Source organism: Amycolatopsis deserti, from assembly GCF_014653945.1.
Lineage (GTDB): Bacteria > Actinomycetota > Actinomycetes > Mycobacteriales > Pseudonocardiaceae > Amycolatopsis_E > Amycolatopsis_E deserti.
The window spans coordinates 282936-338811 of record NZ_BNAU01000004.1 but is presented as its reverse complement, the minus strand read 5'-3'; the positions used below and the strand labels follow the sequence as shown (position 1 = coordinate 338811).

56 protein-coding genes and 2 pseudogenes (2 of these 58 only partly in view) are annotated in these 55876 nt (G+C 71.8%); 33 read left to right on the top strand and 25 right to left on the bottom strand.

Annotated features, from left to right (window positions below; all coding sequences use genetic code 11):
* The 4 genes from thiO to IE290_RS19565 form a co-directional block, all read left to right on the top strand.
* Positions 1-992, top strand: partial view of a glycine oxidase ThiO gene (gene thiO / locus IE290_RS19580; RefSeq protein ID WP_191246063.1) — the 3' portion only. Its footprint begins 115 nt before the window's first position; the window shows 992 of its 1107 coding nt (coding positions 116-1107); its start codon lies beyond the left edge, outside the window; its stop codon occupies positions 990-992.
* The gene (gene thiS / locus IE290_RS19575) at positions 992-1192 is read left to right on the top strand and encodes a sulfur carrier protein ThiS (RefSeq protein ID WP_191246062.1); all 201 of its coding nucleotides are present in this window, start codon (positions 992-994) and stop codon (positions 1190-1192) included. Before thiO ends, thiS begins: the two co-directional genes overlap by 1 nt.
* 4 nt (positions 1193-1196) lie before the next feature.
* Entirely contained in the window at positions 1197-1958 is a 762-nt protein-coding gene (locus IE290_RS19570) for a thiazole synthase (protein ID WP_191246061.1), read from the top strand.
* A gap of 85 nt (positions 1959-2043) precedes the next feature.
* Positions 2044-2475, top strand: a complete 432-nt coding sequence (locus tag IE290_RS19565; protein ID WP_191246060.1) for a MarR family winged helix-turn-helix transcriptional regulator — start codon at positions 2044-2046, stop codon at positions 2473-2475.
* A gap of 6 nt (positions 2476-2481) precedes the next feature.
* Here the strand turns inward: IE290_RS19565 and thiD (IE290_RS19560) are convergent, their stop codons facing one another.
* The 4 genes from thiD (IE290_RS19560) to IE290_RS19545 form a co-directional block, all read right to left on the bottom strand.
* The gene (gene thiD, locus IE290_RS19560) at positions 2482-3315 is read right to left on the bottom strand and encodes a bifunctional hydroxymethylpyrimidine kinase/phosphomethylpyrimidine kinase (RefSeq protein WP_191246059.1); all 834 of its coding nucleotides are present in this window, start codon (positions 3313-3315) and stop codon (positions 2482-2484) included.
* A 25-nt stretch (positions 3316-3340) separates the two neighbouring features.
* Positions 3341-4156 carry a bifunctional hydroxymethylpyrimidine kinase/phosphomethylpyrimidine kinase gene (thiD, locus tag IE290_RS19555; protein WP_191246058.1) on the bottom strand — a complete coding sequence of 272 codons (816 nt, stop codon included), beginning with the start codon at positions 4154-4156 and terminating at the stop codon, positions 3341-3343.
* Positions 4156-5799: a phosphomethylpyrimidine synthase ThiC gene (thiC, locus tag IE290_RS19550; RefSeq protein ID WP_229874605.1), complete on the bottom strand. Its 1644-nt coding sequence runs from the start codon at positions 5797-5799 to the stop codon at positions 4156-4158. The genes thiD (IE290_RS19555) and thiC overlap by 1 nt, the downstream gene beginning before the upstream one ends.
* A 178-nt stretch (positions 5800-5977) precedes the next feature.
* Positions 5978-6541, bottom strand: coding sequence for a TetR/AcrR family transcriptional regulator (locus IE290_RS19545; protein ID WP_191246057.1), 564 nt, complete (start codon positions 6539-6541; stop codon positions 5978-5980).
* An 87-nt stretch (positions 6542-6628) separates the two neighbouring features.
* Between IE290_RS19545 and IE290_RS19540 the strand changes: the two genes are divergently transcribed.
* Positions 6629-7351 (top strand): alpha/beta fold hydrolase, encoded by a 723-nt coding sequence (locus IE290_RS19540; RefSeq protein WP_191246056.1) that lies wholly within the window; start codon positions 6629-6631, stop codon positions 7349-7351.
* A 193-nt stretch (positions 7352-7544) separates the two neighbouring features.
* Here IE290_RS19540 and IE290_RS19535 read toward each other — a convergent pair whose 3' ends face one another.
* Positions 7545-8459, bottom strand: a complete 915-nt coding sequence (locus IE290_RS19535) for a S1C family serine protease (RefSeq protein ID WP_191246328.1) — start codon at positions 8457-8459, stop codon at positions 7545-7547.
* Positions 8460-8551: 92 nt separating this feature from the next.
* Positions 8552-9106: a peptide deformylase gene (locus IE290_RS19530; protein ID WP_191246055.1), complete on the bottom strand. Its 555-nt coding sequence runs from the start codon at positions 9104-9106 to the stop codon at positions 8552-8554.
* 128 nt (positions 9107-9234) lie between these two features.
* Here IE290_RS19530 and IE290_RS19525 point away from each other — a divergent pair, with 128 nt between their 5' ends.
* A complete protein-coding gene (locus IE290_RS19525; RefSeq protein WP_094005737.1) occupies positions 9235-9552 on the top strand; it encodes a DUF3263 domain-containing protein in 318 nt (105 codons plus the stop codon).
* Complete coding sequence (locus IE290_RS19520) at positions 9549-10220, top strand: LytR C-terminal domain-containing protein (protein ID WP_191246054.1); 672 nt, start codon at positions 9549-9551, stop codon at positions 10218-10220. The genes IE290_RS19525 and IE290_RS19520 overlap by 4 nt, the downstream gene beginning before the upstream one ends.
* A 33-nt stretch (positions 10221-10253) precedes the next feature.
* On the opposite strand, the gene IE290_RS19515 is transcribed toward IE290_RS19520, so the two are convergent.
* Positions 10254-12458, bottom strand: coding sequence for an AAA family ATPase (locus tag IE290_RS19515; RefSeq protein ID WP_191246053.1), 2205 nt, complete (start codon positions 12456-12458; stop codon positions 10254-10256).
* Positions 12459-12462: 4 nt separating this feature from the next.
* On the bottom strand, positions 12463-13056 hold the full coding sequence (locus tag IE290_RS19510) for a TetR/AcrR family transcriptional regulator (RefSeq protein WP_191246052.1): 594 nt from the start codon (positions 13054-13056) through the stop codon (positions 12463-12465).
* Between the two features lie 84 nt (positions 13057-13140).
* On the opposite strand from IE290_RS19510, the gene IE290_RS19505 reads away from it, so the two are divergent.
* A complete protein-coding gene (locus tag IE290_RS19505) occupies positions 13141-14076 on the top strand; it encodes a zinc-binding dehydrogenase (RefSeq protein ID WP_191246051.1) in 936 nt (311 codons plus the stop codon).
* Here the strand turns inward: IE290_RS19505 and IE290_RS19500 are convergent.
* A complete protein-coding gene (locus tag IE290_RS19500) occupies positions 14069-14686 on the bottom strand; it encodes a nitroreductase family protein (RefSeq protein WP_191246050.1) in 618 nt (205 codons plus the stop codon). The genes IE290_RS19505 and IE290_RS19500 overlap by 8 nt on opposite strands.
* A gap of 47 nt (positions 14687-14733) precedes the next feature.
* Here IE290_RS19500 and IE290_RS19495 point away from each other — a divergent pair, with 47 nt between their 5' ends.
* The gene (locus IE290_RS19495; RefSeq protein WP_191246049.1) at positions 14734-15345 is read left to right on the top strand and encodes a TetR family transcriptional regulator; all 612 of its coding nucleotides are present in this window, start codon (positions 14734-14736) and stop codon (positions 15343-15345) included.
* Here IE290_RS19495 and IE290_RS19490 read toward each other — a convergent pair.
* A complete protein-coding gene (locus IE290_RS19490) occupies positions 15342-16292 on the bottom strand; it encodes a CDP-alcohol phosphatidyltransferase family protein (protein ID WP_191246048.1) in 951 nt (316 codons plus the stop codon). The two genes, IE290_RS19495 and IE290_RS19490, sit on opposite strands and share 4 nt — an antisense overlap.
* 2 nt (positions 16293-16294) lie before the next feature.
* Complete coding sequence (locus IE290_RS19485) at positions 16295-17014, bottom strand: phosphatidylserine decarboxylase (RefSeq protein ID WP_017985295.1); 720 nt, start codon at positions 17012-17014, stop codon at positions 16295-16297.
* 215 nt (positions 17015-17229) lie between these two features.
* Here IE290_RS19485 and IE290_RS19480 point away from each other — a divergent pair, with 215 nt between their 5' ends.
* The gene (locus IE290_RS19480) at positions 17230-17439 is read left to right on the top strand and encodes a hypothetical protein (protein WP_094005745.1); all 210 of its coding nucleotides are present in this window, start codon (positions 17230-17232) and stop codon (positions 17437-17439) included.
* 53 nt (positions 17440-17492) lie between these two features.
* On the opposite strand, the gene moeA is transcribed toward IE290_RS19480, so the two are convergent.
* Positions 17493-18716, bottom strand: a complete 1224-nt coding sequence (gene moeA, locus IE290_RS19475) for a molybdopterin molybdotransferase MoeA (RefSeq protein WP_191246047.1) — start codon at positions 18714-18716, stop codon at positions 17493-17495.
* A gap of 70 nt (positions 18717-18786) precedes the next feature.
* On the opposite strand from moeA, the gene IE290_RS19470 reads away from it, so the two are divergent.
* The 4 genes from IE290_RS19470 to groL all read left to right on the top strand — a co-directional run bounded on the left by IE290_RS19470 (position 18787) and on the right by groL (position 23424).
* Complete coding sequence (locus IE290_RS19470; RefSeq protein WP_191246046.1) at positions 18787-19374, top strand: AIM24 family protein; 588 nt, start codon at positions 18787-18789, stop codon at positions 19372-19374.
* A gap of 94 nt (positions 19375-19468) precedes the next feature.
* Entirely contained in the window at positions 19469-19675 is a 207-nt protein-coding gene (locus tag IE290_RS19465; RefSeq protein WP_094005748.1) for a cold-shock protein, read from the top strand.
* 23 nt (positions 19676-19698) lie between these two features.
* On the top strand, positions 19699-21582 hold the full coding sequence (locus tag IE290_RS19460) for a serine/threonine protein kinase (RefSeq protein WP_229874604.1): 1884 nt from the start codon (positions 19699-19701) through the stop codon (positions 21580-21582).
* Positions 21583-21792: 210 nt separating this feature from the next.
* Entirely contained in the window at positions 21793-23424 is a 1632-nt protein-coding gene (gene groL / locus IE290_RS19455) for a chaperonin GroEL (RefSeq protein WP_094005750.1), read from the top strand.
* Positions 23425-23479: 55 nt separating this feature from the next.
* On the opposite strand, the gene IE290_RS19450 is transcribed toward groL, so the two are convergent.
* Positions 23480-23680, bottom strand: a complete 201-nt coding sequence (locus IE290_RS19450; protein WP_191246045.1) for a PspC domain-containing protein — start codon at positions 23678-23680, stop codon at positions 23480-23482.
* 104 nt (positions 23681-23784) lie between these two features.
* Between IE290_RS19450 and IE290_RS19445 the strand changes: the two genes are divergently transcribed.
* Positions 23785-26139 carry a xanthine dehydrogenase family protein molybdopterin-binding subunit gene (locus IE290_RS19445; protein ID WP_191246044.1) on the top strand — a complete coding sequence of 785 codons (2355 nt, stop codon included), beginning with the start codon at positions 23785-23787 and terminating at the stop codon, positions 26137-26139.
* Positions 26140-26306: 167 nt separating this feature from the next.
* Here IE290_RS19445 and IE290_RS19440 read toward each other — a convergent pair whose 3' ends face one another.
* Entirely contained in the window at positions 26307-27245 is a 939-nt protein-coding gene (locus tag IE290_RS19440) for an o-succinylbenzoate synthase (protein ID WP_191246043.1), read from the bottom strand.
* A 547-nt stretch (positions 27246-27792) separates the two neighbouring features.
* Here IE290_RS19440 and IE290_RS19435 point away from each other — a divergent pair.
* On the top strand, positions 27793-28758 hold the full coding sequence (locus tag IE290_RS19435) for a zinc-dependent alcohol dehydrogenase (protein ID WP_191246042.1): 966 nt from the start codon (positions 27793-27795) through the stop codon (positions 28756-28758).
* Between the two features lie 288 nt (positions 28759-29046).
* Here IE290_RS19435 and IE290_RS19430 read toward each other — a convergent pair whose 3' ends face one another.
* On the bottom strand, positions 29047-29868 hold the full coding sequence (locus IE290_RS19430) for an IclR family transcriptional regulator domain-containing protein (protein WP_191246041.1): 822 nt from the start codon (positions 29866-29868) through the stop codon (positions 29047-29049).
* Positions 29869-29932: 64 nt separating this feature from the next.
* On the opposite strand from IE290_RS19430, the gene IE290_RS19425 reads away from it, so the two are divergent.
* Complete coding sequence (locus IE290_RS19425; RefSeq protein ID WP_027933805.1) at positions 29933-30505, top strand: type 1 glutamine amidotransferase domain-containing protein; 573 nt, start codon at positions 29933-29935, stop codon at positions 30503-30505.
* 28 nt (positions 30506-30533) lie between these two features.
* Here IE290_RS19425 and IE290_RS19420 read toward each other — a convergent pair whose 3' ends face one another.
* The 6 genes and pseudogenes from IE290_RS19420 to IE290_RS38275 form a co-directional block, all read right to left on the bottom strand.
* The gene (locus IE290_RS19420; RefSeq protein WP_191246040.1) at positions 30534-31373 is read right to left on the bottom strand and encodes a DUF72 domain-containing protein; all 840 of its coding nucleotides are present in this window, start codon (positions 31371-31373) and stop codon (positions 30534-30536) included.
* A gap of 37 nt (positions 31374-31410) precedes the next feature.
* The gene (locus IE290_RS19415) at positions 31411-32187 is read right to left on the bottom strand and encodes a DUF4253 domain-containing protein (RefSeq protein WP_191246039.1); all 777 of its coding nucleotides are present in this window, start codon (positions 32185-32187) and stop codon (positions 31411-31413) included.
* Between the two features lie 137 nt (positions 32188-32324).
* Positions 32325-32774 (bottom strand): hypothetical protein, encoded by a 450-nt coding sequence (locus IE290_RS19410; protein ID WP_229874603.1) that lies wholly within the window; start codon positions 32772-32774, stop codon positions 32325-32327.
* A gap of 455 nt (positions 32775-33229) precedes the next feature.
* Positions 33230-34867, bottom strand: coding sequence for a DNA repair helicase XPB (locus tag IE290_RS19405; protein WP_191246038.1), 1638 nt, complete (start codon positions 34865-34867; stop codon positions 33230-33232).
* 8 nt (positions 34868-34875) lie between these two features.
* Entirely contained in the window at positions 34876-35640 is a 765-nt protein-coding gene (locus IE290_RS38280) for an FAD-dependent monooxygenase (RefSeq protein ID WP_268246373.1), read from the bottom strand.
* 106 nt (positions 35641-35746) lie between these two features.
* Positions 35747-36349: pseudogene (locus IE290_RS38275) on the bottom strand (FAD-dependent monooxygenase); the annotation flags it as partial.
* Positions 36350-36422: 73 nt separating this feature from the next.
* Between IE290_RS38275 and IE290_RS19395 the strand changes: the two are divergent.
* Together IE290_RS19395 and IE290_RS19390 are read left to right on the top strand one after the other, a co-directional pair.
* On the top strand, positions 36423-37061 hold the full coding sequence (locus IE290_RS19395) for a TetR/AcrR family transcriptional regulator (RefSeq protein ID WP_191246037.1): 639 nt from the start codon (positions 36423-36425) through the stop codon (positions 37059-37061).
* Positions 37062-37295: 234 nt separating this feature from the next.
* Entirely contained in the window at positions 37296-39833 is a 2538-nt protein-coding gene (locus tag IE290_RS19390; RefSeq protein ID WP_191246036.1) for a sensor histidine kinase, read from the top strand.
* Here IE290_RS19390 and IE290_RS19385 read toward each other — a convergent pair.
* The 3 genes from IE290_RS19385 to IE290_RS19375 form a co-directional block, all read right to left on the bottom strand.
* Positions 39736-40638 carry an ABC transporter permease subunit gene (locus IE290_RS19385; RefSeq protein ID WP_191246035.1) on the bottom strand — a complete coding sequence of 301 codons (903 nt, stop codon included), beginning with the start codon at positions 40636-40638 and terminating at the stop codon, positions 39736-39738. The genes IE290_RS19390 and IE290_RS19385 overlap by 98 nt on opposite strands.
* A 378-nt stretch (positions 40639-41016) precedes the next feature.
* Complete coding sequence (locus tag IE290_RS19380) at positions 41017-41661, bottom strand: amino acid ABC transporter permease (RefSeq protein ID WP_191246034.1); 645 nt, start codon at positions 41659-41661, stop codon at positions 41017-41019.
* Positions 41658-42584, bottom strand: a complete 927-nt coding sequence (locus IE290_RS19375; RefSeq protein WP_191246033.1) for a glutamate ABC transporter substrate-binding protein — start codon at positions 42582-42584, stop codon at positions 41658-41660. The genes IE290_RS19380 and IE290_RS19375 overlap by 4 nt, the downstream gene beginning before the upstream one ends.
* 528 nt (positions 42585-43112) lie before the next feature.
* Here IE290_RS19375 and IE290_RS19370 point away from each other — a divergent pair.
* The 8 genes from IE290_RS19370 (at position 43113) to IE290_RS19335 (ending at position 50547) form a co-directional block, all read left to right on the top strand.
* Positions 43113-46004: a sensor histidine kinase gene (locus IE290_RS19370; RefSeq protein ID WP_191246323.1), complete on the top strand. Its 2892-nt coding sequence runs from the start codon at positions 43113-43115 to the stop codon at positions 46002-46004.
* Positions 46001-46453, top strand: a complete 453-nt coding sequence (locus tag IE290_RS19365) for a roadblock/LC7 domain-containing protein (RefSeq protein WP_017985274.1) — start codon at positions 46001-46003, stop codon at positions 46451-46453. The genes IE290_RS19370 and IE290_RS19365 overlap by 4 nt, the downstream gene beginning before the upstream one ends.
* Positions 46454-46479: 26 nt before the next feature.
* Positions 46480-47196 (top strand): DUF742 domain-containing protein, encoded by a 717-nt coding sequence (locus IE290_RS19360; RefSeq protein WP_191246032.1) that lies wholly within the window; start codon positions 46480-46482, stop codon positions 47194-47196.
* Positions 47177-47785, top strand: a complete 609-nt coding sequence (locus IE290_RS19355; RefSeq protein ID WP_116111324.1) for a GTP-binding protein — start codon at positions 47177-47179, stop codon at positions 47783-47785. Before IE290_RS19360 ends, IE290_RS19355 begins: the two co-directional genes overlap by 20 nt.
* Positions 47786-47913: 128 nt before the next feature.
* Positions 47914-48339 (top strand): roadblock/LC7 domain-containing protein, encoded by a 426-nt coding sequence (locus tag IE290_RS19350; protein ID WP_191246031.1) that lies wholly within the window; start codon positions 47914-47916, stop codon positions 48337-48339.
* On the top strand, positions 48339-49058 hold the full coding sequence (locus IE290_RS37940; protein ID WP_229874601.1) for a DUF742 domain-containing protein: 720 nt from the start codon (positions 48339-48341) through the stop codon (positions 49056-49058). The genes IE290_RS19350 and IE290_RS37940 overlap by 1 nt, the downstream gene beginning before the upstream one ends.
* Before the next feature lie 74 nt (positions 49059-49132).
* Positions 49133-49732: a TetR/AcrR family transcriptional regulator gene (locus IE290_RS19340; protein WP_191246030.1), complete on the top strand. Its 600-nt coding sequence runs from the start codon at positions 49133-49135 to the stop codon at positions 49730-49732.
* A gap of 29 nt (positions 49733-49761) precedes the next feature.
* The gene (locus IE290_RS19335; protein ID WP_191246029.1) at positions 49762-50547 is read left to right on the top strand and encodes a maleylpyruvate isomerase family mycothiol-dependent enzyme; all 786 of its coding nucleotides are present in this window, start codon (positions 49762-49764) and stop codon (positions 50545-50547) included.
* Between the two features lie 2 nt (positions 50548-50549).
* On the opposite strand, the gene IE290_RS19330 is transcribed toward IE290_RS19335, so the two are convergent.
* Complete coding sequence (locus IE290_RS19330; protein WP_191246028.1) at positions 50550-52784, bottom strand: helicase-associated domain-containing protein; 2235 nt, start codon at positions 52782-52784, stop codon at positions 50550-50552.
* Between the two features lie 88 nt (positions 52785-52872).
* On the opposite strand from IE290_RS19330, the gene IE290_RS19325 reads away from it, so the two are divergent.
* From IE290_RS19325 to IE290_RS38675, 6 genes and pseudogenes are all read left to right on the top strand, one after another.
* A complete protein-coding gene (locus IE290_RS19325) occupies positions 52873-53061 on the top strand; it encodes a hypothetical protein (RefSeq protein ID WP_191246027.1) in 189 nt (62 codons plus the stop codon).
* Between the two features lie 19 nt (positions 53062-53080).
* Positions 53081-54475 (top strand): NAD-dependent malic enzyme, encoded by a 1395-nt coding sequence (locus IE290_RS19320; protein ID WP_191246026.1) that lies wholly within the window; start codon positions 53081-53083, stop codon positions 54473-54475.
* Complete coding sequence (locus tag IE290_RS19315) at positions 54475-54897, top strand: helix-turn-helix domain-containing protein (RefSeq protein ID WP_191246025.1); 423 nt, start codon at positions 54475-54477, stop codon at positions 54895-54897. Before IE290_RS19320 ends, IE290_RS19315 begins: the two co-directional genes overlap by 1 nt.
* A 14-nt stretch (positions 54898-54911) precedes the next feature.
* Positions 54912-55328, top strand: a complete 417-nt coding sequence (locus IE290_RS19310; protein WP_191246024.1) for a VOC family protein — start codon at positions 54912-54914, stop codon at positions 55326-55328.
* A 43-nt stretch (positions 55329-55371) separates the two neighbouring features.
* Positions 55372-55842, top strand: coding sequence for a cyclic pyranopterin monophosphate synthase MoaC (moaC, locus tag IE290_RS19305; RefSeq protein WP_191246023.1), 471 nt, complete (start codon positions 55372-55374; stop codon positions 55840-55842).
* A pseudogene (locus tag IE290_RS38675) lies at positions 55839-55876 on the top strand (MogA/MoaB family molybdenum cofactor biosynthesis protein); its annotated part runs 469 nt beyond the window's last position; the annotation flags it as partial. The gene moaC and the pseudogene IE290_RS38675, both read left to right, overlap by 4 nt.

Genomic DNA, 55876 nt, shown 5'->3' with positions numbered 1-55876 from the left:
GCGCGTCCTGGGTCGCCGGCGGCATGCTGGCCCCGGTCACCGAGGCCTGGCCCGGCGAAGAGGAGTCGCTCGCACTCGGGGAGGAGTCCCTGAAGCGCTGGCCGGCCTTCGCGCAAGCGCTTGCGCAGGACGGTGTCGACCCGGGGCTGTCCACGGCGGGCACGCTCGTCGTGGCGTTCGACCGCGCCGACGCCGACCAGCTGGACATCGTGGCCGGCTACCTGCGGTCGGTCGGCCGCGAGGTCGAACAGGTCACCGGCCGCCGGCTGCGCTCGCTCGAACCCGGACTGGGCGCCGTCCGCAGCGGCCTGCTCGTGCCCGGCGACCTGGGCGTCGACAACCGCAAGCTGCTCCGCTCACTGGAAGCCGCCGCACTCCGGCGCGGCGCGGAGTTCACCGGCGACGCCGCGCGGGCCGTCGAACCCGGCCGCGTCCGCACGGCCCACTGCGAGGTCCGGTGCGACGTCGTGGTCATCGCCGCCGGCGCCCACAGCGCGCGGCTCCACCCGCTGCTCGCGCGAGGTGTCCGGCCGCTCAAGGGCGAGATCCTCCGCCTGCGCGCGCGGCGCACGAGCCTGCCACCTCCCACGCGCACGGTGCGCGCGGTCGTCGAGGGGCGGCCGGTGTACCTCGTGCCACGCGCGGACGGCGAACTCGTCCTCGGCGCGACCCAGTACGAGGCCGGGTTCGACGAGACCGTGAGCGCCCGCGGCGTGCGCGAGCTGCTGGAGGGCGCCGAGCGGATCTTCCCCAGCATCGACGAGTACGAGCTGGTCGAGACCGCGGCCGGGCTGCGCGCGGCCAGCACCGACACGCTCCCGTTCATCGGTGACCTCGGCGACGGCGTCCTCGCCGCGACCGGACACCACCGCAACGGTCTGCTCATGGCGCCGGTGACCGCCGACGCCGTCGTGGCTTGGCTGGCCGGGGAGAAACCGCCCGCGGAGGCGCTCGCGGCGGACCCGGCCCGGCTCGGAACAGGAGGGGTCTGATGGAAGTGCAGGTCAACGGGGACTGGCGGGAAGTCCCCGACGACGCCACGGTGACCGACGTGCTCAAGGCCATCGACGCGCCGGAGCGCGGTGTGGCGGTCGCGCTCAACGGCGAAGTCGTACGGCGCGGCGAGTGGGCGGCCAGGGCCGTGCCCCCGGGGGCACGGCTGGAGATCCTGACGGCGGTGCAAGGTGGGTGAGGTCATGTTCGACGGCGACCAGCTCGTGATCGGCGAGCACAAGCTCGGCTCACGGCTGATCATCGGAACCGGTGGCGCGGCGAACCTGTCCGTGCTGGAGCGGGCGCTCGTCGCGTCCGGCACCGAACTGACGACGGTCGCGCTGCGCCGCACGGACGCCGAGGGCGGCTCCGGTGTGCTGGACCTGCTGCGGCGTCTGGGCATCCGGCTCCTGCCGAACACCGCGGGCTGCCGCGGCGCCGCCGAGGCGGTGCTGACCGCGCGGCTGGCGCGCGAGGCGCTGGAGACCGACCTGATCAAGCTCGAGGTGCACGCCGACGACCGGACCCTGCTGCCCGACCCGGTGGAAACCCTCGACGCGGCCGAGCAGCTCGTCGCCGACGGGTTCACCGTGTTCGCCTACACCAACGACGACCCGGTGCTCGCGCTGCGGCTGGAGGAGGCCGGGTGCGCCGCGGTGATGCCGCTGGGCGCGCCGATCGGCACCGGGCTGGGCATCCGCAACCCGCACAACATCGAGCTGATCGTGGCCCGCGCGGGCGTGCCGATCATCCTCGACGCGGGGATCGGCACGGCCTCCGACGCGGCGCTGGCGATGGAGCTGGGCTGCGACGCGGTGCTGCTGTCCACGGCCGTCACCCGGGCGCAGGACCCCGAGCGGATGGCGTACGCGATGCGCTCGGCGGTGATCGCGGGCCGGCTGGCGCGGCAGGCGGGGCGGATCCCGCAGCGGTTCTGGGCCCAGGCGTCCAGTCCGCCGCGCTGAATTGTCCGCCTTCACCTCGGTTCAGCGCGGCGAGCACGTATGGTTTACCGCACCCGAGCGGTCGGCGAGGCGAAGGAGCTCGAGAGTGGTTGAGTCAACCGAGGATGTCGCTGGACGGTTGTTCCTCGCCGTCGGCCGGCTGTCCCGGTCGCTGCGACAGGCAGGCACACCCGGTCCCGGCCACGGCTCCATTTCCGCGCTGTCCACGCTGGTCGCCTTCGGCCCGATGCGGCTGGGTGACCTGGCGGCGAAGGAGGGCGTGGCGGCCGCGACGATGTCGCGGATCGTCGCCTCGCTGGTCGACGCGGGCTGGGCCAGCCGCGAGCCCGACCCGGTCGACCGCCGCGCCTGGCTCGCGACGGCCACCCCGCAGGGCGAGCGCATGCTGCTCGATCTGCGGTCCACGCGGGTGCACGAGCTGCAGAAGCGGATCGACCGCCTGTCGCCGGAGCACCAGGCCGCGCTCGGGCAGGCGCTGCCGGCGCTGGAAGCGCTACTGGCCGGCGACGAGACCTGACGCGCTCTAGCGGTCCTCCGGCGCCAGCCGCCAGAAGGCCGACACCGGGCCGACCTTCGCGCCCATCGGGTAGGAGTTCGCCACCGCGTTGGACACGAACCACTTCCCGAACCGGGCGGCTTCCGGCACCGACATGCCCCGCGCCAGTCCCGCGGTCAGCGCCGACGCCATCGCGTCCCCGGCGCCGTGCGTGTGCGGCGTGGCGAACCGCGGCCCGGGCAGCTCGACGAACGAGCGGCCGTCGTAGAGCAGGTCCACGCACTCCGGATCGCTGGTCAGGTGGCCGCTCTTGACCAGCACGTACTTCGGCCCCAGCTCCTTCAGGGCCACCGCCGCCTCGTGCATCCCGGCGCGGTCGGTCACCTCGAGCCCGGTCAGCAGGCGCACCTCGTCCAGGTTGGGCGTGATCACGGCGGCCCGCGGCAGCAGCAGTTCGCGCAGCGCGGCCAGCCCGGCCGCGTCGAACAGCGGGTGCCCGTGCATCGACGCGGCCACCGGGTCGACCACGAACGGCACCTTCGTGTCCCGGCCGATCTCCGCCCGGTCACACGCCTGCGCGACCGCCTCGATGATCTCCGCGGAGGCGAGCATGCCGGTCTTGGCCGCCTGCATGCCCATGTCCGCGGCGACGGCCTCGATCTGCCCGGCCACGATCCGCGCCGGGATGTCCGACCGGTCGTGCACGCCGAGCGTGTTCTGCACGGTCACCGCCGTCACCGCGACCAGCCCGTGCACCCCGCAGGTCAGGAACGTGCGCAGGTCCGCCTGCAGCCCCGCCGCACCACCGGAGTCGGATCCGGCGATGGTCAGGGCGGCAGGCGGACTCGCGTTCTGGCTCATGCCTCCAGTGTCGCAAACCCGTCGATCAAGCGAGCCGCCAGAACGGCGACACCGGCCCGACGCCCTCGCCCAGCGGGTACGCCTCGGCGACGCACCGCTCGATGAACCGCTTGCCCTCGTCCACCGCGTCCGGCACGCCCAGGCCCTTGGCGAGGAACGCGGTGATCGACGACGCCAGCGTGTCGCCGCCGCCGTGGGTGTGCTTCGTGTCGATCCGGCGCGCGGACAGCTCGATGAACTGCACGCCGTCGGAGAGCAGGTCGACGCACTCCGGGTCGTCGTAGAGGTGCCCGCCCTTGACCAGCACCCACATCGGGCCCAGGGCCAGCAGCGCCCGCGCGGCGTCGCGCTGGCTGGCCCGGTCGGTGACCTCCACACCGGTGAGCAGCCGGACCTCGTCGAGGTTCGGGGTCACCAGCGTGGCGCGCGGGAACAGCTCCGTGCGGATGGCCTCCAGGGCTTCCTCACACAGCAGGGGATCCCCGTGCATCGAGGCCGCCACCGGGTCGACGACGAACGGCACGGTCGTCTCGCGTCCGATGTGGACCTCGTCGAGCGTCTTGGCGACCTCGCTGATGATCTCCGCCGTGGCGAGCATGCCGGTCTTGGCCGCGTCCACGCCCATGTCACCGGCGACCGCCTTGATCTGCGCCGACACCACGTCCGGCGGGATCTCGGTGAACCCCTGCACGCCCAGCGAGTTCTGCACCGTGACCGCGGTGATCGCGGTCATCCCGTGCACGCCGCAGGCGAAGAACGTGCGCAGGTCGGCCTGGATCCCCGCGCCACCGCCGGAATCGCTCCCGGCGATGGTCAGCGCGGTCTTCGGGGTGACGCTCATTACGGCTGGACCACCGGGAGGTAGACCTGCTTGCCGTTCTCGGCGAACTCCGCGGACTTCTCCTGCATCCCGGCCTCGATGGCATCCACAGTGGACAGGCCGTGCTCCTCGGCGTACTTGCGCACGTCCTGCGTGATTCGCATGGAGCAGAACTTCGGCCCGCACATCGAGCAGAAGTGCGCCGTCTTGGCGGGCTCCGCGGGCAGGGTCTCGTCGTGGTACGAGCGCGCGGTGTCCGGGTCGAGCGAGAGGTTGAACTGATCGGTCCAGCGGAACTCGAAGCGGGCCTTGGACAGCTCGTCGTCCCACTCCTGGGCGTACTGGTGGCCCTTGGCGAGGTCGGCGGCGTGCGCGGCGATCTTGTACGCGATCACGCCGGCCTTCACGTCGTCGCGGTTGGGCAGGCCCAGGTGCTCCTTCGGCGTGACGTAGCACAGCATCGCGGTGCCGTACCAGCCGATCTGCGCCGCCCCGATGGCCGAGGTGATGTGGTCGTAGGCCGGCGCGATGTCCGTCGTGAGTGGACCGAGCGTGTAGAACGGGGCCTCGCCGCAGAGCCGTTCCTCCAGCTCCACGTTCTCCTTGATCTTGTGCATCGGCACGTGGCCGGGGCCCTCGATCATCACCTGGACGTCGTGCGCGCGGGCGATGTGCGTCAGCTCGCCGAGCGTCTCCAGCTCCGCGAACTGGGCGCGGTCGTTGGCGTCGGCGATCGAGCCCGGGCGCAGGCCGTCACCGAGGGAGAAGGTGACGTCGTAGGCGCGCAGGATCTCGCACAGCTCTTCGAAGTGCGTGTAGAGGAACGACTCCTTGTGGTGCGCCAGGCACCACGCGGCCATGATCGACCCGCCGCGGGAGACGATCCCGGTGACGCGGTTCGCGGTCAGCGGGATGTAGCGCAGCAGCACCCCGGCGTGCACGGTCATGTAGTCCACGCCCTGCTCGCACTGCTCGATCACGGTGTCCCGGTAGACCTCCCAGGACAGCTTCGCCGGATCGCCGTCGACCTTCTCCAGCGCCTGGTAGATCGGCACCGTGCCGACCGGCACCGGCGAGTTGCGCAGGATCCACTCGCGGGTCTCGTGGATGCGCTTGCCGGTGGACAGGTCCATGATCGTGTCGGCGCCCCAGCGGGTCGCCCACACCATCTTGTCGACCTCCTCCTCGACCGAGGACCACACGGCCGAGTTGCCCATGTTCGCGTTGACCTTCACCAGGAAGTTCTTCCCGATGATCATGGGTTCGCTCTCCGGGTGGCGGCGGTTCACCGGGATCACCGCGCGGCCCGCGGCGACCTCGTCGCGCACGAACTCCGGGCTCACCCGCTCACGGGCCGCGACGAACTCCATCTCCCGGGTGATCACGCCGGCCTTCGCGAAGCCCAGCTGCGTGTTGTGATCGCGGCCGTCCAGCCAGCCGGAGCGGAGCGGGAACAGTCCATTGTGGACGTCGATGGCGGCGTCCGGGTCGGTGTACGGGCCGGAGGTGTCGTAGACGTCGAAGTGGTCGCCGTTCGTCAGATCGATCCGACGGGCCGGGACGCGGAGCCCGTTCTCGGTGTGGTGGTAGACCTTGCGGGACCCGGTGATCGGCCCGGTGGTCACGGTCGGTGCGACGTTCTTGCCGTTTTCCAGCGTCGTCACGCGAAAATTCACTCCCTACGCCGGCATTACCCGGTCAGGTTCAGCGGTCGGCGGCGCCGGGTCCCAACGGACACCAGCCGCCCTCTCAGCCCGCCAAGGCGCGAGCTCCCGCGTTGTTCGGTTGTCCGTCCGAACCATGCCACGCGGGACGGCAGACCTCAACCCCGCGACGGCGGTTTCACACCCCCGGCCGCCGCAGACCCGCGACGAGGAAACCGACCAGGCGGCGCGCGTCGTAGCGGTGCTTGCGGCTCGCGCCCGCGCAGAGGCCACCGATGCCGCGCATGAGTTCGTAGGCGTCCAGGTCGTCGTGGATCTCCGCGGCGGCGGCGTCGAGCAGCTGGGTGCAGACGGGCACGAGCCGCTCCAGGAAGTAGTCGTGCAGCGGGTCGTAGCAGGGGTCGTCGGACTGCAGCACGGCGGGCAGGCCCTGCTTGGTGATCACGAAGTCGACGAACTGGTCGAGCCACTGCGCGAGGGCTCGGTACGGCGTCGCGCTCGAGGCGAGCAGCTCGGGACCGGCCTCGGCGAGGGCTTCGACCTGGTGCCGGTAGACGGCGACGATCAGATCCGCGCGCGTGGGGAAGTGGCGGTAGATGGTGGCGGTCCCGACGCCGGCCTTGGTGGCGATGTCGCGGATCGGCGCTTCCACCCCAGACGCGACGAAGACCGCGGCGGCCGCGTCGAGCAGCGCCTTCTGGTTGCGCCGCGCGTCGGCTCGTTTGGGTGCGCTGTCGTCCACGGGTCCATTCTGACACCCGGCTCTGGCTAACCGGGACAGTGTCCCGTATGTTAAATGGGACGATGTCCCGTTTTGGTCGGAGGGCTGATGACGACTTATCTGCTGGTGCACGGCGCGTGGCACACCGGGGAGTGCTGGGCGCGGGTGGTGCCGCTGCTGGAGGCGGCCGGGCACCGGGTGCTCGCGCCGACGCTGACCGGTTACGGCGAGACGGCGCACCTGGCCGGGCCGGAGGTCGGGCTCGACACGCACGTCGACGACGTGGCCGGGCTGATCCGCGCGGAGGGTTTGACCGACGTGGTGCTCGTGGGGCACAGCTACGCCGGGCTGGTCATCTCGTCGGTGGCCAACGAGGTGCCGGACCGGATCGCGCGGCTGGTCTACCTGGACGCGATGGTCCCGGAGCACGGGGAAACCGCGGCGGACGTCCTCCCGGTCACGCAGGCCATGATCGAGGCGGCGCTGGCGTCCGAAAGCGGCTGGCGGGTCCCGCCGATGCCCGAGCTGCCGCCCCCGGACGGCCTGTTCGGCGTCACCGAGCCCGCCGACGTGGCGTGGCTGCGCACGATGCTGTCCGACCAGCCGGTGCGCTGCCTCCAGCAACCGGTGCGGCTGGACAACCCGGCGACGCGGACGATCCCGCGGACGCACATCCACTGCACGGTCAAGCCGGACGGCTTCGAGCGGCGCCCGGTGCCGGCTGTGCAGCCCAACGGAACGCCCGCGGAGATCTGGGAACTCGCCACCGGCCACGACTGCATGATCACCGCGCCGGGGGAGCTCAGCGAGCTACTGCTGAAGCTCGGCTGAGGGCCGCGGACTCACGCGCGGGACCGCGGTTGGTCGCCGAGAACGCTGCGGTAGGGGCGATGTTGACTCCGCCGTCGACAACGGGCGCGAGCGGTGCCTGCCGATCGGGCCATCCTGCAGACGCTCGGCATCGCAAATCCGGGGTGTAGAGCCGGCTCTACCTACCCGGCCTCGTGCTGGGTACCGCGGCCTTCTAACTCACCAGCTCGCTCGGGGTCGCGAACACGTCCACCATCGCGCCGTTCCGCAGCACCGTGATCGCCAGGCGGGTGCCGATCACCTCCGCGAACAGCTGCCGCTGGATGTCCTGCGCGTCCGTGATCCGCGAGCGCCCCACCGTCAGCACCAAGTCACCCGGCCGCAGGCCCGCCCGTTCGGCCGGCCCGCCGCGCACCACCTCGACGATCCGCAACCCGGCGCGCTGCCCGGTGTGCTCGGCGACCTCGTCCGGCAGCGGCGCCGGCACCCCGACCACCCCGAGGTACGCCCGCCGCACGCGGCCCTCCACCAGCAGCGTGTCGATGATCCGCCGGGTGGTGTCGTTGATCGGCACCGCCAGGCCCAGCCCGAACCCGGCGACCGCGGTGTTCACCCCCACCACCCGGCCCGCCGAATCCGCCAGCGCACCGCCCGAGTTGCCCGGGTTCAGCGCCGCGTCGGTCTGGATCACGTTCTCGATCACCCGCCCGGCGCTGCGCGTGCGCACCGGCAGCGACCGGCCCAGCGCGCTGACCACCCCGGCCGTCACCGACCCGGCCAGCCCGAGCGGGCTGCCGATCGCCACCACCAGCTGCCCGACGACCAGCTTGTCCGCGTCCCCCAGGCGAGCCGCGGGCGGCGCCTCCGACGCACGCAGCACGGCCAGGTCCGACAGCGGATCCGCGCCGACCACGGTGAACCGCGCCTCGGTGCCATCGGCGTACGTCGCCGTGCCGTGCGTCCCGCCGCCGACCACGTGCGCGTTCGTCACCAGGTGGCCGTCGTCGGCGAACACGACCGCCGAACCGCTGCCCCGCGACAGCCGCACGCTCGCCACGTGCGGGGTCACCTCGGCGGCCACCGTGCTCACCGAGCGTGAGTAGGCGTCGAGCGCGTCGGTGTCATCCACCACGACCACCACCCTGCGATTACACAGTTACCCGGTAACCAGTGTGCGCTCGCAGACCCGCGTAAGCCGCCCCGTTCACCGAGGGCGAAAGCTCACTCCGCGCCGGGCAGCCAGGACAGTCCGGGCACGCCCCACTTGTTGCGCTTGAGCATGCGCTTGGCGTCGCGCGCGTGGCGGCCGACCAGCCGGTCCAGGTAGAGGTAGCCGTTCAGGTGGTCGGTCTCGTGCTGCAGGCAGCGCGCGAAGTAGCCGGTGCCCTCGACCTCGATCGGGTTGCCGTCCAGGTCGAAGCCGGTGACCTTGGCCCAGCTCGCGCGCCCGGTGGGATACGACTCCCCGGGCGCGGACAGGCAGCCCTCCCAGTCGTCGTCCGGGTCGGGCATGGTCTCCGGGATCTCGGAGGTCTCCAGCGTCGGGTTGACCACCAGGCCCTTGTGCCGCACACCCTGGTCGTCGGGGCAGTCGTAGACGAAGACGCGCAGGTCGACGCCGATCTGGTTGGCCGCCAGCCCCACCCCTTCGGCGGCGTACATGGTCTCGAACATGTCGTCGGTGAGGGTGCGCAGCTCGTCGTCGAACTTCTCCACCTCGCGGGTGGGGTTGTGCAGCACCGGGTCGCCGGCGATCCGGATCGGGTGGATGGTCACAATCCGCGATCGTACCCAGCGGACGAGCCGTGACGCGCCGGGCCGTGATCCCACAACCGGACCCTCGACCCGTGGTTGAATGACGCCCGCGGGATCACAACCGTGTGGTTTGCGATTTGAGGAGTCAGATGGACGCCGCGGAGTCGATGGCCGAGGGCGACCGGCCGTCGCCCGAGCCCACCGGCGACGAGGGCGGGCTCACGCCCCGCGAGCTCAAGGTGCTGGCGTTCGAACGCCAGTGGTGGCGCTACGCGGGCGCGAAGGAGCAGGCCGTCCGCGAGGAGTTCGGCCTCTCGCCCACCCGGTACTACCAGCTGCTCAACCAGCTCCTCGACAAAGAGGAAGCGATGGCCGCCGACCCGATGCTGGTCAAGCGGCTGCGCAAGATGCGCACCGCGCGGCAGCGCAAGCGCGTGGCCCGCCGACTGGGGATCGAGGCGCGATGAACTTCCTGCAGGGCCTGTCCCGCCCGCTGCGCCTGGCCGGTGTGGTGCTGATCGGCGTCGCCCTCGTGGCGGTCGTGATCGGCGGCATCACCGCGCTGAACGGCGACGGGGACAACGGCCAGACCGCGGCGCCGAGCCCCACCGCCACCGGGGGGACGACCGCGCCGACCGAGACCACCGGTGCGAGCCCCACCGAGACGACGCCTTCGGTCCCGGCCTCGCCGACGTCGGAGACGCCGCCGCCCGGACAGCCGACGGACACCGCCACACCCGGCGGGCCCGGTGGCACCGCGACCCAGCCGGGCGGCACCACGGGAGCCCCGGGCGCGGGCGACGGCGGGGTGCCGGCCGACCAGACCGCGGCCAAGTGGGTGCCGGTGCGCGTCTACAACAACAGCACCATCCACGGCCTCGCCGCCCGCGCCGCCGACGAGCTGCGCGCCAACGGCTGGAACGTGGTCGAGGTGGGCAACTACCCGCAGGGCATCATCCCGACGACCACGGTGTACTACACGCCGGGCACGGACGAGGAGACGGCGGCGCGGTCGCTGGCCGCCGCGTTCGGGATGAAGGTCGAGCCGCGGTTCGAGGGCATCCAGGACGCGAGCCCGGGTGTCATCGTGATCGTGACCAACGACTACAAGGGTTCGCAGGTCAAGGGTTCCTGACGCGAGCGGCGGTCTCGTCCGCCGCTCGCTGTCTCAGGCGCGGTTCTTCGCGTACGCCTCCAGCGCCGCCAGCTGCGCCGGGTCCAGCGACGGCCGCACCGTCTTCCGCGCGGTCTCCAGGTGCGCCGCCGTCACCTCGGCGGCCTCCAGCGATTCGCGCATCGCCGTGAGCGCCGCCTCCCGGATCAGCGCCGCGCAGTCCGCCGCGGAATAGCCGTCCAAAGTGGCTGCGACCGCGTCCAGGTCCACATCGGACGCCAGCGGCGTGTGCCGGGCGGTGGCGCGCAGGATGTCGGCCCGCGCCGCGGCGTCCGGCGGCGGCACGTAGACCAGGCGCTCCAGCCGTCCGGGGCGCAGCAGGGCCGGGTCGACCAGCTCCGGCCGGTTGGTCGCGCCGAGCACGACCACGTCCCGCATCGGCTCGACCCCGTCCAGCTCGGTCAGCAGCGCGGCCACCACCCGGTCCGACACCCCCGAGTCGCCGGACTGCCCGCGCCGCGGCGCGAGCGCGTCGATCTCGTCCAGGAACACCAGCGACGGCGCCGCGTCGGCGGCCTTGCGGAACAGCTCCCGCACGGCGCGCTCGGACTCGCCGACCCACTTGTCCAGCAGTTCGGCGCCCTTGACCGCGAACACGTTCAGCGCCCCGGTGCCCGCCAGCGCGCGCACCAGGAACGTCTTGCCACCACCGGGCGGCCCGTACAGCAGCACCCCACGTGGCGGTGCGATGCCCAGGCGCGAGAACGAGTCCGGGTACCGCAGCGGCCACAGGACCGCCTCCGTGAGCGACTGCTTGACCTCGGTCATGTCGCCGACGTCGTCCAGCGTCAGCCCGCCGGTTGCCAGGTTGTCCGAAGTGGACATGGAGATCGGGCGGACGGACTGCAGCGCGTCCAGCAGGTCCTGCTGCGAGATGCGCGGCTCGTCGGCCTCCCGCTGCCGTAGCGCCGCCCGCACCGCGGCGTCCCGGCGCAGCGCCAGCAGGTCCGCGGCCACGAACCCCGGCGTGCGGTCGGCGATCCCGCCGAAGTCCACAGTGGATTCCAGTGGCACGTCCCGCAGCAGCACGCGCAGCAGTTCGGTGCGGACCCGGGCGTCCGGCTGGGGGATCGCGAGCTCGCGGTCGAGCAGGTCGGCCGCCCGCAGCCGCGGATCGCACGACTCGGGGCGGGCGGTGGTGGCGACGACCGCGAGCTCCGGGCGGGTCAGCGCGCCACGCAGCTCGTCCAGCACCACCGTCGCGACGGGCGGTGGCTGCGTCGCCGGGAGCAGCGTGTCGATGTCGGTGATCAGCAGCACCGCCGGACCGCCCGCGGCGGCCTGGTCGACAGCCTCGCGCAGCCGGGTGGCGATCGCGTTCGGCTCCAGGACGGCGATCGACGGCGCGGCCAGCGTGACCAGGCGGAGGTTCTCGGCCGCGGCGACCGATCGCACCAGCGTCGTCTTGCCGACGCCCTCCGCCCCGGAGAGCAGCACGCCGAGCCGGGCCGACGTGCCCAGCCGGGCGAGCAGTTCGGGGCGCCGGAACGTCAGGTCGACCCATTCGGCGAGCGTGCGGGCCTGGTCGTGCGCGCCGCACAGGTCGGCCAGCGGCGGGGCGGGCTCCTCCGGCTCGGCGATCACCTCGGGCTCGGCGCGCGGGGCGGCCGGGGCCGCCGGTGCGGTGGAGCGGGCGCCGTCCCGCCAGCTGACCACGGTGGACGGGCTGATCACGACCGGCCCGCCGGGTTCGGTCGCGGTGACGGTGAGCAGCTCGGTGGTCCAGCCGGCGCCGATCGCCCTGGAGAGCTGGCCGCGCACGGTCGTGACGTCCGACCCGGGCGCGGGCGCGAGGTCCTGCGGGAGGAGCGACACCGCGTCCCCGACCGTGAGGACCTTCCCGGTCAGCGCGAGCCGCAGCGTGTTAGGCGACACCGACGCGCTGGCCAGCCGCGACCCGGCGACGGTCACCGAGCGGGCCTGCGAGACCTCCGCCGGCGCGACGACGACCTCCGAGCCCTCGGTGACGCCGAGGTTGGACAGGGTCACGTCGTCGGCGTAGACCACCCCGGGCGTGCCGGTCGCGTCGCCGGGCGCGGCGAGCGCGGCGCTCACCCGGGCGCCGGTGAGGTGCACCGCGTCCCACGCGCGCAGGCCGAGCGCGTCGAGGACCTCCGGGTGCAGGCGGACGATGCCGCGCCGGGTGTCGAGGGCGGACGGCGTGTGCCGGATGGTCAGCGTGATCTGGGGCGCGCTCACGCCCTCACTCTAGGGCGAGCGCGGCCGGGATGGCGGCGAACGCGCGATCGACGAGGACCGGGAGCAGCTCGCGCTCGCCGGACGGGCTCCACTCGGCCAGCGCGCAGTTCCACGCGCCGATCACGACCTCGACCAGCAGGCGCTGTTCCAGTCCGGGGGTGAGGCCGAGGACGCGGATGATCTCGGTCTTGACCTCGGCGCAATACCGCAGCGTGTGGGCCTGCAGCGGGGAGCACTCCTCGGTCAGCCGGACGGTGGGCAGGAACTGCCGGTACCAGTAGTCGTCCATCCGGCCGATGGTGGTGAGCAGCGCGTCCTTCAGGACCCCGAGCAGCGGCCCGGACGGCGGCCGCTCGGCCAGCACGCCGAGGTAGGTCTCCCACAGCTGCTTGATCGCGGTGAGCGCGACGTCCTCTTTGGACGTGAAGTTGCGGAAGAAGGTGCGCTTGGAGACCTCGACCGCCTCGACCAGCTCGTCGAGCGTGGTCGCGTCGAAGCCGCGCTCGGTGAACATCGCCACCGCGGTCTCGGCCAGCGCCTGCCGGGTGCGCAGCTTCTTGCGCTCGCGCAGGGGGAGCGACTGCTCGGTCGTCGTCATCGCCCCCAGTCTAGTTGATGCGCCTTGATGGCAAGTGCCACTCGGTGGCACTATTGGGCGCAAGATCGCTGCGAAGGAGAGAACATGCGTGCGCTGGTCGTCGACCACTCGTCGTCGTCACACCTGAAACTCGCCGAGGTGCCCGATCCGGTGCCGGCACCGGACGAGGCCCTGGTCCGGGTCGAGGCCGTCTCGCTCAACTACGGCGAGGCGTTCATGGTGGACTCCGCCCAGGTGCCCGAGGGGAGCGTTCCGGGCTGGGATGCGACGGGTGTGGTGGTGCGGGCGGCCGCCGACGGTTCCGGCCCGGCTGCCGGAACTCGCGTGATCACCCTGGGGCTGACCGGCGCCTGGGCGGAGTTGCGAGCCGTGCCGACCGCGACGATGGGCACCGTGCCGGCGGGGGCGGACGGCGGTGCGATCAGCACGATCCCCGTCGCCGGGCTGACCGCGTTGCACGTCCTGCGGCGGTTCGGGCAGACCCTGGGACGCCGGATCATGATCACCGGCGCTTCCGGTGGGGTCGGCCGGTTCGCCGTCCAGCTCGCCGCACGGGCCGGCGCCGAGGTCGTGGCCGTCAGCGCGGATCCGGCGCAGGTGAGCGTGCTCGAAGCGCTCGGCGCGCGTGAGGTGATCAAGCATCCGGCCGAGGTGAGCCGGCCCGTCCACGGCGTGCTCGACAACATCGAGGGCGAGCAGATGGTCGCGGCCTTCGGACAGCTGCACGCCGGCGGACAGCTGGTCAGCGTCGGGCGGTCCGCGGGAACGGACGCGGTCTTCCCCTTCGGGGCGTTCCTCGCCACCGAGGGCCGCCACGACCGGTCGATCAGCACGTTCTTCCTGCTCGCCGACCCGAAGGCGGACGTGCGTGAGGACCTGACGTGGCTGGCCGCCGAGGTGGCCGCGGGCAGGCTCGATGCCGGGATCACCTGGCGTGGCGACTGGTCCCGCCACGCCGAGGCGACCGCGGCGCTGCTCGGCCGCCGCCTGCGCGGCAAGGCCGTCCTCGAGATCAGCTGACGCGCTCACCCCACCGGTCGAGGAAGGTGATGTCCTCGACCGGTGGCCGCGCGGCCGGCCGGAAGTCCCGCTGCGTGGTGTAGGCGACCGGCAGCAACGCGACCTGGGTGAAGTCCGCCGGGATGCCGACCACCCGCGCGACCTCCTCCTCGTGGCCGAACAGGTGGTAGCCGGTGATCGTGCTGCCGAGGCCGCGGTCGCGCAGCGCGAGCTGGAAGCTCCAGATCGCCGGGTAGATCGAGCCGTAGAACCCGGTCAGCTCGGCGTTGCCGCCTTCCGGGCGTCCGGCCAGGCAGGCCAGCACGAGCGCGGGGACGCGGTGGATGTTGTCCACCAGGAACTTCGCCGACTCCAGCGAGCGCGGCGGGACGAGGTGTCCGTACTCGCGCTGGGCGGCCTCGCCGACCTTCCGGATCGGCTCGGCGATGCGGGCCTTCAGCTCGGGGTCGCGGACCACGAGCCAGCGGATCGCGTCCTGCTGGTTGCCGGCGATCGGCGCCTGCATGGCGATCCGCAGGCATTCGGTGATCACCTCCTGCTCGACCGGCCGGTCGAGGTCCAGCTTGCGCCGCACCGAACGGGTGGTGGTCAGCAACGTGTTCGTGTCCATCCAGGTCCTCTCCGAGACTTACGCTGTAAGTACTTACACTGTAAGGCATGGCGCTGACGCGGGAGAAGGTGCTCGACGCCGCGCTGCGGCTGGTCGGGGAGAACGGCCTGAGCGGCCTGTCCATGCGCAAGCTCGCGGCCGAGCTGGGTGTGGAGGCGATGTCGCTCTACAACCACGTCGCGAACAAGCAGGACCTGCTGGACGGCGTCGCGGCGCGGGTGTTCGAGCAGGTCGAGTTACCGGATCCGGAGCTGCCCTGGGACGAGCGGCTGCGGGCGCTCGGGCTGAGCGCGTTCGAGACGCTCAACCGGCATCCGGCCGTCGTGCGCGCGCTGACCGCCGAGCAGGCCAACCCGCTGTCCGAGGGCACGGTCCGGCTGATGGACGCCATCCTCGGCGCGCTGCTGGACGCCGGGCTCGACGAATACCACGCGGCGCGCGGCTACCGGTCGCTGATCGGGATGGTGTTCGGCGCGGTGCTCGTCGGCGCGGGCGGGCTGGCCGCGGAACGGGAGGAGCCCGCCGTCGAGTGGTTCCGCCGGACCGTCACACCGCAGCGGCACCCGAACCTGCACCGGGCGATGCCCGCCCTGGTCGGGATCGACTGCCTGCAGGACTTCCGCTACCAGCTCGACCTGTTCATCAGGGGCCTGCGTTAACGGTTGCGCTGGCGCAGGCCGATGCGGCGCCAGCTGCGACGGCGCGAGCGGTCCTGGCTCTCCGCCGGGTACGTGCGCACCCCGCGCACCACGTGGTCCTGCGTCCGGCGCACGGCCAGCCGCTGGTTGCCGGCCACCCGGATCCGCGGCCGCCGCAGGCGCAGGCGGCTCGTGCTGCGCCGGATCGCCCGGCGTTCGCGCAGCGGCACGCCCCACGCCTCGGGGTGGTTGGCCAGCCACTGGTAGCGCCGCACCGCGTACGGGATGTGCGCCAGGTACAGCAGCAGCGCGACGGCCAGCGCGATCAGCGGGTACTGGATGATCGCCGCCGCCGCGAGGCCGACCCCGACCAGCAGCGGCGCGGCCGCCTTCGCCGGGACCTTGACCGACTTCAGCGACAGCGTCGGCAGCCGGCTGATCAGCAGCAGCGCGATCGCCACCGTCCACACGTAGACCACCGGCGCCGACGACCACCAGCCGTCGCCGAACTCCAGCGTCAGGATCACCGGCATCAGCGCGCACAGGCCACCCGCGGGTGCGGGCACACCGACGAAGAACTCCTTCGCGTACGGCGGCTTCTCCACGTCCAGCAGCGTGTTGAACCGGGCCAGCCGCAGCACGATGCACACGGCGAAGGTCAGCGACACGATCCAGCCGATGCCGGACGTGTCGCCGAACCAGATGTAGAGCACCAGCGCCGGGGAGACACCGAAGGAGATCGCGTCGGACAGCGAGTCCAGCTCGGCGCCCATCTTCGACGTCGCGTCGAGCAGGCGCGCGATCCGGCCGTCCAGGCTGTCCAGGACGGCCGCGACGCCGATCGCGCCGATCGCCAGCACGAACTGCCGGTTGAGCGCGAACTGCGCGGCGGACAGGCCCGCGCACAGCGCCAGGACCGTGATCGCGTTCGGCAGCAGCCGCACCGACGGGGTCATCACCCGGACCATGATCAGGCTCCTCGCTCCGGCAGCGAAGCCAGGGGCGTCTCGCCGCCGATCGTCCGCTGGCCCTTGCGGACCAGCACCTCGCTGCCCGGCGGCAGGTAGATGTCCACCCGCGAGCCGAACCGGATCAGCCCGTACGTGTCGCCGGCCCGGACCTTCTCCCCGTCGGCGACCTGGCACAGGATCCGGCGCGCGACCAGCCCGGCGATCTGCACGACCACCAGCTCGTGCCCGGCCTCGGTGCGCAGCAGCACCGAGTTGCGCTCGTTGTCGTCGCTGGCCTTGTCCAGGTCCGCGGACAGGAACTTGCCCGGCCGGTAGGCGACGCGCTCGACCACCCCGGTGGCCGGCACGCGCTGCACGTGCACGTCGAAGACCGACAGGAACACGCTGACGCGCATCCGCGGTTCGGCGGGCAGGCCCAGCTCCGCGGGCGGGGTGGCCTCCTCGATCAGCGAGACGATGCCGTCGGCCGCGGCGAGGACGAGGTCGTCCCGCTCGGGTGGCACGCGCTTCGGCTCGCGGAAGAACGCCGCGGTCGCCAGTGTCGCCAGTGCGCCGACGGCGCCCAGCGGCTTCCAGGCCCGGCGCAGCAGCAGCGTGGCCGCCACCCCGCCGGCGACGAACGGCCGCCCCGCGGGGTGCATCGGCGGCAGTGTCTCGCGCGCGAGGTTCAGGGCATGGGTGATCGGATTGCTCGCCTTGTCCGGCGCAGTGCTGCTCATCGAAGCGGTGTCCCGGTGATTCGTGTCCAAGGTGTGACCGGTCCGTGACGCCTGGCCAGGCGTGGTGGTTCGCCGATCCGGGTATCCACGCTACCGCCAGGTCTGCGCGGCCCGTTCCGCATCCCGCCGAACGGGCCCCCCGCAGGGGTCAGGCGTTGCTAACGCCTCGTGGCGACGCCCGATGCAGACCGTAGTAACAGCAGAGAGGAACCGTCATGTCGGCCCCGGAGCGCATCCGCGAAGAGCGCCTTTCCGAGCTCTTCCAGGCCTGGCGCGACGACGTGAACAGTGTTCCGATACCCCGGCTGGTGTCTACCGAAACCGCGGTGGCCCTGGTGCGCTGCGCGCGAGCCCTCGATGCGTCGCGCCGGGCCGCTGAACCCCCCGACGGCCCAGCGGCCCGGCACGACGGGCTGGTGCCGTAGGGGCTGAATCTTAGCTTCGGCAAGCGAAAAAGTAACCAGTCGTAGGTCAACTGTTACAAGAAGTCACGCGTTGGCAGGAGCAGGACGTCCACCTCACTGCCCTCGGGCGCGTCCACCACGTCCTCCGGCAGCTCGATCAGGCAGTTGGCCTGCGCGAACGCGGCCAGCAGGTGTGACCCGGGGCCGCCGCGCGGACCGACCTCGCCGGTCACCTCGCCGTCGTGGTGCGAGTAGAACCCGCGGCGGAACTGGCGCCGCCCCGCCGGCGAACGCAGCGCCTCGGTCAGCCGCGCCCGCACCCGCTGGCGGTCGACGTCGCGGTGGCCGAGCGCGGTCAGGATCGCCGGGCGCAGGAACACCTCGAACGACACCAGCACGCTCACCGGGTTGCCGGGCAGGGTCACCACCGGCACGCCGTGCCAGCGGCCGTTGCCCTGCGGCCCGCCCGGCTGCATCGCCACCTTGACGAACTCGACGCCGGCACCGGTCAGCGAGTCCTTCACCACCTCGTAGGCGCCCGCGCTGACCCCGCCGGAGGTCACCACCAGGTCGGTGCCGGCCAGGCGCGGCTCGATGATCGCGCGGAACTCGGCGACGTCGTCCACCACGCTGCGCACCACCTCGACCTCGCAACCCAGCGCGCGGATCCCGGCGGCCAGCATGATGCTGTTCGACTCGTAGATCTGCCCGTGCCGCAGCTCCTGGGGCGGGGTCACCAGCTCCGACCCGGTGGACACCACCAGCACCCGCAGCGGCGCGTGCACGGTCAGCCGGTCCAGCCCGACCGCGGCGGCCAGCCCGAGCTGCGCCGGCCCGAGCACGGTGCCGGCGTGCAGCGCGATCGTGCCCGCGGCGACGTCCTCGCCGGTGCGCCGCAGGTGCGTGCCGACCGAGGCCGGTTCGCGGATCGACACCTTCTCGGTGCCGCCGTCGGTGTCCTCGACCTTCACCACGGCGTCCGCGCCCGGCGGCATCGGCGCGCCGGTCATGATCCGGTGCGCGGTGCCCGGCAGCAGCGGCGGCACGTCGGTGCGCCCGGCCGGGATGTCCTCGGCGACCGGCAGCTCGACCGGCGTGGTGGCGGTGGCCGAGGCGACGTCGACCGCGCGCACCGCGTAGCCGTCCATCGCGGAGTTGTCGAACGGCGGCAGCGAGACGCCCGCGGGCACGTCCTCGGCCAGCACGAGCCCGGCGCAGTCGGCCAGCGGGAGCGCCTTCGCCGGGGCGGTGCCGAGCAGCTCGACGACGGCCGCGCGGTAGGTGTCGACGGAAATCACGCGGACCATCCTGCCTCGCGGAGGTGGCCGTGCAACACTTCCCCCGCTCGTTGATCCGCAAGGGGGAGGCATGCAGGTCCGCACCCGGCACACGCCCGCGTTCGGCGTCGCCCGAGTGATCCTGGGTCCCGGGGAGGCCGTGCAGGCCCCGGGCGAGTCGATGTTCGCGAGCAGCTTCGGCCTCACCGAAGCGTCGAACGGGCGGAAGTCGCCGTCGGTGTTCACCGCGCCTGCCGAGGGTGGCTGGGTGGACCTCGCGCCATCCGGTGCGGGTGACGTGTACCCGCTGGAGTTCGACGGCCGCACCGGCTGGTGCGTCGCGCGGCATGCCGTGCTCGCCCGCCCGGCGTCGGTGCGGGCCGACTCGTGGCCGGGGCTGCAGGCGATGTTCGGCGCCGAGCACGGGTTCCTGGAGCACTACAGCGGAACCGGCCCGCTGGTGCTCGCCTGCGCCGGCCCGGTGGACCAGTTCCAGCTCGCGGCGGGCGAGCTGATCTCGGTGCGGCCGGGGCACCTGCTGGCCTATCCGGACAGCGTCCAGGTCCGTCTGCGCGCGCTGGACCCGTCGGGGCAGCAGTCCATCCGGACGGGCGAAGGGCTCATGCTCGACTTCGCCGGACCGGGAACGCTTTTGGTGCAAGCGCGTAAATCTCGCTGAATCTTATTGATCCTTCGCGTTTCTCCGGTACCGTGACTTCCACTTCGGGAGCCGGGCGGGCACGGCTCCCGGTGGTTTTCGCAAGGAGGAAACCGTGGCTGTTGGCACGGTCAAGTGGTTCAATTCCGAAAAAGGCTACGGCTTCATCGCGTCCCCCGAGGGGCCCGATGTGTTCGTGCATTACTCGGCCATCCAGTCGGATGGATTCCGCACTCTGGACGAGGGCGATCAGGTCGAGTTCCAGATCGAGTCGGGCCGGGACGGCCGGACACAGGCGGCGGACGTCCGCAAGGTGTCCTAAGAGCTCCGGCTAGGCTGCCCCGTGTGACAGGCGATGTGTCGGGGGACCTCACCGGTCGCCGGCTGGGCAACTACCGCATAGACGGAGTGCTCGGCAAGGGTGGCATGAGCGTCATGTACAAGGCCACCGACGTGCGGCTTGGTCGCAAGGTGGCCTTGAAGGTGATCGGCGAGCACCTGGGTGCCGACGCCGAGTTCCGCGAACGGTTCGTGGACGAGGCGCGCAACACCTCCGCCGTGGATCACGCGAACGTCGTGCCGTTGTACGACTTCGGTGAGCTCGACGGGATGCTCTACATCGCCATGCGCCTGGTCGACGGGGCGGATCTGGCGAGCCTGATCGCGGACGGGCCGATCTCGCCCGACCGCACGCTGAGGCTGCTCGACCAGGTCGCCGACGCGTTGGACTGCCTGCACGAGCGCGGCCTGGTCCACCTCGACGTCAAACCGGCCAACGTGCTGGTCACCAGCCGGGAGTCGGCGCGCGAGCACGTCTACGTCGCCGACTTCGGGCTGACCCGGCGCGGCGCGACCGGACACCGCACCCGCGGCGGCGACTTCCTGGGGTCGCCGACGTACGCCGCGCCGGAGCACCTGCGCGGGGAGCCGCTGGACGGGCGCACCGACCAGTACGCGCTGGCCTGCGTGCTGTACGCGTGCCTCACCGGGCACCCCCCGTTCAGCGGCGACGTGCCGACGGTCATCAAGGGACACCTGGCCGTGGAGCCGCCCGCGGTGTCGGGCGTGGTCGGGCTGCCCGCCGCCGTCGACGAGGTCGTGCGCAAGGGCATGGCGAAGAACCCGGCCGACCGCTACGACAACTGCGTGGAGTTGATCACCGCGGCGCGCAAGGCACTCGGCCCGGCCGCCGGTTCGACCACGCCACCGGGCCCACCCCAGACGACACGGGAGGCCGGGATGCCATCCGCACCGGGACAGCCGGGCGGCCACCCCGGCCCGGGCGCCGCCCCGCAGGGCGAGCCCGGGCACGGCTGGCAGGCGGCCGCTGGCGCCGGCCAGCCAGGTGCCGGCGCCGGCCAGTCTGGCCAGCCCGGCAACTTCGGTCACCCGGGCGCTGGCGCCGCCCAGTCCGGTCCGCAGGGCCACGGCCAGTCCGGCCCCGGGGATCAGCCGGGTCAGCCCGGCTACTCGGGCCCGCACGGGCCCGGCCCGCAGGGCTACGGCGATCAGCCGGGGCAGCCCGGCAACTTCGGCCACCCGAGCGCTGGCCCCGGCCAGCCGGGGCAAGCCGGACCGGGTGGTCAGCCCGGCGCCCAGGGCGCCGCCCACTCCGGCCCGCAGGGCCACGGCCAGCCCGGCCCCGGCGATCAGCCGGGTCAGCCCAGCTACTCGGGCCCGCAGGGCCACGGCCAGTCGGGCCACGGCGATCAGGCGGGCAACCCCGGCAACTTCGGCCACCCCGGCCCCGGGGGTCAGCCCGGGCAGCCCAGCCATTCCGGCTCGCAGGGCCCCACTCACGGTCACCCCGGCCCGCAAGGCCCGGGCCAGCCCGGCACGCCCGGGCACGCCGGTCAGCCGGGCCCCTACCCGGGCCACCAGCCCGGCCCGTCCCCGTACGGCCACCCCGGCATGCCCCAGTTCTCCCCGAACACACCCCCGCACGGCCAGCCCTGGAACCCCGGCTGGCCACCCCAGCAGCAGCCCTACGGCTACCCCCAGCAGCCGCCGAAGAAGAGCGGCCTGAAGTGGCTGTGGGCGGCACTGGCCGGGCTCGTCGTCGTGGCGGCGGTCGTCGTGACGCTCGTTCTGGTGAATCGCGACGGCGGTTCCGCGCCCGCGACGACCACCGCGCCCAACATCCCCGTCGGCCCCACCGGCGGCGCGACCGGCCAGTCCACCGGCAACGCCCCGCCGCCCGCGACGATCTCCATCAAACCGAGCCCCTGACGTGCGGTTCTTGCACTCGCCCCCGGAGAGTGCTAAACAGGCGTTGGCACTCGGCAGCGTCGAGTGCCAAACATGGTCGGGACGGTGAGGCCGGCTCGGAACACCGAGCAGGTCGTCCGTCGCGGGCACCGAGCCTGGCCGAGCTAAGTGTCCTGCTGCCAGTCCGAAAGCAGGTCATGGCAGCGACCACTACCGGAGGACAACACCCCAATGGCCAAACTGATCGCGTTCGACGAGGACGCCCGCCGCGGGCTTGAGCGGGGTCTGAACACCCTCGCCGACGCCGTCAAGGTGACGCTTGGCCCCCGTGGCCGCAACGTCGTGCTCGAAAAGAAGTGGGGCGCGCCGACGATCACCAACGACGGTGTCTCCATCGCGAAGGAGATCGAGCTCGAGGACCCGTGGGAGAAGATCGGGGCCGAGCTCGTCAAGGAAGTCGCCAAGAAGACCGACGACGTAGCCGGTGACGGCACCACCACCGCCACCGTGCTGGCCCAGGCGCTCGTGCGCGAAGGTCTGCGCAACGTGGCCGCCGGTGCCGACCCGATCGCCCTCAAGCGTGGCATCGAGCAGGCGGTCGAGGCCGTCGTCGAGCAGCTGCACAAGGCCGCCAAGGAGGTCGAGACCAAGGAGCAGATCGCTGCCACCGCCTCGATCTCGGCCGCGGACCGCACCATCGGTGAGCTGATCGCCGAGGCGCTGGACAAGGTCGGCAAGGAAGGCGTCGTCACCGTCGAGGAGTCGAACACCTTCGGCCTCGAGCTCGAGCTCACCGAGGGTATGCGCTTCGACAAGGGCTACATCTCGGGCTACTTCGTCACCGACGCCGAGCGCCAGGAAGCCGTCCTGGAGGACCCCTACATCCTCCTGTTCGGCTCGAAGATCTCGAACGTCAAGGACCTGCTGCCGGTCCTGGAGAAGGTCATGCAGTCGGGCAAGCCGCTGCTGATCATCGCCGAGGACGTCGAGGGCGAGGCCCTGGCCACCCTGGTCGTCAACAAGATCCGCGGCACCTTCAAGTCCGTCGCCGTCAAGGCTCCGGGCTTCGGTGACCGCCGCAAGGCCATCCTGCAGGACATCGCGATCCTGACCGGTGGCCAGGTCATCTCCGAGGACGTGGGCCTCAAGCTGGAGAACGCGGACCTGAACCTGCTGGGCAAGGCCCGCAAGGCCGTCATCACCAAGGACGAGACGACCATCGTCGAGGGTGCCGGCGACGCGGACCAGATCCAGGGCCGCGTGAACCAGATCCGCGCCGAGATCGAGAAGTCGGACTCCGACTACGACCGCGAGAAGCTGCAGGAGCGGCTGGCCAAGCTGGCCGGCGGCGTGGCCGTCATCAAGGCCGGTGCCGCCACCGAGGTCGAGCTCAAGGAGCGGAAGCACCGCATCGAGGACGCCGTTCGCAACGCGAAGGCCGCCGTCGAGGAGGGCATCGTCGCCGGTGGTGGCGTGGCCCTGCTGCAGGCGTCCAAGGCTGCCTTCGAGGGCCTGCGCCTCTCGGGTGACGAGGCGACCGGCGCGAACATCGTCAAGGTCGCCGTCGAGGCTCCGCTCAAGCAGATCGCGGTCAACAGCGGTCTCGAGGGCGGCGTCGTGGCGGAGAAGGTCAAGGGTCTGCCGGAGGGCCACGGCCTGAACGCGGCGACCGGCGACTACGAGGACCTGGTCAAGGCCGGCGTCATCGACCCCGCCAAGGTGACCCGTTCGGCGCTGCAGAACGCGGCTTCGATCGCGGGCCTGTTCCTGACCACCGAGGCCGTCGTCGCCGACAAGCCGGAGAAGGCTGGCGCCGCTCCGGCCGGTGACCCGACCGGTGGCATGGGCGGTATGGACTTCTGATCCACTAGTCCGGCGAAAGCCCGGGTGCGCTCTGCGCATCCGGGCTTTTTGCTGTCTACTCCTCAGGCATCAGGAACCAGCAGATGGCGTAGAGCAGGATCGGCGCGCCGAACCCGAGCAGGGTCGCGGCGACGAGGACGATGCGGATGACCGCCGCGTCGACGCCGAGCAGCGCGGCCCAGCCGCCGGCCACGCCGGCGATCATCTTGTCGGTGGAGCTGCGGCGGAGCTTCTTGGTGGTCACTGTGTTCGTCATGCGTCCATCGTCGGCCGCGGCGCGCGTCGGCACATCGGGGACGAACCCGGAGCGCACCCGGAAAACCTGGGCCAGGGTGCCCCGGGACGGATAAGGTCGATCACATGGCGGGATCGTTGCTCGGCACCGAGGTCCGGCGGATCGAGGACCCGGATCTGGTGCGTGGTCGTGGAACCTTCGTCGACAACCTGAAGTTCGACGGCGTCTGTCATGTCGCGTTTGTCCGGTCGCCGTTCGCGCACGCACTGGTCAACGGCATCGACACGGCCGAGGCGGCCGCGGCGCCCGGGGTGATCGCGGTGCTCACCGCGTCGGACCTGGACCTGGCCGAGCTGCCGGTGTTCCTGGATCTCAACCCGTTGGCGAAGCGGTACGCGCTGGCCTCCGACCGGGTGCGTTTCGCCGGTGAACCGGTGGCCGCGGTGATCGCGGAAAGCGCGACGGCCGCGGTGGACGCGCTCGAACTGGTCGAAGTGGACTACGAACCGCTGCCCGCCGCGGTGGATCCGGAGCAGGCGCTGGAGGACGGCGCGCCGCTGCAGTTCCCGGAGCTCGGCTCGAACATCGCGGCCGGCGAACGCGACTCCACGGGCGAGGAGGTTCTCGAGGGCGCGGACGTCGTGGTGCGGGCGCGGATCGAGAACCAGCGCCTGGCGGTGGCGCCGATGGAGGGCAACGCGATCGTCGCGCTGCCCGCCGACGACGAGTTCGACCTGACGGTCTACGTGTCGACGCAGATGCCCCACTGCTTCCGGGCCGCGGCGGCCAAGCTGTTCGGGCTCGAGGGCGACCGGGTCCGCGTGGTGGCGCCGCACGTCGGGGGCGCGTTCGGCGGCAAGGTCGGGGTCACGGCCGAGCACGCGGTGGTGATCGAGGCGGCGCGGCGGTTCGGTCGGCCGGCGAAGTGGACGGAGACCCGCTCGGAGAACCTGCAGGCCTCGCCGCAGGGCCGGGCGCAGGTGCAGTACGGCGAGCTGGGGCTGCGCCGCGACGGCACGATCGTCGGCCTGCGGTGCCGGGTCGTCGGGGACGCGGGGGCGTACGCCGGATTCGGCGGCGGGCTCGCGCTCGGTCCGACGCGGACGATGGCGCAGGGCGTCTACCGGATCCCGAAGATCAGCTACGCGGCGATCGCGGCGCTGACGAACACCGCGCCGGTGGGCGCCTTCCGCGGTGCCGGCCGTCCGGAGGCGACCGCGATGCTGGAGCGGCTGATGGACCTGGCCGCGGCCGAGCTGGGCATGGACCCGGCGGAGATCCGGCGGCGCAACTTCCTGCGCCCGGACGAGTTCCCGTACACGACGTTCAGCGGCGCCAGCTACGACAGCGGCGACTACGACCTGCCGTTGCGCACGGCGCTGGAGATCGCCGGTTACGACGAGCTGCGGGCCGAGCAGAAGCGGCGCATCTCGGCGGGCGAGTCGCGGCTGCTGGGGATCGGCGTGAGCGCGTACGTCGAGATCACCGGTGGTGGCAGCGGCGAGTTCGCGTCGGTGGAGATCCGGGCGGACGGGACGGCGGCGATCAAGGTCGGCACGTCCGGGCACGGTCAGGGCCACGCGACGTCGTTTTCGATGCTGGTGGCCGACGCGCTGGGGATCCCGCTGGAGTCGGTCGAGTTCATGCAGTCGGACACGGCCGCGGTGCCGCGGGGCGGTGGAACGGGTGGTTCGCGGTCGCTGCAGGTCGGCGGTAGCGCGGTGCGGCAGGCGGCGGATCTGGTGCTGTCGCGGGCCCGGGAGCTGGCCGCGTCGCGGCTGGAGGCGGCCGTGGACGACATCGTGCTGACCGACGGCAGGCTCGGCGTGGCCGGCGTCCCACAGGCGACGATCGGCTGGGCGGAGCTGGCCGAGGCGGCCGTAGCGGAGGGGCGTCCGCTGCTGGAGACGACGGACTTCAAGCCGGACGGGGCGACGTTCCCGTTCGGGGCGCACGTCTCGGTGGTCGAGGTGGACGTCGAGACGGGCTTCGTGAAACCGTTGCGGCACATCGCGGTCGACGACTGCGGGCGCGTGCTGAACCCGATGATCGTGCGCGGGCAGCAGCACGGCGGCGCGGTGCAGGGGATCGCGCAGGCGCTGTGGGAGCAGGTGTCCTACGACGAGGACGGCAACCCGGTGACCGCCACGTTCGCCGACTACCACCTGCCGTCGGCGGCCGACGTGCCGGCGTTGGAGGTCAGCAACACGGAGACGCTGACCGACCGGAACCCGTTGGGCGCCAAGGGAATCGGCGAGTCGGCCACGGTCGGTTCGACACCCGCGGTGCAGAACGCGGTGATCGACGCGCTGGCCCACCTGGGCGTCCGGCACATCGACATGCCGCTGACGCCGCAGCGTGTGTGGCGCGCGGTGCGCGCCGGAGGCGGGGACCCCTGGCGTGAGCCACCCGCGGCGTTCGGCACGTTGCCAGTGCGGGCTTCGGGTACATCGGCGGACGCGGACGAGGCGGTGGCTTAGGCGGCACCGGCCCGGTGCTGGACCGGGCTCACCCCGCGACTCGCCTGGGCCGGGTCGAGCCAGGCCTTGGTGGTGGCCTCGTCCGCGGCGGTTTCGCGTGGGGTCGGGTTCGGGGGCGTCGGCGGACGCGGACGAGGCGGTGGCGTACGCGGCTCTGGTTCGGCTAGTCAGCCCGCGACTCGCCTGAGCCGGTTGAGCCATGCCTTCGTGGTGGCCTCATCCGCGGCGGTTTCGCGCGCGAGGTCCGGTTCCGGGGCTTGCCGCGGGACGGGCAGGTAACCGTCCACAGGGGTCAGTGACTGGCTGGTGGTGTCCTTGGTGAGCAAGGACATCGTGCCCAGCCCGCACGCGAAGTCCAGTTCCGGCAGCGCCCCGGCGAGCGCGAGCCCGGCCGCCAGCCCGACGCTGGTCTCCACCGCCGACGAGACGACGCACGGCAGCCCGGCGGCCTCCGCGACCTCGAGCGCCCGGCGGACGCCGCCGAGGGGCGCCACCTTGATCACGGCGACATCGGCGGCGTTCGCGACGGCCACCCGGAGCGGATCCTCGGCCCGCCGGATCGACTCGTCGGCCGCGATCCGCACATCGGTCTTCCGGCGCACGGTCGCCAGCTCGTCGATCGAAGGGCACGGCTGCTCGACGTACTCGAGGCCGCCCGCGGCGCGATCCAGCTCGCGAATGGCCTTGACCGCCGTGTCGACGTCCCAGGCGGCGTTGGCGTCGACGCGGATGGCTCCCCGAGGCCCGAGCGCGTCCCGCACCGCCGCGACGCGTTCACAGTCCTCCACAATGGACGTCCGTGGGTCCGCGACCTTCACCTTCGCGGTGCGGCACCCCGAGCGCGCGACCATCTCATGAGCCGCGTCGGCCCCCACGACGGGCACGGTGGTGTTGACGGCGATCCGATCCCGCACGGGAGGCGGCCACCCCTGCCGGCTGGCCTCGAGGGCAGCTGCCAACCAGGGCGCACACTCGCGATCGTCGTAATCGGCGAACGGGCAGAACTCACCCCAGCCGGCGGGGCCGCGCAGGAGAACCCCTTCGCGCACGGTGACCCCGCGAAACCGGTTCCGCAGGGGGATCGCGTAGACCAGGGGTTCATCCACGAAGGCATCCTCGCACGCCCGGCGAGGCCGGCCGGCCGCACGGGGTTTCCGGCCTTGGTGGCCGCGCGTACCCAGCGGTTGCGCTGTGGACGCCGGTCTCCGCGCACCCCAGGGCCTGGGCGGCCGTTCCAGGGTTCTCGTCTTGGGCTCTGTCTTGATCGCAGTACGCGGTGAGCCGCCAGCAGGCACTCGGCTGCCCATGGCCGCAGCTCCGGTCGGCACTCCGGGCTGTACCTTCGGTGTGCCCGCCGCCGGGGTTGTGCCTTCGGTGTGCCTGCCGGGCTGCGCCTTCGGCCCGCCCGCCGTCCACACTTCCGCCGGTGGCTGTGGCTTCGGCCCGCGTCCAAGTCCCTCGCCCTTCGGCGGATGCCCGGCTCCCAGTTGTGCCGCCGGGAGCCACCCGCCGGTCGCTCCACGCTCCTGACCTCGACCACCTTGCCCGGCGCCCACTCGTCGTCAGCTGCCCGGCTGCCCACCAACCACCGCTAATGGACTAAATGGTTAATTAGCGGCTAGCATGCGAGCTGCGGACATGTGGAGGTAGCGAATGAAGGCCGTAGTGCTGGCCGAGCCCGAGGTGATGCGGCTCGTCGACCTGCCGGAACCCGAGATCGGGCCGCGCGAGGTGCTCGTGCGCATGCGGGGGCTCGGGCTGTGCGGGTCGGACCTCGGCGTCTACCGCGGTGCGCGGGAGGTGCCCGAGCGGCCGTGGCTGATGGGCCACGAGGGCGTCGGCGAGATCGTGGCCGTCGGGGCGGACGTCACCGACCGCGCGGTCGGCCAGCAGGTCGCGATCGAGCCCAACTACTGCTGCGGCCGGTGCGCGGCGTGCACCAGCGGGTTCACCTCCGCCTGCACCGAGCGGGTCATCGTCGGCATGAACCATCCTGGTCTGCTGGCCGAGTACGTGGCGGTCCCGGCCGAGTTCGCCTGGCCGGCGGCGGAGACGGTCGCCCTGGAGGACCTCGTCTGCACCGAGGCGCTGACCGTCGCGCGGTCGGCGATCCGGCGCTCCGGCGTCGAACCCGGCCAGCGGGTGCTCGTCGTCGGGGCGGGCTCGCAGGGCCTGCTGCTGTGCCTCGCGCTGCGCGCGCTCGGCGCGACGGTCGCGGTCCAGGAACCACACGAGGGACGGGCCGAGCTGGCCCACTCGTTCGGTGCCGAGACCACCGCCGACGGCGAGTTCGACCTCGTCTTCGAGACGTCCGGCGTCCCGCAGGCCCTGCGCGCCGGGCTGGAGCGCCTCCGCCGCGGCGGCACCGCCCTGCTCGTCGGCATCAACTCGCGCCCGCTCGAGCTGACCACCGCCGACCTGGTGTACCGCCAGCACACCCTCAAGGGCTCCCTGATCTACGACCACCCGGTCGACTTCGAAACGACGGTGGAGCTGCTCAACCGCGACGAGGTCCGGCCGGGCAAGGTGCTGCAGGCGCGGTTCCCGCTGGAAGAGGCGGCGCAGGCGTTCGCATCGGTCCAGTCCGTCGCCGGCAAGTCCTGGATCAGCTTCGACTGACGCCCGGCTCCAGGCGACCGAGCAGCTTCGACTGACGCCTCCGCTTCGAGCGGGCGGTCATCTTCGGCCACGTCCGGCGTCTAGCCTCGCGGCCGATCAGGCTCGACCGATGTCCTGCTTCGGCCCGAGCGCCGGCGGCCGGTCAGCTCCTGGTGAGCGGCCCATAGCGGCCAGCCAGCTCCCGACCAGTCGCGGCGGCCGCCTGGCTTCGGCCGGACAACCTCGACCGATCTCCGGCTTCGGCCGGCGGCCGGTCCGTCCCACCGGGCGTCCAGGTGCGGCGACCGGTCACCCTTCCGGCAGCTTCGCCAGATCCGCCTCGATCGACCAGGCCGCGCGCAGCAACTCGGGCACGTAGTCCCGCTCGACCTGCCCGTGGCCGAGCCGGTCCGGGTGCACCGAAGCGTTCACGGCGGCGATCACCCGCCCACGCCGGTGCCGCACGGGCGCCGCGATCGCGCGCAGGTCGTCGTCGAGGTCGTGTTCCGCCATCGCCCACCCCCGTTCCCGGACCTGCTCGACCTCCTTCGGCAGGCCGGCGACATCCGGAAGGGCGTCGAACCGACGGGTGAGCTCCTCCTCCGGAAGCGCGGCGAGGAGGACCTGCCCGCTCGATGTGGTGTACGCGGGGCGGCGCGCACCGACGGTGAGAGTCGGCGGAGCGTGCCGGTGCCCGGGCACCACCGCGAGGTACACCACGTCATCGCGATCGAGCACGGTCAGCGACGCCGTCTCGTTCAGCTTGTGCGCCAGGTCGTGCAGGTGCGGGTGCGCGACCTCGGGCAGCGCGAGCCCGGACAGGTACGCGTACCCCGGGTCCAGGGTCCGCGGCGTGAGCCGGAACGCCTGCCCGTCGTAGCGCACATACCCGAGGTCCGCGAGCGTGAGCAGCAACCGCCGCGCGGTGGCCCGGTCCAGGCCTGTCAGCTTGGCCGCCGCGCCCGCCGTCAGCGCCGGGCGGTCCGCGCCGAAACACCGCAGGATCGCGAACGCCCGGCCGACGGCCTGCACGAAATGCGGGCCGTGTCCAGCGCCTTCGCCGGCCGTCGTGCTCGTCATCGAATCCTCCGACTGCCACCCGATCGGCTCGTCCTCATCGTACGTCCGCATGTTTCGCGCCCGCGGGGACACGGGTAGTTCACCGCTGAACCCCCTGAACGGAAGGAGTGCAATCGTGGCGAACACACTCTCCGGTAAGCGAGTGGCCTTCGTCGTCGCGCCCGAGGGCACCGAGCAGGTCGAGCTGACCGAGCCCTGGAAGGCGGTCCAGGACGCGGGCGGCCAGCCGGAGCTGGTGTCCACTTCGCCGGGCAGCATCCAGGCGTTCAACCACCTCGACAAGGCCGACACGTTCCCGGTCGACAAGGTTGTCACCGACGTCTCCCCGGACGACTTCGACGCGCTGGTCCTGCCGGGCGGCGTGGCGAACCCGGACTTCCTCCGCACCGTCCCCGACGCCGTCCGCTTCGTCCGCGGGTTCTTCTCGCAGCAGAAGCCCGTCGCGGCGATCTGCCACGCGCCGTGGACCCTCATCGAGGCCGACGTGGTGCGCGGACGCCGGATGACGTCCTGGCCGAGCCTGCAGACCGACCTGCGCAACGCCGGCGCCGAGTGGGTGGACGAGGAGGTCGTGACCGACTCCGGTTTCGTCACCAGCCGCAAGCCGGACGACCTGCCCGCCTTCTGCAGCAAGCTCGTCGAGGAGTTCGCGGAGGGCAAGCACCGCGCCCAGGCGAAGAGCGCCTGACCCGTCTTCAGGACGCCCGGTCGACTTGTCAGGACGGCAGGTCGATCGGGCGGCTCGCGACCCCCAGCCGGGTCGCCAGCGAGATGGCGTCGCCGGGCGCCTTCACCTTGATGTCGTTGTCGAAGTAGACGTACACGTCGCGCGTCTTCCCGCCGCCGGTGCGCCGCCAGCGGCGGATCTTGCCGGCCCAGCGCTGCAGGGCCTCGTCGGTGTAGCCACTCGCGTAGAGTTCTTCGTCGCCGTGCAAGCGGACGTACACGAAGTCCGCGGTCACCTCCTCGAAACTCGGCCAGGTACCGGCCGAATCGGCCGCCACCAGGGCGATGTTGTTGTCCCGCAACAGCTTCTGGCACTCGTCCGAGTGAAAACTCGGGTGCCTCGGCTCGAGTGCGTAGCGCAGTCGCCGGTTCTTGCCGGCTTCGGTGTGGGCCTCTCCCTTCAGTTTGTTGTCGTGTTTGCGGGCCAGTTCCGCCGCCGCCCGGGTGTCGCGGGGCAGGATCGCGAAGAACTCCGCGAACCGGTCGGGTTCGAACGCGAAGTTCGCCGGCAGCTGCCAGAGGATCGGCCCGAGCTTGTGGCCCAGTGCCAGCACCCCCGAGGCGAAGAAGTTCGCCAGCGGTGTCTCCGCGTCGGTCAGGCGCTTCATGTGGGTGATGAAGCGACCGCCCTTCACGGCGAACACGAAGTCGTCAGGCGTCTGCTCCGCCCAGGCCCGGTACCGCTCCGGACGCTGGAGCGAGTAGAACGAGCCGTTGATCTCCACGGAGTTCACCTGCCGCGAGATGTACTCCAGCTCGCGGCGCTGCGCCAGGCCCTTGGGGTAGAACGTGCCCCGCCACGGCGGGTACCGCCAGCCCGAGGTGCCCACCCGGATTTCGGCGATGGTGACCTCCTCAACCGTTCCGTCAATCCCAGGAGAACCTCCAGTGCCGCCGGTGCACCAGGCCCGCGGCGTACTCGCGGAGGGTGCCCGGCTGTCCGGAGAAGCTGCGCAGGCTGAACGCGCGGTGCTCGGCCGCGAGGACGAGCGACCGGCTCTGGTTGCGGGGCGGCGCCGCGACCGAGAGCTCCAGTTCGTCGAAGCCGAGCACGACGAGCGTCGCCCCGAACCGGTCCTCCCAGCTGCGCAGGACCGCGGACACGGCGGCGACCTCGTCCGTCGACTTGATCATCCCGGTCCAGCCGAGCGTGGCGGGGACGTCGGCGGGCCGCTCGACCGGCACCAGCCCCAGGCGGTAGGGCGCGCGCCGGACGAGGATGGAACCGGTGTTCCCGGCTTCGGCCAGCGGATCCACCCGCAGCTGGGATTTCTTCGCGAGCCCAGGGAACGTGGCGCCGTACGGCCGCAGGCAACCGGTGCCGTTCGGGCAGCAGAAGGGATCCCACCAGCGGGCGAGCGTCGCCCCGGCGTCGATGTTCCCGACGCGGTGGGCGGCGGGCGCGAGGCGGCCGCGGTCGGTCAGCCAGTCCTCGCCGTTCGCGGCGAAGCGCGGGTCGTGCGGGATCAGCACGGGCCACAACCCGGACCGGTCGAACCCGGCGACGCAGGCGCGGTACAGGCCGGGGTCGGCCAGCGGGTCGCCGGAGACCCACATCTGCCCGATCCAGCGGCCGGGCGGCAGGTCGATGCTGGTGAGGGCCTCGGCGACGAGGCTTTCCTCGGGTGTGGCGGCGGTGGTCACGGGACCTCCTCGGGATGGACTACGTCGATGAGGTCGAACAGTAGTTCGAGGGTACGACAGTTTCGGGGCCCGAGGATCAGTTTTCGCCACTTCACCCGATCGGTCGAACGGGTGTTCGAGATTCGTGGTAGCTTCGGTCATGAGCGGGTCGTATCCCGCCGTTGAACTGGGGTTTCGTCCGCACCTGCGTGAGTACTGGACCGCACGTGCAGGGCGAGGGCCAGCAGCCAGGCCCCCGTCAACGCCACTGCGAGCGGCAGCAACACGTACAGGTGCCGCCAGGCGAGAGCCATCCCGATCGAAGCCAGGAGGCAGAGGACCAATGACGGCACGACCAGACGCGGCCACCGGTACCCGGCGATCACCGGAGCCGCCGACAGCACCAGCCCGGCGAGACCGATCAGCGCCTTCGGCTCACCGCCGGAGAGCCACAGGACCAGCCATGCCGTGCTGGGCACCGCCGCCAGCACGAAGCCGGCCCACGAGCACGTCCGCGACAGCCGGCGCGACTCCGCCGCGTCCGAACGACGGGCGCGACGCAGCATCGTCATGGCCGCGGCGAGAACCACCGCGACGACGAAGACCACGCCTGCCCACACCACGTGCCGGGGATTCCACGTTTGTGCGCCGTCTATGCCTCGCCGGTGCGGTGATCCACCGTGTGGTTCCCGGACGGCGTTCGAGCGTCAGGCGGCCGGACGGCGGCCGCGACCCGGCGTCGCTGCGGCGACAGGAAACGCCACGACGACGCCCGCTCCTGCCCAAATCGCCGATCGGGAGGGCCACGTTCGTGCCGCGCCTACGCTTGGCCCTGGCGGCCACCCATCGCGTGGCCGCCGGTCTACGTCCTGGTGTCGCGCCTGTGGGCGCTAGCGAGGAAGCGGTGCCGCGGCCGCGGCGGGAAACACCACGGCGTAGGCCATCCTCGCCGCCGGGCGGACGTTCCACGTTCCTCCGCCGGCTTCGCCTCCCGGGCGCGGCCATCCACCATGCAGCGCGGCGACCGAGCGTGCCGCTGCGGCGCGGACTTCTCGGCGCCGCGCTACAGGTAGGCGTCCGCGTCGTGGATCGTGTACGCGTAGCCCTGTTCGGCGAGGAACCGCTGCCGGTGCGCGGCGTACTCGGTGTCCAGCGTGTCCCGCGAGACCACCGAGTAGAAGTGCGCCTGCCTGCCGTCAGCCTTCGGGCGGAGCAGCCGGCCCAGGCGCTGCGCCTCCTCCTGCCGGGAGCCGAACGTGCCCGACACCTGGATGGCGACGGTCGCCTCCGGCAGGTCGATCGAGAAGTTCGCGACCTTCGACACCACGAGCTTGTCGATCTCGCCGCGCCGGAACGCGTCGAACAGCGCCTCGCGTTCCTTGTTCCGCGTGGAGCCCTGGATCACCGGCGCGTCCAGTTCCGCGCCGAGTTCCTCGAGCTGGTCCAGGTACGCGCCGATCACCAGCGTCTGGTCGCCAGCGTGCTTGTCCAGAATGGACTTCACGACCGGGATCTTCGTGCGGGCGGTGGCCGCCAGCTTGTACTTGTCCTCGGATTCGGCCGTGGCGTAGAGCAGGCGCTCGTTGTCGGTGAGGGTGACCCGCACCTCGATGCACTCGGCGGGCGCGATCCAGCCCTGCGCCTCGATGTCGCGCCACGGCGCGTCGTACCGCTTCGGGCCGATGAGCGAGAAGACATCGCCCTCGCGGCCGTCCTCGCGCACCAGCGTCGCGGTCAGGCCGAGTCGGCGCCGGGACTGCAGGTCCGCGGTCATCCGGAACACGGGCGCGGGCAGCAGGTGCACCTCGTCGTAGACGATCAGGCCCCAGTCGCGCGAGTCGAACAGCTCCAGGTGCTTGTACTCGCCCTTGGACTTGCGGGTGATCACCTGGTAGGTCGCGATGGTGACCGGCCGGATCTCCTTCTTCTCGCCGGAGTACTCGCCGATCTCGTCCTCGGTCAGGGACGTGCGCGCCACCAGCTCGCGCTTCCACTGGCGCCCGGCGACGGTGTTGGTGACCAGGATGAGGGTGGTGGCCTGCGCGCGGGCCATGGCGGCGGCGCCGACGAGCGTCTTGCCCGCACCACAGGGCAGCACGACCACGCCGGAACCGCCGGCCCAGAACGCTTCGGCGGCCTGCCGTTGGTAGTCGCGCAGTCCCCAGCCGGTCTCGGCCAGCTGCATCGGGTGCGCCTCGCCGTCGACGTAGCCGGCCAGGTCCTCCGCGGGCCAGCCCACTTTGAGCAGGGCCTGCTTGAGCCGGCCCCGCTCGGAGGGGTGCACCAGGACGGTGTCGTCGTCGATGCGCGCGCCCAGCATCGGGCTGATTTTCTTGTTGCGCAGCACCTCTTCCAGCACGGCCCGGTCGGTCGTGGTCATGACGAGGCCGTGGGCTGGGTTGTTCGTGATCTGCAGCCGCCCGAAGCGCGCCATCGTGTCGACGATGTCGATCAGCAACGGCTGCGGCACGGGGAAGCGCGAGTACGTGGTCAGGGCGTCGACGACCTGCTCGGCGTCGTGCCCCGCCGCGCGGGCGTTCCACAACGCGAGCGGCGTCACGCGGTAGGTGTGCACGTGCTCGGGGGCCCGTTCCAGTTCGGCGAACGGGGCGATCGCGATCCGGGCGTCGTCGGCCATCGGGTGGTCGACTTCGAGCAGCACGGTCTTGTCGGATTGGACGATCAACGGGCCATCGGTCACGTACTCCTTTATACGGCGTCGTCGGCGGCCGAGCCGTGCTGGTCGCGCGCGGGCGCACCGAACCAGCGGGTCAGCGCGGCGTCGAGAGGACCGCCGCCCGCGGCCCAGCACCGGTACCCGTCCGGCCGGATCAGCAGGGCGGACTCGGTGAGCTGGTGGTCCGGTTCGGCCTGGACCCGGTCGACGCGATCGGACCAGCCCGGCGGCAGTGGGTGGTCGCCGGTGAGGTCGAGCAGCAGGCCGCGTCCGGAGCGCAGGAGCGCCGACAGGCGGGTGGTCCCGTCGCCGGTGGCCAGTTCGGCGTCGGGCACACGACCGGCGGCGTCCAAACCGGACATCATGCCGGCCAGGTAGTGGTTGGTGTCGGGGAGCCGCAGGAGGTCCACGAAGATGCCGCGCAGTGCGGCGACGTCTTCGGACAGCTTCGGCGTGGCGAGCACGCGTTGCGCCGAGGTGTGGTGCAACACGCGGGCGGCCGCGGGATGCCGTTCCTCCTGGTAGGTGTCCAGCAGGTCACCCGGTGCCCAGCCGTGCACGGTCGCCGCCAGCTTCCAGCCGAGGTTGAGGGCGTCCTGCACACCGAGGTTCAGGCCCTGACCGCCGAGCGGCGGGTGGATGTGCGCCGCATCCCCCGCGAAGAGGATCCGGCCGTGCCGGTACCGCTCCAGCTGCCGGGTCGCGTCGCTCCACCGGGACGCGGCGAGAACGTGGGACAGCCGGGTGTCCGAGCCGTACACCGCGGTGAGCGCGTCGACGATCTCGCTCTCCGGCACCGGGCCCCTGGTCCTGGTGCTGCTCCTGGTCGTCCCGGCTGAACGTGAGGCGGTACCGATCACCGCCGACCGGCACGAGCATCGACCAGTAGCCGTTGGCGTGACGGGTCAGGCCGCTGATGTGCCCGGCTCGTTCGGGCACGAGTGCGGACACCGACGCGAGTCGGATTTCGGCCAGCACGGCCTGGAAGGTGCCCGGCCGGCCGGGGAAGGGCAGGCCGAGCAGCTTGCGGACGGTGCTGTGCGCACCGTCGCAGGCGACCAGGTACTGGGCGCGGCGCGTGTCGTCGGCCGCGGTGACGGTGACTCCGTCGGCGTCCTGCGCGACGCCGGTCACCGGATGTCCGCGGCGCAGCTGCGCGCCGCGGGCGAGGGCCGCTTGTTCGAGGACCTCTTCCACGAGGTCCTGACGGATCGAGAGGGGGTAGGGGTGCCGGGTCGGCCAGGACGAGTAGTCGAGCGCGACCGGCAGGGTGGCGAAGTGCCCGCCGACCGGTTCGCGTTCGTGTGCCCGGTCCTGCATGGCGTCGAGCAGGCCGCGCTGTTCGAGCAGCTCCGCGGTGCGCGGCTGGATCGTGCCGCCCTTGGTCTGCTCGACTCGCTCGGTCAGCGGTTCGACGACCACGGTCCGAACCTCGGCCAGCGCGAGTTCATTGGCGAGGGCGAGACCGGTCGGGCCGGCTCCGGCGATGACGACGTCGGTGTCCACTAGTCCTCCTGAGTGCAAAAGTAGACTGAGTGCAGATTACTACCGAGTGAAAGGAGATTGCTAGCCTGGGGCCGTGACCGAACCGGCCGGACTCCGCGAGCGGAAGAAGCAGCGCACCCGTGAGGCGATCTCGAACGCCGCGATCAACCTGTTCCTCGAGCACGGGTTCGATCAGGTGTCCGTTGCGCAGGTCGCTGAGGTCGCCGAGGTCTCGCGGCGCACCCTGTTCGCGTACTTCCCGACGAAGGAGTCCCTGGTCGTCCACCGTTTCGCCGACCACGAGACGGAAAGCGCCCGCATGGTGCGGGGCCGTCCGGAAGGCCGGACGCCGCTGGAAGCGATCCGCGAGCACTTCCTCGACGGGCTCGACCGGCGGGACCCGATCACCGGGCTCAGCGACGTCCCGGAGGTCCTCGCGCTATACCGGATGATCTTCGCCACGCCGGCGCTGCTCGCGCGGATGCTGGAGTTGAACCAGACGGCCGAGGAGGCTCTGGCGGAGGCCCTCGCGGACACCGCCGCGGTGAGGCCCGGTGAGGCGCGGGTGGCCGCGTCCGCGATCGTCGCGGTGCTGTGGACCCTCGCCCGCGAGAACCACCGGTCGGTCGCGTCCGGCCACTCCGCGGACGAGGTGTTTCCGCAGGCCAGGGCGGCGGCGGAAGAGGCGTTCGGGCTGCTGGAGGGCGGCTTCGGCAGGCTCGGCGTGGCGTAGACCGTGTGGAACGCCACACCGCGGAACGCCACGCACGGTGCCGGACGTCTTGCCCAGCGAAAGATTTCGGCCAGCGGGTAGAAGCCGCGGTCCGGGGCCAATACGATCGCCGACGGACCGCATCACGGTTAGCGCGGGCGGGGCGCGTGTGTCCGCGGTCGCTACCCTCACCGGGGTTGGCGACCCAGCCGGTGCCGATCCGAGTCCGGCAAGACGGCTAGAGAAGGAAGTCAGGTGGCCCGGCGGTACAAGCGTCCCGAGAGCGGTGAGGCGCTGGACCGGCGACCGGACACCCGGGCAGGCAGCCGGTGGCGGCTGCGGAACTGGCGGCTGCGCACGAAGCTGATCGCCGTCCTGCTCATCCCGATGCTGACCGTGCTGGCGCTGATCACCGTGCACGTGCGCGCCGACCTGCGGCACGCCGAACAGCTGGCCGAGCTCGCCGCGCACGCGCGCGTGGACGCGGGCGTCAACGCGGTGGTCAACGAACTGCAGCGTGAGCGGGACCTGACCGTGCGGTACGTCGCCGGCCAGCGCCGCAACGGGCTGAGCGAGGTACGTGACCAGCGCACGCGGGTGGACCAGGCCGCCGGCGCGTTCGCCCGGGAACTCGCCGCCCAGCAGTCGTTGCTCTCCACGGCGAGCGCCGAGGAGCTGAAGGAAGCCCAGTCCCGGCTCGACTCCCTGCCCGGGCTGCGCTATTCGGGTGAGTTCTCGAACTCGTCAGCCGATTCGATCCTGACCTCTTACAGCGACCTCATTTCCGGGGTGCTCGACCTGTCCGACCAGGCCGTCGCCGAGATCGCGGACGCGGAGGTCGCGCGGCTGCGGCTGTCCGCCAACGCGCTCGCCCGCGTGAAGGACCAGATGTCGGTCAAGCGCGCGGTTCTCGGGCAGGCCTTCGCGGAGGGCGAGGTGTCCGACGACCGGCTCCGGAAGCTCCTCGGCGCGGACGCCCAGCTCGCCGCAGCGCAGAACGACTTCCGGAAGTTCGCCACCCCGGCCGAGCAGCGCGTCTACGAGCAGACCGTGGCGGGTCCGGCCGTGCAGACGGCGAATTCGCTGTTCGAACTCGCGATCACCAGGACGGAGAACGGGCAGAGCCTGTCCGGGCTCGACTCGCGCCAGTGGGACCAGGCGATCACCGGGACCATCGACCTCGCCTACCAGTTCCAGCAGACGTTGCAGGTGCAGACGCAGCAGCGGTGCGATGCGCTCGCCACCGACGCGCGCCGCTCCGCGATCGTCAACGCCGCGGTGGTCTTCGGCGTTCTGCTGCTGTGCGCGGTGCTCGCCGTGGTCATCGGGCGGTCGCTGCTGCGGCCGCTGCGGATCCTGCGCAACACCGCGTTCGACGTCGCCGAGCATCGCCTGCCCGCGGCGGTGGACGAAATCCTCGCCGACCCGCATCCGGACTTCATGACCGCGCACCGCGGCGTGGCGCCCGTTCCGGTGTTCACCCGCGAGGAGGTCGGGCAGGTGGCCCGCGCGTTCGACGCGGTGCACGGGCAAGCGGTGCGGCTGGCCGGTGAGCAGGCGTTGCTGCGGGAGAACATCAACGCGATGTTCGTCAACCTGTCCAAGCGCAGCCAGGACCTGGTCGAACGTCAGCTTTCCGTGCTGGACCGGATGGAGGCCGACGAGCAGGACCCGGAGACCCTCGGCGGCCTGTTCGAGCTCGACCACCTGGCCACGCGGATGCGCCGCAACAGCGAGAACCTGCTCGTGCTGTCCGGGCACGACTTCGGTGACGAGAAGGCCGAACCGGTCGCCGCCGAGGAGATCATCGGCGCGGCGCTGTCCGAGGTCGAGCACTACCAGCGCATCGAGCTGACCGCGATGCCGGAGATCGCGATCCGTGGCGAGGCGTGCAACGACCTGGTGCACGTCGTTTCCGAGCTGCTGGAGAACGCGACGCTCTACTCGCCGTCGGACAAGACGGTGACCGTGGTCAGCTCGCTCGCTGAGAACGGCGCCTGGCACGTGCACATCACCGACCAGGGCGCGGGCATGCCGCAGCCGGAGATCGACCGCGCCAACAAGCGGCTGGCGAACCCGCCCGAGGTGGACGTCGAGGTGTCCCGGCGGATGGGCCTGTTCGTGGTCGCCACGCTCGCGAAGCGCCACGACATCCAGGTGCGGCTGCGCTCCGCGGACGGTGGGGGGCTGGTCGCGACGGTCGTCGTCCCGGCCCGGCTGGTGATCGAGAACGTCGCGCCGGTGCCGGAACCGCTTCCCGCCCCCGTCGCGCCGCCCGCCCCGGAGCCGCCGCCGGTGCCGGTCGCGCTGCCGTCGCTCAAGCCGATCCCGCTGCCGCAACCGGAGCCCGCGCCGGAACCGGAGCCGGACGACACGGTCTCGATCCCGGTCGTGCGGGACGAACCACCCCGCGCGCCGATCGAGCGGGAGGGCCGGGTCGACTGGCCGACCTCGGACAACGACGCCTTCCCGCCGGAGGACGAGGAGCCGACCGAGCGGATGCCGGCGTACCAGGCGGTGCTGTCGCGGTGGTTCACGACCGGCGAGCACTGGCCGGTCAGCCGTGCTTCGGCGGCGGATCCGGATTGGCCGGCCGAGCCGGAGTGGCCGTCGGCGGACGACGACGCGGCGGTCGACGGGAATCCGCCGAACTTCCCGCAGCAGGTGCGGCGACGGCCGGACTCGTTCGACCCGCCTACGCTCTCACTCGATCCCGACGAAGTCCGCCACCGGATGTCGCGGCTGCAGAACGGATTCGCCCGAGCCCGCGACGCCCGGGGTTCGGAGGGCTGACGGGTTCGATCCCGGCTAGCCGTTGGCGGGCGTCGATCGCGCGGGCCAGGCGGGACAGCGCGTAGTTGATCAGGAAGTAGAGCAGCGCGATGATCAGGTAGGTCTGAATCAGGAGCCGGTTGTAGCCGGCGAGGACCTTGCCGCTCTGCAGGAGTTCGGCGTAGCTGACGACGATGCCGAGCGAGGTGTCCTTCACGACGCCCGCGGTCTGGCTGATCAGCGCCGGCACCACGCGGCGGATGGCCTGCGGGAAGATCACGTGCCGCATCGACTGGTAGGGACGCATGCCGAGCGCGGCCGCCGCCTCGCCCTGGCCGGCTTCGAGGGAGCGGAAGCCGCTGCGGAAGATCTCGGCGAGCTGGGCCGCGCGGGACACGGCGATCGGGAGGACGAGTTTCCAGAGCAGGGGGAGGTCCACGCCGTACCGGGGCAGCGCGAACATCGCGAAGTAGATGAGCAGGAGCAGCGGGACGACGCGGACGACCTCGACGTACGCCCGGGCCGGCGCGCGGGCGACGACGTGCCGCGAGATCCGCCCGAGCGCCAGCACGAGCCCGGCGACCATGGCGATCGCGACGGCCAGCACGGCGGCCAGGGCCGTGCCGCCGAGGCCGCCGAGCAGGTAGCGCCACATCGGCCAGGAGCCGTAGGGCGCCCACCGCTCCGCGGCGAGCTCCCCGTTGATCGCGAACTGCCGTACGGCCACCGCGAGGAGCACGAGACCGGCCACACACGCGACGACGGTGGCGATGCGGATGCGCCGCCGGGCGCGCGGACCGGGGGTGTCGAAGAGAACGGAGGTCATGCGCGGGCTGCCTGATTCAGCACGGAAGGCCCTCTCGTGGGGCGACGATTGGACGGCTCATGGGATCGCGACTGGGCCGGTGGTGTGGTGGTGGTTGGGCCGGTGGTGGCGCTGCGGTTGGGCGAGTAGTGCGATGGCTGGACCAGTGGTGCGGCGATGGTAGGGCCACTCGTGTAGCGATCGTTGGGCCGATGGTGCGGCGATGGCTGGGCCGCTCGTGCGGCGATCGTTGGGCCCCTCGCGCGGCGATGACTGGCCCGGCGGCTGCACCGCTCCGAAAGCCGCGTCCGCACCGGGGCGCGGCCGGTGATCCGAGCCCGCACCGGGGTACGGCCGGTGATCCGAGCGCCCACCGAAAACGGCCGGCAATCGGCGCTCTCATCGCGGTACCGCCAGCCTTCGGTCCAACACGCCGGCTCCTGTGGAGATCACCAGCGCCAGCGCGGCGTAACAAAAGCCCGCCCCGATGTACAGCGGGAGCGGCTCCGCCAGGGCGAGATTCACCCGGTTCGTCGCCTCCGTCAGTTCCACCACCCCGACCGCCGCGGCGAGCGCTGTGTTCATCAGCAGCTGGATGGTCACGTTCCCGAGCGGCTGGATGATCGTGCGCAGCGCCTGCGGCAGCACCACCGCTGACAGTGACTGTCCGAAACCAAGACCCAGCGCCCGCGCCGCCTCCGCCTGGCCCCTCGCCACGCCGTTCACGCCCGCCCGCAGCGTTTCCGCGTAATACGAAGCCATGTACAGAGCCGTCGCGAGGACGGCGGTCGTGAACAAGCCGAAGCTGATTCCCACCATCGGCAGGCCGAATACGAACAACACCAGCCACACGGCGAGCGGAATGTTCTGGAACAGCTCGACATAACCCGCACCGAAAGCACGCAACGGGCGAACCGGGCAGATCCGGAACGCCGTGATGACCACCGCAAGCACGATCGCGCCCCCGGCGCTGAACACGGTCAGCAGCACCGTGTTCAGCGCGCCCTCGGCGAACTCCCCGAGGTGACCGCCCCACCCGGTCACGATCCCGGCACGGAACCCGTCTTGGGCGGCGCCGGCGCGTCACCCGGGATGACCGTCCCCAGCGTCTGCTTGTACGCCTCCTGCCACAGCCCCGCGGCCTGGATCTTCTCCAGCCACGCGTTGACGAACCGCTTGAACGTCTCGTCCCCGTGGTGGATCCCGATGCCGTAGGGGTCCTGCCCGAACGTCCCGCTGACGATCTGCACCTTGTCGTTCGTCTGCGCGTTCCCGGCCAGCTGCGTCAAATCGTTCACGTACACGTCGCCGCGCCCCTGCTCCAGGGCCGTCACGCACTCCGAGTTCGTGCTCAGCGTGATCACCTGCGCGGGCTCGTACTGCTGGACCAGCGCCGAACCGGTCGAGTTCGTCACCGCCAGCACCCGCTTGCCCTTCATGTCCTGCGGCTTGGTCACGCTGGAATCGCCCTTGCGCGCCATGATCGCCGGCCCCGACACGAAGTACGGCCCGGCGAAGGACACCTTCTCCGCCCGCGCGGGGGTGATCGAATAGGTGTGCAGAACCACGTCGACGGTGTTGTTCTGCAGCAACGCCTCACGGATCTGCGACGTGGAATTGACGATCTTGACGTTCGGCCGTCCCAGGATGTACTTCGCCAGCAACCGGCCGAGGATCGCGTCGAACCCCTCGGTCTGGCCGGTCGTCGGGTTCTGCTGGGACAGCAGCGGCGTGTCCAGCTGGCTCCCGATGAGGATCTGCCCGCGCTGTTTGATCGCCTGCGCGGTCGGGCTGGTCGCGAGGTCCGCGTCGGACGCCACCGGGGCCCGGTCGAGGAGGCTCTGCTCCTGGTTCGCGCTCCCGCTGGTCGGTACCGCGCCCCCGCTCGAGGTGCACGCGGTCACCGCGCCGAGCGCGACCGCCGTGAGCAGGGCCGCGAGGCGCCGTCGCCGTATCGAAGCCGTCATGGTGTGGCCGGATCCCTCCTGGACGTGGAGCCTGTCGCCTCTATCTACTCTCGGTAACGCAAGGGGTACCCGAACGGGTGGGAGTAGTTCACGAGTCAAGGCGCAGGATTGTGCAGGTCCAACGGCCGCGTCAAGACCTTGTGAGGTCTCGGCGGGTCTGATGGGACATTCACCGCCGTCCTGTCACAGCCGCGTCCCACCTTCCGGATAGTGAGATAGGTAACAGCTGGCGAGGGCTGATCCAGTGCACGCTGAGTCACGTGCATTCGCGGTGCCACTGAGACAGTTGGTGAGAATTCGTCACCGGGGTGACGGGTAAAGTTCGTGGTGAGAGCCCTCTGCCCGGCTTCCCTTTCATCCCGGCAGCCGATAGCCTCTACCCCAATCGGGTGGCCCCCTGTTAACCATTCACGTCCTGGTTCTCATGGCGTGGGACCCGAGTGCGGAAACGCGGAAACTGGACAGCTCGAACCGGGAAGGAAGTCCTCGGTGCCCCAGCCCACGAGCGGGGAGCGCGGTCGCAAGGCAGTGTCCCCGGCGGAGTCGCCTGTCGCACAGAGTAACGACGTCGGTGCGCAGGACAACGCGATCGGAGCATCGACCGGTGGTGAGCGCGGACGCCGTGTCCGTGGTCTCGCGAACTGGCGCGTCAACGCCAAGATCGCCGCGGTGGTCGCCGTGCCGACCGCCGCCGCGCTGTCCCTGGCCGGTCTGCGCGTGTACGACAGCTTCGACACGATGACCGTCTACCAGCACGCCGAACAACGCATCGAACTCAGCCAGAAGGTCGCCGCCGAGGTCGACGCGCTGCAGCGCGAGCGGGACGCGATGTCGGCGTGGATCGCCTCCGGCCGTCCGGCCGACCGGACCGAGCTCGACAACGCGATCCGAACCGCCGAGACCGCCGCCGACACCGTGCGCGGCGCGGTCGGCGAGGTCTCCGCGATCAGCGACGACGCCACCTCCGCGCGCTACCAGCAGGGCCTCGCGCGCCTCGACGGCCTGAGCCAGCTGCGGTCTTCGGCCGGCGCCGCGGACTTCCCGAGCCTGGCCGCCCAGGCCGGCTACACCGGCGTGATCGACGCGCTGCAGCTGATCGCCGACGAGTTCGACGCCGACGTCACCGACCAGGGCCTGCAGGACCGCCACGAGGCGCTCGGCTTCCTCGCCGACGCCAAGGAGTACTCCGCCCAGCAGAACTCCTACCTGCGCAGCGCCGCGATCCGCGGCAGGTTCGACCCGGCCGAGCTGAAGAACCTCACGACCGCGCAGTCGAACCTGGTCGCCGCGATCGACCGGTTCAGCGGCGTCGCCACCCCGCAGGCCCAGCTGGACTACTCGACCACGCTGTCCGGCCCGCAGGTTTCGCAGCGGTTCACCCTGCAGCAGCTGGCGTTGCTGCGCGCCCAGGCGAACCCGCCGCTCGCGCTGGCCATCGATCCGGCCGCGGTCGCGCAGTCCTCGTCGGACACGCTCAACCTGATCAGCCAGGTCCAGAACCGGCTGCTGGACGACGCCGCCGCCTACACGAACGGACTGATCAGCGAGCAGCAGCAGAACCTGCTGATCACGATCGCGATCATCCTCGCCGGGCTGCTGATCGTGCTCACGCTGATGTACGTCGTGGCGCGCTCGCTGATCCGGCCGCTGCGCACGCTGCGCTCGACCGCGCTGCAGGTCGCCGAGGTGCACCTGCCGGACGCGGTCGAGCGGATCATGCGCGAGGCCGACCCCGCCGCCGCCGCGGCCAAGGCGATCGAGCCGGTGCCGGTCCACACCACCGAGGAGATCGGCCAGGTCGCCCGGTCCTTCGACGTGGTGCACGGCCAGGCCGTCCGCCTCGCCGCCGAGCAGGCGCTGCTGCGCGACAACGTCAACGGCATCTTCGTCAACCTCTCGCGCCGGTCGCAGCGCCTGGTGGAGCGCCAGCTCGCGGTGATCGACCTGCTGGAGGCCGACGAGCAGGACCCCGACCACCTCGCAAGCCTGTTCGAGCTGGACCACCTGGCGACCCGGCTGCGCCGCAACGGCGAGAGCCTGCTGGTGCTCTCCGGCGCGGGACTGAGCAAGTCGATGCCCAAACCGGTCTCCGCGGCCGACGTGATCGGCGCGGCGGTGTCCGAGATCGAGCAGTACGCGCGGGTCGACGTCGGCGCGATCCCCGAGGTCGCCGTCCGCGGCCCGTCCGTGCACGACCTGGTGCACCTGCTCGCCGAGCTGCTCGACAACGCCACCTACTTCTCCGAGCCGGAGACCAAGGTCAGCGTCCGGGCCGTGGTGACCCGCAAGAAGGCGCTCGCCATCCAGATCACCGACCGCGGGGTCGGCATGTCGCCGGAGCAGATCGCCGAGGCCAACAAGCGCCTCGCCGACCCGCCGGACCTGGACGTGTCGGTGACCCGCCGGATGGGTCTGTACGTGGTCGCGCGACTGGCCCAGCGGCAGGGCATCGAGGTGCGCCTGCGGGAGAACGAGGACATCGACGGCGGCGTGATCGCGCGCGTCGTCGTGCCGCCGGACCTGCTTGGCCCGGTCGCGCAGGAGCCGATGCCGCGGCCGGCCGAGACGTCGTCGCCGAGCCTGCCGCCGGTGCCGGCGCAGCGCACGCCGTCGAACCTGGCGCGCCGCGAGCCGGCCCAGGACCAGACGACCGGTGTGCTGCGACCGCTGGACCAGCCGATCAGCCTCGACGACCTGGTCGCCGGCTCGTCCGACGCGGCCTTCCTCAGCCGGGGCAAGCCGCGGGCCGAGGAGCCGCCGTCGAACGGCTCCACCCCGCCCCGCGAGGAGCCGCCGAACCACTTCGGTTCGCTGGCCCTGCCCAAGCGCGAACCGCAGTACGTCCCGGTCACCGAGCAGCCGGCCGAGGAGCCGCAGCCGGCGCCGGAGAGCATCTTCGACGACGACGTGCCCACCAAGCGGCTGCCGATCTACCAGTCGGTTGTGTCGCGGTGGTTCAGTGCGGAGGGGGAGGACCCCGCCTCGGTGAGCGGAGACCTGGAGGAGGAACCCGCACCCGCCGCCGAACGAGCACCGGAGGCCGACGACAAAAGCGCCGATCTTTGGCACAGTGTGTCGGATGAGGGCTGGCGCGCGGCGCAATCCCTGCTCGAGTCGCGGGAGGAGGAGATCACTCCGGCCGGGCTGCCGAAGCGGGTGCCCAACGCGCACCTCGTCCCCGGTTCGATCCCGGTGGGCGAGCCCGATGCCTTCACCGACACCACCGTCGGCCGGCCGGGGCAGGGCGCACTGGCCCGCTCCGCCGAGGCGGCGCGCGAACGGATGGCGAGCTTCCAGCGCGGCTACGTCAGTGGCCGTCACGCGCTGCGGGAGAGCACGCCGGGCCCCTCTGACCAGGGCGACCCGGTGAGTGGCGGGGGAACCACCCCGCCGGACGAGGCAGTGAGGAGTGAGGAGTGACACGGGCGGGATCGCTGCAGCCGGGAGGCTCCACGCCGCAGGCGCCGCGGAACGGCTTCGCGTGGCTGATCACGGACTTCGTGCACCGGGTACCCGGTGCCGCGCACGCGGTCGTGGTGTCGGCGGACGGGCTGCTGCTGGCCGCGTCGCGGGGGCTGCCGAAGGACCGCGCGGACCAGCTGGCCGCGGTGGCATCGGGGCTGACCAGCCTGGCGCGGGGCGCGTCGAAGGTGTTCGAGGGCGGGCCCGTGGCGCAGACGGTGGTCGAGATGGCCAACGGCTTCCTGTTCCTCATGTCGGTGTCGGACGGGTCCTGCCTGGCCGTTCTGGGGTCCCCCGACAGCGACATCGGCCTCGTGGTGTACGAAATGACGCTTCTGGTGGATCGGGTCGGTCAGCAGATGACCCCCGAGATGCGGGCACAGCTCCAAGGAGCCGCGCGCGGTTGAGCGCGCCGGGCACGAGAGGGACTGCAGTGGACGGTGGGCAGCCGACGGGCGTGGGCTCGGGACGGCTGGACGACGACGCCGAAACCGCCTGGCCGGACGAGGCGCAGGCGGCGCGGACCGAGGACTGGAGCACGTTCCGGGCCAAGGTCGACCGCGCCTGGCGCCTGCGCCGGGCGGCGGCGGGCGAGAAGCGGTCCAGTACCCTGAGCGACCCCGAGCCACCGGGCTACGGGGCGACCGAATACCCGGAGATCTCCGGCGACCGGCTGCTGTCCGGTCCCGCATCGGACCTGTTCGGCGACTCCGGCGGGCCGCTGGCCCCGGCCGGTCAGCTGCCGTCCACGCCCGCCGCGGAGAGCCACCCCAGTTTCCCGCCGGTCCCGGCGCCGGTGGCGGCGGAGGAGACCTCCGGTCTGGTCCGGCCGTACTTCCGGACGCGCGGGCGGACACGTCCCAGCTACGATCTGGCGATCGAAGCACTCGTCTCGACCAGCGAGCGGGGACGGATGCTCGACCGGGTGCGAGTGCCCGAGCACCGGTCCATCTGCGGCCTGTGCCTGGACACGCGCTCCGTGGCCGAGGTGGCGGCGTACCTGCGCATGCCGCTGGGGGTCGCGCGGGTGCTGATCGGCGACGCCGTCGATCTCGGCCTGGTCCTGGTCCATTCCACGACGTCGGTCGTCGGCGATCGTCCCAGTATCGAGTTCATGGAGAGGGTGCTCAGTGGGCTTCGGAGAATTTGACTCCGACGCGAACACGTCGGCCGCGACGGGACCGACGCAGTCGGCCAAGATCGTGGTCGCCGGCGGCTTCGGTGCGGGCAAGACGACCCTGGTCGGCGCGGTCTCGGAGATCGATCCGCTGACCACCGAGGCGGTGATGACCGAGGCCAGCGTGTCGGTGGACGACACCACCGCCACCCCGAACAAGGTGACGACGACGGTCGCGATGGACTTCGGCCGGCTCTCGCTCGGCGACGACCTCGTGCTCTACGTCTTCGGCACCCCGGGGCAGCACCGGTTCTGGTTCATGTGGGACGACCTGGCCGTGGGCGCGATCGGCGCGGTCGTGCTGGTCGACACCCGGCGGCTGGCGGACGCGTTCCCCTCGATCGACTTCTTCGAGAACCGGAAGCTGCCCTACATCGTGGCGATCAACTGCTTCGACCGGCTGCTGCACCACCAGATCGAGGACGTCCGCCACGCGCTGACGATCTCCGAGTCGGTGCCGATCATCGCCTGCGACGCGCGGGAGAAGGAATCGGCCAAGCAGGTGCTGATCACCGTGGTCGAGCACGCGATCAACCGGGACCGCGCGTTACAACCGGGGTGATCGGGTAACCGTGCCGCCGGAAGGGTGAATCGATGTGAGATCACCCCGGGCGGCAAGCCACCAGGGCCGGGTTCGGCAATACCCTGGTCGGAATAATCGCAGAACAGGCTCGACCGGTGAGGAGGCACATGACGGCATCGGCACAGCAGTCGAGCGGCTTCGGCTTCGGCTGGCTGATCACCGACTTCGTGCGACGGGTCCCGGGCGCGGCGCACGCCGTGGTCGTCTCCACCGACGGTCTGTTGCTGGCCGGGTCGGAGGGGCTGCCCAAGGACCGGGCCGACCAGCTGGCCGCGGTCGCCTCCGGGCTGGTGAGCCTGACGTCCGGTGCCGCGCGGTGCTTCGAAGCGGGCTACGTGAACCAGACCGTGGTCGAGATGGAGCGCGGGTACCTGTTCCTGATGGGGATCAGCGACGGATCGAGCCTGGCGGTGCTGGCCGCGCCGAATTCCGACATCGGCACGGTCGCGTACGAGATGACGCTGCTGGTGGACCGGGTCGGGATGCAGATGACGCCGGAGCTGCGCAGTCAGCTCCAGGGTGGCGTGCGCTGATGCGGGGACTTTCGCAGGGGGCGGGCCGCCCCGGGGTCGACGCGTGGGACCGGCTGCACCAGGGCACCGAACGCGAGGGGATCGACTCGCCGGCGCGGTTCGTGCTGACGAAGAAGCCGGTGGTGTTGCCGGTGCGCACCCCGGTGCGGACGACGCCCGGTGTCGGGCGGACGGGTGCCGCGCCGGCTGCTGGGGCTTCGCGAGCTGGGTTGGGCGCCGGTGCCGCGTCGCGGGCCGGTCTGGAGGCCGGTGGCGGGGCTGCCGTCGGCGTGGGCGCCCGGGCAGGCGCTGCTGGGGCTCGTGCTCGTGGTGGGACCGGTGCCGGGCTCGCCGTCGGGGTGCCGCCCGCGCAGTCCAGGGGCCAGGAGACGTCGGTGCGGACGCGGATGATGATGCGCCCGTACGCCCGCACCGGTGGCCGGACCCGCCCGGACTACGAGCTTGCGCTCGAGGCGCTGGTGTCGACCACCGACCGGGGGCGCGTGCCGCAGGCCGTGACGGGCGTGCAGCACCGCAGGATCTGCGGGCTGTGCGCGGAGCCGCGGTCGATCGCGGAGATCGCGGCCTACCTGGACCTGCCGCTCAACGTGGTGAAGGTGCTGGTCAGCGACCTGGACAACGCCGGGTTGGTGCTGATCCACCAGTCCGGGCTGTCCTTCGGCGACCGCTCCTCGCGCGAGTTCATGAACCGGGTGCTGCAGGGCCTGCGGAGGCTCTGAGCTCTTTTCCCGCCGCCTCCCCGGGGCTATAGTCCATTGCCTCAGGCTATTACCTATAGCTAGGAGGCGGCGGCGTGGGTGGTACCCGGCGGCAGGAGATCCTGGACGCGGCCATCGCGGTAATGGCCGAACGCGGTGTGGCCGGCCTGAACCTGTCCGAGGTGGCGCGGCGCGTCGGTATCCGCCAGCCCTCGTTGTACAAGCACTTCCCGTCCCGGCACGCGGTGTACGACGAGTTGTTCCGGCTCGCCGCGCAGCAACAGCTCGAAGCCGCGCGCAAGGCGGCTTCCGCGGCTCGACCGGGTCTGGAGGCGCTCACCGCGTACGTGGAGGCGACCGGGCGCATCGCGCTCGCTCAACCCGTGCTCGCGCAGCTTCTGGGCAGCCGTCCGGTGCCCGACTTCGAACCGTCGCGGGAAGCGTTCCGTCCCAGCGTCGAGTACGTCGAGGATGTGCGGGCGCATCTGCGTGCGGCCGTCGAAGCCGGGGAGCTCGCCGAAGCCGCGGCCGAGGACGACGCCGTGGCCCTGATGTCGATCCTCGTGACGGGCACGCTGTCCCAGCAACTCGCGAACGAGCCGAACGCGGCCTATGACGAGGGCCGCTTCACGCGCCTCATTCCCCAGGTGCTCGACATGTTCGTCCGCTTCTACTCACCCGGAGGTCCACCATGACCCAGAGGCCCACTTTGACCCAGACCACCATGACACAGACGAGCACGATCGCCAGACCCCGCGCGCAGGACGCGGTTCGCCACGGTGAGGCCGAGCTGGCGGCGTTCCTGGCGCTGCTCGACCGCCTCGACGAGGACGACTGGAACCGGCCGACGGCCAGTGCGGGCTGGGACGTCCACGCGATGGTCGCCCATGTCGCCGGCCAGCACGAGGAGGGCTTTCGGCCCGTGCTGTTCCTCCGGCGCCTGCGCCGCGCGCGCCGCCGTTATCCGGAGAGGACCAGCCTTGACGCCCACAACGCCTACCAAATCGATCTGCTGGGCAAGCTTGGTCCTGGTGAGCTGCGCCGGAAGCTGGCGGCCGACGGTGCGAAAGCGCTGCGGGCCCGCCGGCGCGTGCCGGGATTCCTGCGCCGGCTCGGGATCGCGCGGTTCTTCCCGGAGGAGAAGCTGGTGGACCCCACCTTCGGCTACCTCCTCGACGTGTTGAGCAACCGCGACACCTGGATGCACCGCCTCGAGATCGCTCGCGCCACCGGGCGGCCCTTCGAGACCGGCGATCACGACCGCGCCGTCGTCGCCCAGGTGGTGCTGGAGCTCGCGCGGAGCTGGCCCGGTCCGCCGATCGTGCTCGAGCTGACCGGCCCGGCGGGGGACCGGTGGCGCCTCGGCACGGGCGATCCGGTCGCCACCGTCACCGTCGACGCCCTCGACTACCTCTGGCTGCTGTCCGGCCGCGACGGCGAGCCGGTGGTGAAGATCGACGGCGACGAGTCGGTCCGCGGTCGCGTCCTGGCCGCGCGCGTCGTGTTCTGACCTCAGTCGTCCACCAGGGCGGCCGAGGTGATCCGGTGCAGCGGGTACCGCTCGTCGTCCGTGCCGACCAGCACTCCGCCGCCCACGTGGGTCGGCGTGACGATGCGCTGGCTGGCCGTTCCGTGGGCGTCCACGTAGCCGATCCACACCTCGCGCCGCTCGCGGTGGGCTCGTGCGAGCAGCGCCATCGTGGCCGCCGTGTCGGAGCCCCCACCGCCGCCCGGCAGGCGCACGGCCGCCCCCTTGCGGCTCGCCGCCGCGCGGTCGCCCGCCCGGATGTGCGCGACCACCGACGCCGCCTGCTCGCCGGTCAACCCGGCGGGCTCGGGCACCACCCGCCGCGTCGCCCGCGGTCGCGCGGGCACCCGTCGTCCCGCCGGACGCAGGTCCACCACCCGCCCGTCCGGACCTTCCGCCGCCGGGGCGAACCCGGCCGCCCGCAACCCGTCCAGCACCTCGGCCAGCGGATACGGGCTGATCAGCACCGTCGGCGCGATCTTGCGCAGCTCGTACTCGCCGGAGACCGAGTTGCCCATCACCTCCGCGAGCAGCACCTCGTCGTCACACCGCAGGAACGAGCCCGCCGCCCCGCCGCGCAGCCTGCCGTGCCGCCGCGCGACGTCGTCGATCAGGTACGTCAGCGACTGCGGCACCTCGGTCGCCGACCGCTTCCGGAACAGTTCGTGCAGCTCGTCGGCGGTCCGGCCGGTGTCCAGCGCCCGCCGCACCGACGCCTCCGTGATCCGGTAGACCGTCGCGTGCCCGGCGGACTCGACGTCGGCCACCGCGGCGATCTCCGCGGCCAGGTCCATCTCCAGCGGCCCCGGCGCCACCACCGTCAGATCGGCCTGGACCAGCACGTGCCCGATCGGCTTGGGCATCGCGTCGTACACCGCGTTCAGCGCGCCCGAGCGGTCGCCGGCCAGCAGCGCCCCAGCCGCCGTGGTCAGCGCGCCCAGCGCGATCACGCCGAGCGCCGACGCCTCGGCGAACGTCCAGCGCACCGTCTCGTCCCGCAACCGCCCGCCGCGTCGCGGCGCCCGCCACGCGAGCAGCTCGACCAGGTCGTCCGCGCCGTGCACACCCGCGCCGCGCGGCAGCTCGGCCAGCGTGCCCAGCACCCGCCGCCGCGCCGCCGGTGCGAGCGGCCGCCGCAGGTCGTCGGACAACGGGACGATCGGCTTGTCCTTCGCGTCCCGCTGACCCACCAGCGCGGGCAGCCGCGGCAGGTCCAGCCACGCCTCGGCGAGGATGACCCACCGCTGCGCCGGCTCGGACGCCAGCCACGAATCGGCCAGCGTCGTGGGCACCCACTCCGGACTGGTGCTCTGGCTGTCCGCGACCAGTCCGGCCGCCACCGCCAGCTCGGCCAGCAGCGTGGCGCGGTTGTCGTCGGTGTCCAGTTCGCGCGCGAGCTTCCGCAGCTCACGCACCCCGAGCCCGCCGGACTTCAGCACCGGCGGCGGCTGGTCCGACCACTGCGCCAGCAGCGATTCGGTCTGCCGCAGGAACTCCATCGCCTCACCGGCGGCGGCCTCGTCCACTGTGGACTGCTGGTGCGGCCTGGTGGGCAGCTCCGGCTCCCGCAACGCCTTGGGCGAGCAGATCCGGCCGCCGCGCAGCGCGATCGCCACCTCGCGGGGCAGCTCGACCGTCTCGTCGTCGCGGCGCAGCAGCAGCCCGCGGGCGAGCAGCTTCTGCACCGGGGTCGCGCCCGCGGCCAGGGACGGTTCGGCCGCCGCGTCCCGGGTGCGCCCGATGGGCGGGCCGGCGGCGAGGGCGCCGAGCAGCCCGCGTTCGTCGTCGCCGACCTCGGCGAGGGCGGACTCGACGTCCAGCCCGGGCACGGACGCGCCGAGCCCGGCCGGGAACGGCCCGGCCAGCTCGCGCGCGGCCGGGACCACGCGGACCGCGTCGTCGTCGCCCCAGGCCAGCACCCGCGAACGCAGCCGGTCCACGGCCGGCCGGACGTCGGCGCCGACCAGCTCGGCGACCTCGGCGAGCGGGACGGCTTCCGTGTCGGCGTCGGCGACCAGCAGCGCGTCGAGCACGGAGAGGGTGAAGGTGTCCAGGTCCTCCATCGCCCTGGCGACCGATCCGGGGGTGCCGGCGCGGGTGGCCAGCACGGTGCTGTCGGACGGCGGCGGGGTCGCCAGGTCGCGCCTGGCCTGCAGGAGCACGCCCAGCTCGTCGTCGGACGCGGACCGCAGCCAGTCCGCCAGGGAGGTCGCGGGCATCACAGGTGAGGATACCCGCCCTGACCATCGGGTTCGGGCGGCTGTGAGGCAAACTGGGAGCCGTAGGTGCCGAGCACTGGAGGATGAAGTGGCGAAGGGCGACAAGGACAAGAAGAGCGGTCGTATCGACCCCACCTGGCCGCATCTGCCGGACGGCGAGCACCCGGTCACGGAGCTCTCCTCGGACCGCCAGGGCGCGCTGTCGCCGTTCGGGAACGTGACGTTCCCGCTCGACACCGTGCCGTACGTGCACCCCGAGACCGAGATCAACAAGTAGACAGCAGGGGGTTACTGCCGTGCCGGTTCCCGGCCCCGGGTATTCGATCACCGTTCGTGTCGAGGCGCCGCCGTCGGCGAGCGCCGCGGGCGACCTCACCTCGGCGGTGGGCCGGGTCGGCGGCGTGCTGACCGCGTTCGACGTGGTCGAATCCCACTCCGACGCGATCGTCGTCGACATCACGGCGAACGTCGCCAACGCCGATCACGTCGAGCACGTGCGCGAGGCCCTCGACGCGCTGCCCGGCGTCCGGGTGCGCAAGGTTTCCGACCGCACCTTCCTCATGCACCTCGGCGGCAAGCTGTCGGTGTCGCCCAAGGTCCAGCTCCGCAACCGTGACGACCTCTCCCGCGCGTACACGCCGGGCGTGGCGCGGGTGTGCCAGGCGATCGCGGCCAACCCGGCCGACGCGCGCCGCCTGACCATCAAGCGCAACACGGTCGCGGTCGTCACCGACGGTTCGGCCGTCCTCGGCCTGGGCAACATCGGCCCGGCCGCGGCCCTGCCGGTGATGGAGGGCAAGGCGGCGCTGTTCAAGAAGTTCGCCGACGTCGACGCCTGGCCGGTGTGCCTGGACACCCAGGACACCGAGGAGATCATCAAGATCGTCAAGGCGCTCGCGCCGGTGTACGCGGGCATCAACCTCGAGGACATCGCCGCGCCGCGCTGCTTCGAGATCGAGAAGCGGCTGCGCGAGCAGCTCGACATCCCGGTGTTCCACGACGACCAGCACGGCACCGCAATCGTCGTGGTCGCCGCCCTGCGCAACGCGCTGCGCGTGGTGGGCAAGGAGATCGAGGACTGCAAGATCGTGGTGAGCGGCGCGGGCGCGGCCGGCTCGGCGATCATGCGGCTGCTCATGCACAAGAAGCCGGGCGACATCATCGCCGCCGACATCAACGGCATCGTCCACCTGGGCCGGTCCGATCTGGACGACAACCTGCGGTGGCTGGCCGAGAACACCAACAAGGACAACGTGTCCGGCACGCTGCACGACGCGCTCGTCGGGGCCGACGTGTTCATCGGCGTGTCCGCGCCGAACCTGTTCGGGGCCGAGCAGGTCGCGACGATGGCGCCGAACCCGGTGGTGTTCGCGCTGGCCAACCCGGACCCGGAGATCGACCCGCTCGAGGCGCAGAAGCACGCGGCGGTCGTGGCCACCGGGCGCAGCGACTACCCGAACCAGATCAACAACGTGCTCGCGTTCCCCGGCGTGTTCCGGGGCCTGCTCGACGCGCAGGCGCACGAGATCACCGACGACATGCTGCTGGCCGCCGCGAACGCGATCGCCGACGTGGTGGACGACCGGCTCAACGCCTCCTACATCGTGCCGAGCGTGTTCGACTCGGCGGTGGCTCCGGCCGTCGCGGAGGCGGTCAAGGCGGCGGCCCGGAAGTCGGGCGCCACCAGCTGATGAGCCGCGCCGTCGAGGAGTCGAACCGGCGGATGCTGCGGGCCCGCGACGCGATGGACCGCGCCTACGCGCAGCCCCTCGACGTCGCGGCCCTGGCCCGGATGGTGCACGTCTCGGAGGCGCACTTCATCCGCACCTTCCGCGCCACCTTCGGCGAGACGCCGCACCGGTACCTGCAGCGGCGGCGGGTGGAGCGGTCGATGTTCATGCTGCGGGAAAGCGCCCGCAGCGTCACCGAGATCTGCTTCGCCGTCGGGTTCACCAGCCTGGGCACATTCAGCCGGACGTTCCGCGAGATCGTGGGGCAGTCGCCGTCGGAGTACCGCGCGTCCGGCCCTGGTGCGGGGCCCGCGCCGACGTGCTTCGCGATGGCCTGGACTCGACCGAGCAGTTTCGGAGAAGCCAGGGGCGGGGCTCGCTGATTAGCGTTGCGAGCATGTTCAACGCGATCACACTCTCCCAGATCTTCGTGACGGACCAGGACGAGGCGCTCGACTTCTACGTGGGGAAGCTGGGGTTCGAGGTCAAGGTCGACCAGGACCTCGGCTTCATGCGGTGGCTGACGGTCTGCGTGCCCGGCGAGCCCGGGCGCGAGATCCTCCTGGAGAAGCCCGGACCGCCCGCGATGGACGAAGCGACCGCTTCGCAGGTGCGCGAGCTGCTGGCGAAGGGCGCGACGGGCGGCTGGATCGGCCTGACGACCGACGACTGCCGCAAGACGTACGAGCAGCTGCTGGCGAAGGGCGTGGAGTTCACGCAGGAGCCGACCGAGCGCCCGTACGGCATCGACTGCGGGCTGCGGGACCCCTTCGGCAACGCGATCCGCATCAACCAGCCGGTGCGGGTGGGTTGAGCCGGTCCCCTCGGGGCGGGACCGGGCGTTTAGCCTTGTCGGCGTGAGTGAACTGAGCCACGTCGACGACAAGGGCGCCGCCCGGATGGTCGACGTCTCCGGCAAGGAGGCCACCGCGCGCACCGCGGTCGCCACCGGGGTCGTGCGCACCACGGCCGAGGTGATCGACCTGCTGTCCCGGGACGGCCTGCCCAAGGGCGACGCTCTCGCGACCGCCCGGATCGCCGGGATCATGGGCGCCAAGAAGGTCCCGGAGCTGATCCCGTTGTGCCACCAGATCGCCCTGTCCGGGGTGAAGGTCGAGTTCGACTTGGGGCAGGCGGAAGTGCGCATCACGGCGACCGTCAAGACCACCGATCGCACGGGGGTCGAGATGGAGGCGCTGACGGCGGTCGCCGTCGCGGGGCTCACCGTTCACGACATGATCAAGGCCGTCGATCCCGCAGCCACGTTGGACGGGGTCCGTTTGGAGCGCAAGCTCGGTGGCAAGTCCGGTGTCTGGGAGCGGCCATGAGCAACGACAAGCGCACCGCACGGGTGATCGTCGC

What these genes read in the sequence shown, in the direction of transcription:
- thiS (WP_191246062.1), top strand. Translation starts at nt 992, where the DNA reads ATGGAAGTGCAGGTCAACGGGGACTGGCGGGAAGTCCCCGACGACGCC.
- IE290_RS19570 (WP_191246061.1), top strand. Translation starts at nt 1,197, where the DNA reads ATGTTCGACGGCGACCAGCTCGTGATCGGCGAGCACAAGCTCGGCTCA.
- thiD (WP_191246059.1), bottom strand. Translation starts at nt 3,315, where the DNA reads ATGAGCCAGAACGCGAGTCCGCCTGCCGCCCTGACCATCGCCGGATCC.
- thiD (WP_191246058.1), bottom strand. Translation starts at nt 4,156, where the DNA reads ATGAGCGTCACCCCGAAGACCGCGCTGACCATCGCCGGGAGCGATTCC.
- IE290_RS19540 (WP_191246056.1), top strand. Translation starts at nt 6,629, where the DNA reads ATGACGACTTATCTGCTGGTGCACGGCGCGTGGCACACCGGGGAGTGC.
- IE290_RS19525 (WP_094005737.1), top strand. Translation starts at nt 9,235, where the DNA reads ATGGACGCCGCGGAGTCGATGGCCGAGGGCGACCGGCCGTCGCCCGAG.
- IE290_RS19520 (WP_191246054.1), top strand. Translation starts at nt 9,549, where the DNA reads ATGAACTTCCTGCAGGGCCTGTCCCGCCCGCTGCGCCTGGCCGGTGTG.
- IE290_RS19510 (WP_191246052.1), bottom strand. Translation starts at nt 13,056, where the DNA reads ATGACGACGACCGAGCAGTCGCTCCCCCTGCGCGAGCGCAAGAAGCTG.
- IE290_RS19505 (WP_191246051.1), top strand. Translation starts at nt 13,141, where the DNA reads ATGCGTGCGCTGGTCGTCGACCACTCGTCGTCGTCACACCTGAAACTC.
- IE290_RS19500 (WP_191246050.1), bottom strand. Translation starts at nt 14,686, where the DNA reads ATGGACACGAACACGTTGCTGACCACCACCCGTTCGGTGCGGCGCAAG.
- IE290_RS19495 (WP_191246049.1), top strand. Translation starts at nt 14,734, where the DNA reads ATGGCGCTGACGCGGGAGAAGGTGCTCGACGCCGCGCTGCGGCTGGTC.
- IE290_RS19490 (WP_191246048.1), bottom strand. Translation starts at nt 16,292, where the DNA reads ATGGTCCGGGTGATGACCCCGTCGGTGCGGCTGCTGCCGAACGCGATC.
- IE290_RS19485 (WP_017985295.1), bottom strand. Translation starts at nt 17,014, where the DNA reads ATGAGCAGCACTGCGCCGGACAAGGCGAGCAATCCGATCACCCATGCC.
- IE290_RS19480 (WP_094005745.1), top strand. Translation starts at nt 17,230, where the DNA reads ATGTCGGCCCCGGAGCGCATCCGCGAAGAGCGCCTTTCCGAGCTCTTC.
- IE290_RS19470 (WP_191246046.1), top strand. Translation starts at nt 18,787, where the DNA reads ATGCAGGTCCGCACCCGGCACACGCCCGCGTTCGGCGTCGCCCGAGTG.
- groL (WP_094005750.1), top strand. Translation starts at nt 21,793, where the DNA reads ATGGCCAAACTGATCGCGTTCGACGAGGACGCCCGCCGCGGGCTTGAG.
- IE290_RS19450 (WP_191246045.1), bottom strand. Translation starts at nt 23,680, where the DNA reads ATGACGAACACAGTGACCACCAAGAAGCTCCGCCGCAGCTCCACCGAC.
- IE290_RS19445 (WP_191246044.1), top strand. Translation starts at nt 23,785, where the DNA reads ATGGCGGGATCGTTGCTCGGCACCGAGGTCCGGCGGATCGAGGACCCG.
- IE290_RS19435 (WP_191246042.1), top strand. Translation starts at nt 27,793, where the DNA reads ATGAAGGCCGTAGTGCTGGCCGAGCCCGAGGTGATGCGGCTCGTCGAC.
- IE290_RS19430 (WP_191246041.1), bottom strand. Translation starts at nt 29,868, where the DNA reads ATGCGGACGTACGATGAGGACGAGCCGATCGGGTGGCAGTCGGAGGAT.
- IE290_RS19385 (WP_191246035.1), bottom strand. Translation starts at nt 40,638, where the DNA reads ATGACCTCCGTTCTCTTCGACACCCCCGGTCCGCGCGCCCGGCGGCGC.
- IE290_RS19375 (WP_191246033.1), bottom strand. Translation starts at nt 42,584, where the DNA reads ATGACGGCTTCGATACGGCGACGGCGCCTCGCGGCCCTGCTCACGGCG.
- IE290_RS19350 (WP_191246031.1), top strand. Translation starts at nt 47,914, where the DNA reads ATGACGGCATCGGCACAGCAGTCGAGCGGCTTCGGCTTCGGCTGGCTG.
- IE290_RS37940 (WP_229874601.1), top strand. Translation starts at nt 48,339, where the DNA reads ATGCGGGGACTTTCGCAGGGGGCGGGCCGCCCCGGGGTCGACGCGTGG.
- IE290_RS19335 (WP_191246029.1), top strand. Translation starts at nt 49,762, where the DNA reads ATGACACAGACGAGCACGATCGCCAGACCCCGCGCGCAGGACGCGGTT.
- IE290_RS19330 (WP_191246028.1), bottom strand. Translation starts at nt 52,784, where the DNA reads ATGCCCGCGACCTCCCTGGCGGACTGGCTGCGGTCCGCGTCCGACGAC.
- IE290_RS19315 (WP_191246025.1), top strand. Translation starts at nt 54,475, where the DNA reads ATGAGCCGCGCCGTCGAGGAGTCGAACCGGCGGATGCTGCGGGCCCGC.
- IE290_RS19310 (WP_191246024.1), top strand. Translation starts at nt 54,912, where the DNA reads ATGTTCAACGCGATCACACTCTCCCAGATCTTCGTGACGGACCAGGAC.